The 52,276-nt window shown below is 60.1% G+C and carries 47 protein-coding genes; 28 read left to right on the top strand and 19 right to left on the bottom strand.

What is annotated here, in order from left to right; all coding sequences use genetic code 11:
* Nucleotides 1-260: 260 nt before the first annotated feature.
* Complete coding sequence (cls, locus tag BUB69_RS27265; protein WP_073173106.1) at nt 261-1,700, bottom strand: cardiolipin synthase; 1,440 nt, start codon at nt 1,698-1,700, stop codon at nt 261-263.
* A 167-nt stretch (nt 1,701-1,867) separates the two neighbouring features.
* Here cls and BUB69_RS27260 point away from each other — a divergent pair, with 167 nt between their 5' ends.
* Entirely contained in the window at nt 1,868-2,389 is a 522-nt protein-coding gene (locus BUB69_RS27260; RefSeq protein ID WP_073173103.1) for a DUF3617 domain-containing protein, read from the top strand.
* Nucleotides 2,390-2,588: 199 nt separating this feature from the next.
* On the top strand, nt 2,589-3,815 hold the full coding sequence (locus BUB69_RS27255; RefSeq protein WP_073173100.1) for an N-acetylmuramoyl-L-alanine amidase: 1,227 nt from the start codon (nt 2,589-2,591) through the stop codon (nt 3,813-3,815).
* Between the two features lie 4 nt (nt 3,816-3,819).
* Here the strand turns inward: BUB69_RS27255 and BUB69_RS27250 are convergent, their stop codons facing one another.
* Entirely contained in the window at nt 3,820-4,209 is a 390-nt protein-coding gene (locus BUB69_RS27250) for a glutamine synthetase (RefSeq protein ID WP_073173095.1), read from the bottom strand.
* Nucleotides 4,210-4,350: 141 nt separating this feature from the next.
* Here BUB69_RS27250 and zigA point away from each other — a divergent pair, with 141 nt between their 5' ends.
* A complete protein-coding gene (zigA, locus tag BUB69_RS27245) occupies nt 4,351-5,559 on the top strand; it encodes a zinc metallochaperone GTPase ZigA (protein ID WP_073173115.1) in 1,209 nt (402 codons plus the stop codon).
* Complete coding sequence (locus tag BUB69_RS27240; RefSeq protein ID WP_073173112.1) at nt 5,559-6,209, top strand: DUF1826 domain-containing protein; 651 nt, start codon at nt 5,559-5,561, stop codon at nt 6,207-6,209. Before zigA ends, BUB69_RS27240 begins: the two co-directional genes overlap by 1 nt.
* A gap of 4 nt (nt 6,210-6,213) precedes the next feature.
* On the opposite strand, the gene BUB69_RS27235 is transcribed toward BUB69_RS27240, so the two are convergent.
* Complete coding sequence (locus BUB69_RS27235) at nt 6,214-6,585, bottom strand: NADH:ubiquinone oxidoreductase (RefSeq protein WP_073173091.1); 372 nt, start codon at nt 6,583-6,585, stop codon at nt 6,214-6,216.
* A 53-nt stretch (nt 6,586-6,638) separates the two neighbouring features.
* On the opposite strand from BUB69_RS27235, the gene BUB69_RS27230 reads away from it, so the two are divergent.
* Nucleotides 6,639-7,619: a CobW family GTP-binding protein gene (locus BUB69_RS27230; protein WP_073173088.1), complete on the top strand. Its 981-nt coding sequence runs from the start codon at nt 6,639-6,641 to the stop codon at nt 7,617-7,619.
* Between the two features lie 145 nt (nt 7,620-7,764).
* Here BUB69_RS27230 and BUB69_RS27225 read toward each other — a convergent pair whose 3' ends face one another.
* A complete protein-coding gene (locus BUB69_RS27225) occupies nt 7,765-8,157 on the bottom strand; it encodes a DUF3301 domain-containing protein (protein ID WP_004881684.1) in 393 nt (130 codons plus the stop codon).
* A 114-nt stretch (nt 8,158-8,271) separates the two neighbouring features.
* Between BUB69_RS27225 and pdxY the strand changes: the two genes are divergently transcribed.
* Entirely contained in the window at nt 8,272-9,138 is an 867-nt protein-coding gene (pdxY, locus tag BUB69_RS27220) for a pyridoxal kinase PdxY (RefSeq protein ID WP_024684996.1), read from the top strand.
* A gap of 48 nt (nt 9,139-9,186) precedes the next feature.
* Here the strand turns inward: pdxY and BUB69_RS27215 are convergent, their stop codons facing one another.
* Nucleotides 9,187-9,672, bottom strand: coding sequence for an acyl-CoA thioesterase (locus BUB69_RS27215; protein WP_073173083.1), 486 nt, complete (start codon nt 9,670-9,672; stop codon nt 9,187-9,189).
* 304 nt (nt 9,673-9,976) lie between these two features.
* Here BUB69_RS27215 and BUB69_RS27210 point away from each other — a divergent pair, with 304 nt between their 5' ends.
* Nucleotides 9,977-11,743 (top strand): cation:proton antiporter, encoded by a 1,767-nt coding sequence (locus tag BUB69_RS27210; RefSeq protein WP_073173080.1) that lies wholly within the window; start codon nt 9,977-9,979, stop codon nt 11,741-11,743.
* 40 nt (nt 11,744-11,783) lie between these two features.
* Here the strand turns inward: BUB69_RS27210 and BUB69_RS27205 are convergent, their stop codons facing one another.
* The 3 genes from BUB69_RS27205 to uvrD all read right to left on the bottom strand — a co-directional run bounded on the left by BUB69_RS27205 (nt 11,784) and on the right by uvrD (nt 15,717).
* The gene (locus BUB69_RS27205; protein WP_073173078.1) at nt 11,784-12,191 is read right to left on the bottom strand and encodes an SMI1/KNR4 family protein; all 408 of its coding nucleotides are present in this window, start codon (nt 12,189-12,191) and stop codon (nt 11,784-11,786) included.
* 130 nt (nt 12,192-12,321) lie between these two features.
* The gene (locus BUB69_RS27200; protein ID WP_073173075.1) at nt 12,322-13,164 is read right to left on the bottom strand and encodes a Tim44 domain-containing protein; all 843 of its coding nucleotides are present in this window, start codon (nt 13,162-13,164) and stop codon (nt 12,322-12,324) included.
* 369 nt (nt 13,165-13,533) lie between these two features.
* On the bottom strand, nt 13,534-15,717 hold the full coding sequence (gene uvrD, locus BUB69_RS27195; RefSeq protein WP_073173072.1) for a DNA helicase II: 2,184 nt from the start codon (nt 15,715-15,717) through the stop codon (nt 13,534-13,536).
* Between the two features lie 288 nt (nt 15,718-16,005).
* Here uvrD and BUB69_RS27190 point away from each other — a divergent pair, with 288 nt between their 5' ends.
* Nucleotides 16,006-18,498 (top strand): putative bifunctional diguanylate cyclase/phosphodiesterase, encoded by a 2,493-nt coding sequence (locus tag BUB69_RS27190; RefSeq protein WP_073173069.1) that lies wholly within the window; start codon nt 16,006-16,008, stop codon nt 18,496-18,498.
* Nucleotides 18,499-18,682: 184 nt separating this feature from the next.
* Complete coding sequence (hexR, locus tag BUB69_RS27185; RefSeq protein ID WP_073173066.1) at nt 18,683-19,549, top strand: transcriptional regulator HexR; 867 nt, start codon at nt 18,683-18,685, stop codon at nt 19,547-19,549.
* Nucleotides 19,550-19,624: 75 nt separating this feature from the next.
* Here the strand turns inward: hexR and BUB69_RS27180 are convergent, their stop codons facing one another.
* On the bottom strand, nt 19,625-19,939 hold the full coding sequence (locus BUB69_RS27180; RefSeq protein ID WP_073173063.1) for a hypothetical protein: 315 nt from the start codon (nt 19,937-19,939) through the stop codon (nt 19,625-19,627).
* Between the two features lie 232 nt (nt 19,940-20,171).
* On the opposite strand from BUB69_RS27180, the gene BUB69_RS27175 reads away from it, so the two are divergent.
* A complete protein-coding gene (locus BUB69_RS27175) occupies nt 20,172-20,357 on the top strand; it encodes a PA3496 family putative envelope integrity protein (RefSeq protein ID WP_425439411.1) in 186 nt (61 codons plus the stop codon).
* Here BUB69_RS27175 and BUB69_RS27170 read toward each other — a convergent pair.
* Nucleotides 20,311-21,246 (bottom strand): LysR family transcriptional regulator, encoded by a 936-nt coding sequence (locus tag BUB69_RS27170; RefSeq protein ID WP_217654486.1) that lies wholly within the window; start codon nt 21,244-21,246, stop codon nt 20,311-20,313. The two genes, BUB69_RS27175 and BUB69_RS27170, sit on opposite strands and share 47 nt — an antisense overlap.
* Before the next feature lie 197 nt (nt 21,247-21,443).
* Here BUB69_RS27170 and BUB69_RS27165 point away from each other — a divergent pair, with 197 nt between their 5' ends.
* On the top strand, nt 21,444-22,859 hold the full coding sequence (locus BUB69_RS27165) for an acetyl-CoA carboxylase biotin carboxylase subunit (RefSeq protein ID WP_073173054.1): 1,416 nt from the start codon (nt 21,444-21,446) through the stop codon (nt 22,857-22,859).
* Nucleotides 22,860-22,870: 11 nt separating this feature from the next.
* Nucleotides 22,871-24,679: a sodium-extruding oxaloacetate decarboxylase subunit alpha gene (gene oadA / locus BUB69_RS27160; RefSeq protein ID WP_073173052.1), complete on the top strand. Its 1,809-nt coding sequence runs from the start codon at nt 22,871-22,873 to the stop codon at nt 24,677-24,679.
* A gap of 176 nt (nt 24,680-24,855) precedes the next feature.
* Here the strand turns inward: oadA and BUB69_RS27155 are convergent, their stop codons facing one another.
* Genes BUB69_RS27155 through BUB69_RS27145 form a run of 3 tightly spaced genes read right to left on the bottom strand, consistent with a single transcriptional unit; the run spans nt 24,856 to nt 26,624 of the window.
* Complete coding sequence (locus BUB69_RS27155; RefSeq protein ID WP_073173049.1) at nt 24,856-25,527, bottom strand: GNAT family N-acetyltransferase; 672 nt, start codon at nt 25,525-25,527, stop codon at nt 24,856-24,858.
* Nucleotides 25,528-25,539: 12 nt separating this feature from the next.
* Nucleotides 25,540-25,986, bottom strand: coding sequence for a GNAT family N-acetyltransferase (locus BUB69_RS27150; RefSeq protein ID WP_073173046.1), 447 nt, complete (start codon nt 25,984-25,986; stop codon nt 25,540-25,542).
* The gene (locus BUB69_RS27145; RefSeq protein ID WP_073173043.1) at nt 25,983-26,624 is read right to left on the bottom strand and encodes an FMN-binding negative transcriptional regulator; all 642 of its coding nucleotides are present in this window, start codon (nt 26,622-26,624) and stop codon (nt 25,983-25,985) included. The genes BUB69_RS27150 and BUB69_RS27145 overlap by 4 nt, the downstream gene beginning before the upstream one ends.
* 90 nt (nt 26,625-26,714) lie before the next feature.
* On the opposite strand from BUB69_RS27145, the gene pdxR reads away from it, so the two are divergent.
* The 3 genes from pdxR (at nt 26,715) to BUB69_RS27130 (ending at nt 30,551) form a co-directional block, all read left to right on the top strand.
* Nucleotides 26,715-28,277, top strand: a complete 1,563-nt coding sequence (gene pdxR, locus BUB69_RS27140; protein ID WP_073173039.1) for a MocR-like pyridoxine biosynthesis transcription factor PdxR — start codon at nt 26,715-26,717, stop codon at nt 28,275-28,277.
* Between the two features lie 53 nt (nt 28,278-28,330).
* Nucleotides 28,331-29,542, top strand: a complete 1,212-nt coding sequence (locus BUB69_RS27135; protein WP_073173036.1) for a YeeE/YedE family protein — start codon at nt 28,331-28,333, stop codon at nt 29,540-29,542.
* Nucleotides 29,543-29,675: 133 nt separating this feature from the next.
* Nucleotides 29,676-30,551 (top strand): bestrophin family protein, encoded by an 876-nt coding sequence (locus tag BUB69_RS27130; protein ID WP_163032137.1) that lies wholly within the window; start codon nt 29,676-29,678, stop codon nt 30,549-30,551.
* Between the two features lie 123 nt (nt 30,552-30,674).
* On the opposite strand, the gene BUB69_RS27125 is transcribed toward BUB69_RS27130, so the two are convergent.
* The 3 genes from BUB69_RS27125 to aspA all read right to left on the bottom strand — a co-directional run bounded on the left by BUB69_RS27125 (nt 30,675) and on the right by aspA (nt 34,867).
* A complete protein-coding gene (locus BUB69_RS27125) occupies nt 30,675-31,679 on the bottom strand; it encodes an asparaginase (protein WP_073173030.1) in 1,005 nt (334 codons plus the stop codon).
* Between the two features lie 28 nt (nt 31,680-31,707).
* The gene (locus BUB69_RS27120; protein ID WP_073173028.1) at nt 31,708-33,159 is read right to left on the bottom strand and encodes an alanine/glycine:cation symporter family protein; all 1,452 of its coding nucleotides are present in this window, start codon (nt 33,157-33,159) and stop codon (nt 31,708-31,710) included.
* A 283-nt stretch (nt 33,160-33,442) separates the two neighbouring features.
* Nucleotides 33,443-34,867 (bottom strand): aspartate ammonia-lyase, encoded by a 1,425-nt coding sequence (aspA, locus tag BUB69_RS27115; protein WP_024688222.1) that lies wholly within the window; start codon nt 34,865-34,867, stop codon nt 33,443-33,445.
* Between the two features lie 282 nt (nt 34,868-35,149).
* On the opposite strand from aspA, the gene BUB69_RS27110 reads away from it, so the two are divergent.
* Complete coding sequence (locus BUB69_RS27110) at nt 35,150-36,052, top strand: LysR substrate-binding domain-containing protein (RefSeq protein WP_073173025.1); 903 nt, start codon at nt 35,150-35,152, stop codon at nt 36,050-36,052.
* A 42-nt stretch (nt 36,053-36,094) separates the two neighbouring features.
* Here BUB69_RS27110 and BUB69_RS27105 read toward each other — a convergent pair whose 3' ends face one another.
* Complete coding sequence (locus BUB69_RS27105) at nt 36,095-36,730, bottom strand: hypothetical protein (RefSeq protein WP_073173021.1); 636 nt, start codon at nt 36,728-36,730, stop codon at nt 36,095-36,097.
* A gap of 365 nt (nt 36,731-37,095) precedes the next feature.
* Here BUB69_RS27105 and purE point away from each other — a divergent pair, with 365 nt between their 5' ends.
* The 4 genes from purE (at nt 37,096) to BUB69_RS27085 (ending at nt 39,928) form a co-directional block, all read left to right on the top strand.
* A complete protein-coding gene (gene purE, locus BUB69_RS27100) occupies nt 37,096-37,587 on the top strand; it encodes a 5-(carboxyamino)imidazole ribonucleotide mutase (protein ID WP_024688225.1) in 492 nt (163 codons plus the stop codon).
* A gap of 9 nt (nt 37,588-37,596) precedes the next feature.
* Complete coding sequence (locus BUB69_RS27095; protein ID WP_073173018.1) at nt 37,597-38,679, top strand: 5-(carboxyamino)imidazole ribonucleotide synthase; 1,083 nt, start codon at nt 37,597-37,599, stop codon at nt 38,677-38,679.
* A 387-nt stretch (nt 38,680-39,066) separates the two neighbouring features.
* On the top strand, nt 39,067-39,312 hold the full coding sequence (locus BUB69_RS27090; protein ID WP_024688227.1) for a GlsB/YeaQ/YmgE family stress response membrane protein: 246 nt from the start codon (nt 39,067-39,069) through the stop codon (nt 39,310-39,312).
* Nucleotides 39,313-39,394: 82 nt separating this feature from the next.
* Nucleotides 39,395-39,928, top strand: coding sequence for a DUF3299 domain-containing protein (locus BUB69_RS27085; RefSeq protein WP_073173015.1), 534 nt, complete (start codon nt 39,395-39,397; stop codon nt 39,926-39,928).
* Nucleotides 39,929-39,940: 12 nt separating this feature from the next.
* On the opposite strand, the gene BUB69_RS27080 is transcribed toward BUB69_RS27085, so the two are convergent.
* Together BUB69_RS27080 and BUB69_RS27075 are read right to left on the bottom strand one after the other, a co-directional pair.
* Nucleotides 39,941-40,852 carry a D-hexose-6-phosphate mutarotase gene (locus BUB69_RS27080; RefSeq protein WP_073173012.1) on the bottom strand — a complete coding sequence of 304 codons (912 nt, stop codon included), beginning with the start codon at nt 40,850-40,852 and terminating at the stop codon, nt 39,941-39,943.
* Between the two features lie 106 nt (nt 40,853-40,958).
* Nucleotides 40,959-41,360: an acyl-CoA thioesterase gene (locus tag BUB69_RS27075; protein ID WP_003316086.1), complete on the bottom strand. Its 402-nt coding sequence runs from the start codon at nt 41,358-41,360 to the stop codon at nt 40,959-40,961.
* 428 nt (nt 41,361-41,788) lie between these two features.
* Between BUB69_RS27075 and BUB69_RS27070 the strand changes: the two genes are divergently transcribed.
* From BUB69_RS27070 to BUB69_RS27035, 8 genes are all read left to right on the top strand, one after another.
* A complete protein-coding gene (locus BUB69_RS27070) occupies nt 41,789-43,078 on the top strand; it encodes an MFS transporter (protein ID WP_073173009.1) in 1,290 nt (429 codons plus the stop codon).
* A gap of 155 nt (nt 43,079-43,233) precedes the next feature.
* Entirely contained in the window at nt 43,234-44,232 is a 999-nt protein-coding gene (locus BUB69_RS27065) for a phosphate ABC transporter substrate-binding protein PstS family protein (RefSeq protein ID WP_073173006.1), read from the top strand.
* A gap of 137 nt (nt 44,233-44,369) precedes the next feature.
* The gene (locus BUB69_RS27060) at nt 44,370-46,655 is read left to right on the top strand and encodes an ABC transporter permease subunit (protein ID WP_175561870.1); all 2,286 of its coding nucleotides are present in this window, start codon (nt 44,370-44,372) and stop codon (nt 46,653-46,655) included.
* 69 nt (nt 46,656-46,724) lie between these two features.
* The gene (pstA, locus tag BUB69_RS27055) at nt 46,725-48,341 is read left to right on the top strand and encodes a phosphate ABC transporter permease PstA (protein ID WP_175561872.1); all 1,617 of its coding nucleotides are present in this window, start codon (nt 46,725-46,727) and stop codon (nt 48,339-48,341) included.
* Between the two features lie 70 nt (nt 48,342-48,411).
* Nucleotides 48,412-49,245 carry a phosphate ABC transporter ATP-binding protein PstB gene (pstB, locus tag BUB69_RS27050; RefSeq protein ID WP_024694904.1) on the top strand — a complete coding sequence of 278 codons (834 nt, stop codon included), beginning with the start codon at nt 48,412-48,414 and terminating at the stop codon, nt 49,243-49,245.
* Between the two features lie 70 nt (nt 49,246-49,315).
* Complete coding sequence (gene phoU, locus BUB69_RS27045) at nt 49,316-50,080, top strand: phosphate signaling complex protein PhoU (protein WP_024688235.1); 765 nt, start codon at nt 49,316-49,318, stop codon at nt 50,078-50,080.
* A 204-nt stretch (nt 50,081-50,284) separates the two neighbouring features.
* A complete protein-coding gene (locus tag BUB69_RS27040; RefSeq protein ID WP_073173000.1) occupies nt 50,285-51,181 on the top strand; it encodes a response regulator in 897 nt (298 codons plus the stop codon).
* A 166-nt stretch (nt 51,182-51,347) separates the two neighbouring features.
* Complete coding sequence (locus BUB69_RS27035) at nt 51,348-52,250, top strand: peptidoglycan DD-metalloendopeptidase family protein (RefSeq protein WP_073172996.1); 903 nt, start codon at nt 51,348-51,350, stop codon at nt 52,248-52,250.
* Nucleotides 52,251-52,276 lie beyond the last annotated feature (26 nt).

Below are 52,276 nucleotides of genomic sequence, written 5' to 3'. Positions count from 1 at the left end.
TCTCCCACGGTCTGTACTGTTACAGCAGTCAGATGCGAACTGTTCGTCCCACCACCCCTTCAAGTCTAACCATACAAGCGGACTTGTCCGCGAAGAGGCCGGTACATCCACCAGAGATGCAATCGCCCAACCGCCGCATTCGCGGACAAGTCCGCTCCTACAATGCGCGAACCGTGGGAGCGAGCTTGCTCGCGAAAGGGCTGGCGCTGACGCGTAGCCTATATCGCCTGTGAGCTGTCTACGCTGACGTCCCCTGCACGCTACAGAATCGGTGAAATCAACCGAGCCACGCGCATGCCCAGCTGGTGCAGCCTTCGCGTTTCCCGGCTCTCCTGAATGGAAATTTCCCGCGCCAGGGCGAAGTCGGCGTTAAGCATGGCTTCGACCTGGCTGGAAAAGTCTGGATCCACCGTCAGCAGCATCAGTTCGAAGTTGAGACGGAACGAGCGGTTGTCGAGGTTGGCGCTGCCGATGGCGGTGATTTCGTTGTCCACCAGCACCACCTTCTGGTGCAGGAAGCCAGGCTCGTAGCGAAACACTCTGACGCCTGCGCGTACCGCGTCGAAGGCGTACAGGCTGGACGCGGCGTAGACCACGTAATGGTCGGGACGGGACGGCAGCAGCAGGCGCACGTCCACTCCACGCAGTACGGCCAGACGCAAGGCGGCTGAGACGGCCTCGTCCGGGATGAAGTAGGGGCTGGTGATCCAGACGCGTTCTTCGGCAGCATGAATGGCTTCGACGAAGAACAGCGAGCAGGTTTCCTGCGCATCGGCCGGGCCGCTGGCAAGCAACTGACACAGCACGCCATCCTCGGGAAAGGTTTCGGGCAGGCTCAACGGCGGCAATTCACGAGTGGCCCAGAACCAGTCCTCGGCAAACGACTCCTGCAAGCAGGCGACCACGGGGCCGATGACTTCGACGTGGGTGTCACGCCACGGCGCCAGAGGCGGCTTGAGCCCCATGTATTCGTCGCCGACGTTGTGTCCGCCCATGTAACCTTTCAGACCGTCCACCACCACGATCTTGCGGTGGTTGCGAAAGTTGATCTGGAAGCGGTTGAGCCAGCCGGCATGGGTGGCGAAAGCTTTGATCTGTACACCGCCTGCGCGTAGTTTTTCACTGTACGCGGCAGGCAGGGCATGGCTGCCGATGCGGTCGTAGAGGACAAAGATCGCTACGCCTTGCGCTGCCTTCTCCAGCAACAGGGCTTGCAGCTGCCTGCCAAGGGCATCGTCGTGAATGATGAAGAACTGAATCAGGATCGTCTGCCGGGCTTCGCGTATCGCGTCAAAGATGGCCCCGAACGTGGCATCACCATTGATCAACAGCCTGACCTTGTTATTGGCCAGCGCTGGCATGTGCCCCAGCTTGGGCATGGCACGCAACGACGCATACGCGTCCGAGCGACGCGCAGCAACGGCTTCCTCAATCCATGGCCGCCAGTTGAGGCTGCCGATGGCGACACGCATTTCCTGGTTGGCTTCGCGACGCGCCTTGATGTACGCATCGAACGAGCTTCGTCCGAACACCAGATAAGGGATCAGGGTGAAATAAGGGATGAACAGCAGCGGCATCGCCCAGGCAATCGCGCCTTGGGAGGTGCGTACAGTCAACAGTGCGTGAATTGCGGCACCGGTCCCCAGCAGATGTATAAAACCCAGGACGTAACCGAAAAAATACGGGTCGTGATAATCCATGTGGAACAATGCTCCTCGGCTTTGCTGCCTAACAGACCACAGCCAACGGGGAATGTCGCTATTTTATTCCCGGTGCAACTGGGCAGCGCTTCTATCGTCTAAGCCTCATCTTCCGGCTGGTTTCCAGCTTTTGTCTGAATCTGTCATTGCTGCTCAGGAATACTCAAATGAATAAACGTATGTTGGCCTGGATCTTTTGCCTGGCAACGCCACTGGCGCAAGCGCAGATGCTGCAACCCGGCCTGTGGGAACTGACCTCCAGCAACATGAAGGTGGATGGCCAGCAGTTACCCGATTTGCAGCTGATGCTGGGCCAATTGAAGAACCTGCCACCCGAGCAGCGGGCCATGATGGAGCAGATGATGCAGAAGCAGGGCGTCACGCTGGGCGGGCAGGGCGTTCGTGTTTGCCTGACGCCGGCGCAGGTGCAATCAGACAATATTCCGCTGACCGATCCCAAGTCTGGCTGCACGCAGAAAATCACCGCGCGCAATGGTAAGACCTGGAACTTCCAGTTCAGTTGCCCAAAAGCGCAGGGCACCGGGCAAGCGCAGTTCCTCAGCGATCGTGAGTTCACCACCAAAGTGGTGGGCACGTTCAACGCCACGGGTCAGCAGCAGAACGGCAGCATGGACACCCGTGCCGTATGGCTGGGCGCACAGTGCGGCACCGTTGCGCCGCGTACTTGATTCAATTCATCAGGTTACGTTCCACGTGGAACACTCTCCAAGAAACGGACGATTTATTGTCAGTCAGGGTGAGTGTTCCATGACTTAATCTTCATGAAGGACTTCATCTTTCGATTGTAACTGCATGTTATATTGTTACTAATCTTATGGATGAACCCTTCGTGAGCCGGGATGCTCGTTTTTGCGCTTGAGACATCCCATGCACAGACGTCAAATGCTGCTCAATATGCTCTTGGCCGGCGCGGCCCTGACCTTGCCGCTGGGTGCTTATGCCACGCAGATCCGAAACGCGCGTCTGTGGCGTACCAATGACAAACTTCGCCTGGTCCTCGACCTGAGCGGCCCGGTGCAATACAAAACCTTCTCGCTCACGTCGCCCGACCGGTTGATCATCGACGTCAGTGGCTCGCGATTGACCGGTGATTTTAGCCAGTTGGCGCTGGATCGAACTGTTATCAAATCCATCCGTTCCGGCCATTACGGCACGGGCGACGACACGCGCATTGTGCTGGACCTGACGGCGCCGGTGCAGTTGAACAGTTTCCTGCTCGGCCCTCAGGGCGACCAGGGTCATCGGTTGGTGCTCGACATGAGTTCCACGGTTCATGCGCCCGTACAGATGGCCGAGCTGCCACCGCCGGTGCCGGTCAAAGAGCCCGCCAAGGCACGTACTGGCGGTCGCGACATCATGGTCGTGGTCGATGCCGGTCATGGTGGCAAAGATCCGGGCGCGGTGGGTTCCCGTGGCGAGCGTGAGAAAGATGTAGTGCTGTCCATCGCCCAGTTGCTGGCCCGGCGTCTCAAGCGCGAGAAGGGTTTCGACGTGCGACTGGTGCGCAACGACGACTTCTTCGTGCCACTGCGCAAGCGTGTCGAATTCGCTCACAAATCCAACGCCGACATGTTCATCTCCGTGCATGCCGATGCCGCGCCACGCCTGACGGCGTCTGGTGCGTCGGTGTTTGCCTTGTCCGAAGGCGGCGCGACTTCTGCAACCGCGCGCTTCATGGCCCAGCGCGAGAATGGCGCAGACCTGCTGGGGGCAAGCTCGCTGCTCAATCTGAAAGACAAGGATCCGATGCTGGCCGGGGTGATTCTCGACATGTCGATGAACGCAACCATTGCCGCCAGCCTGCAACTGGGGCACACGGTGCTGGGCAGTCTGGAAGGCATCACCACGCTGCACCAGAAGCGCGTGGAGCAGGCCGGGTTCGCGGTGCTCAAATCGCCGGACGTGCCATCGATTCTGGTCGAGACCGGATTCATCTCCAACAGCCGAGACAGTCAGCGCCTGGTCACGGCGCGTCATCAACAGGCCGTTGCCGACGGTTTGTTCGACGGACTGCAGCGTTACTTCCAGCGCAACCCGCCCGTGGATTCGCACATGGCCTGGGTGCAGGCCCAGAAGCAGGAACAGCAGGTCTGACCCTTTATCTGCAGCCGTTCAGGCGGCTGCAGGTGATCTTGCTGCGGGTGCCATTCGAGCTTGAAACCCGTGTAATCGTCGTCCAGCCCACGCGCTGGATGGTACCTATCCAGGCTTCGCCATCCGACGCCAGACCGGTGAAGAACGTCAGCTGATCGTAGCGGCTGTTGGTCTGCACCCAGCGGCGTTTATCCAGCACTTCATAGCCTCTCAGCCAGGTCGTTTGCCCCGCCGTGGTGACACTGTAGTGATTACCCAGTGCGTCGCTGCACGCCAGCACCGTTGCGCTGCGCGTGCACAACGCCAGATCGGCGGCAGGCCTTGCACCGGCCGCCATTGCGGGAATGCAGGTCAGCATCAGTGCAACAAGAAAACATGACGAGACATCTCTCATGACGAACCTTTCATTGAGCGGGTAGCTATTCGAGGTTGTTATACTATAACATCTCGTGGTGATTAGAGCGGGCTGCCAGAGGGATTCGTCGCAGCCTATATGAACAAGGTCAAAACCTTGCGTTCCGGCTGGAGAATCCTGATGTCGAACCGTTTACCCGTCACTGTGCTGTCCGGATTTCTTGGCGCGGGCAAGAGCACCTTACTTAATTACGTGCTGCGCAATCGTGAAAGTCTGCGCGTGGCTGTGATCGTCAACGACATGAGCGAAATCAACATCGACGGCAGTGAGGTTCAGCGCGACGTCAGCCTGAACCGCGCCGAAGAAAGACTCATCGAGATGAGCAATGGATGTATTTGCTGCACCTTGCGTGAAGACCTGCTCGAAGAAGTCAGCCGCCTGGCGCAGGACGGACGCTTCGATTATCTGCTGATCGAGTCCACGGGCATTTCCGAGCCATTGCCGGTCGCAGAAACCTTCACGTTTCGCGATGAAGCAGGCAAGAGCCTGACCGACCTGGCGCGTCTGGACACCATGGTGACGGTGGTCGACGGGGTGAATTTCCTGCTCGACTACGAAGCGGCCAATGGCCTGGACACGCGTGGCGAAACCCTGGGCGAGGACGATGATCGCTCGATTACCGACCTGCTGATCGAGCAGGTCGAGTTCGCCGACGTCATCCTGATCAGCAAGATCGATCTGATCAGTTCTCACCAACGCGAAGAGCTGATGGCCATCCTGAGAAGCCTGAATGCCGACGCCGACATCATCCCGATGGTCATGGGTGAGGTGCCGCTGACGCGTATTCTCAATACCGAACGCTTCGACTTTGACCGCGCCTCACAGGCCCCGGGCTGGTTGAAGGAAATGCGCGGCGAGCACCTTCCGGAAACCGAAGCGTACGGCATCGCCTCAACGGCTTATCGCGCGCGTCGCCCGTTTCACCCCGAGCGGTTTTTCAACTTTATCAATCGTCCATGGACCAATGGCAAGTTGCTGCGCTCCAAAGGTTTCTTCTGGCTGGCCAGCAAATACAAGGAGGCAGGCAGTTGGTCTCAGGCAGGCGGGCTGATGCGCCATGGTTTTGCAGGCCGTTGGTGGCGCTTCGTCACTCGCGAGAGCTGGCCTGAAGATCAGGAAAGCGTGACCTCGATTCTGGACAACTGGTCGACGGAAACCGGGGATTGCCGTCAGGAACTGGTGTTTATCGGCCAGAACATCGACTTCGATCGATTGCACGAGGAACTGGACGAGTGCCTGCTCAATGACGACGAAATGGCGGTGGGTGTCGAGCACTGGCGTGCGCTGAATGATCCCTTTGGCCCATGGCACGAAGAGGTGGCCGCATGATGCCTGCCCATTTGCTGAAATATCCGCCGCTGACGCGTCAGACGCACGGTGATACCCCTGATGTATTGGGCGATGTGCTGGAGGATGGCGTCAACCTGGCCGTGTGGCAGCGTCAGTTACCCGCACACATCGAAGATTTTGGCGCGTTGCTCCTGTCGATGGGGCAGCCACTCTCCGAATCGCTGACACTGGACGTAAAGGGTGGCGATGTCGAACCTGATCTGCGCACGCTGGCGTCCGGCTACGCCGACCTGCAGGGTTATCAAGGCTTTATCGCCGACGTGTCCTGGCTGGTCAGCGCCTATGCCTGCCTGTTGGGCGCAGAGAGCGTCGGCCTGCGTTTGCGCGTGCTCGACAAGGCCATGTGCCCGCGCTTTCATGTCGATCATGTGCCGGTGCGGTTGATCACCACCTACGCAGGATGCGGCAGTCAGTGGCTTGAGGAAGGCGTCATCGACCGCAAACAGCTGGGCCGCGCAGACGCAGAGCCGATGGACGCCAGCCTGATTCAGCAGATCGATACGGCGCACGTGGCGTTGCTCAAGGGCGAGCGCTGGCGTGGGAACGAAGGCGGTGGTCTCGTGCACCGCTCGCCAGCCCTGGGGCGTGATGAACGACGGTTGATTCTGACCCTGGACTGGCTGGCCTGAGACGTTATTTCGGCGTCAGCCACTGGCCCTTGCTCTGACCTTCGCAGAACGGTTTCAGGTACAGGGCATCAGTGGCGACGCCGTAATAATGGATGTTCTCGCGATACGGCATGTTGGCGACCTGTGCATTGCTGCACACGCCAAAAGCGCCCGTCGGGCACTGAGGTGAATAGGTCACGTCGGTCTTCTGACCTGCCAATTGAGGCTGACAAAAGCTGTCGTGAAACAGGTTTGCCGGGATGTTGATGTTCTCCTGACAGACTTTGACATCCAGTCTTTCGGCCTGACTGTGCACCAGGCACGCCTGCGCCCACACGTGCCCCGAAGACAGTCCCAGCAGGAGTGTTGATACGGCAGACAGCCGCCTTACTTGCATCGTGACCTTTCCTTGCTCTTCAATGGCGAACGTACTCGCAGAAGTGAATTTCCATGCTGCAGAACATTCCGACTCATGTTATCGGTGGCCCGCTGGGTGCCGGCAAGACCAGCCTGATCAAGCGATTGCTGGCCCAGAAACCTGACCATGAGCGCTGGGCTGTGTTGATCAACGAGTTCGGACAGATCGGCCTGGATGCCGCACTGCTGACCACCGCCGACGATGGTATCGCACTTGGCGAAGTGGCTGGCGGCTGCCTGTGCTGTGTCAACGGCGTGCCGTTTCAGATCGGTCTGGGTCGGTTATTGCGCAAGGCCAGGCCTGACCGGCTGCTGATCGAGCCATCGGGGCTGGGACATCCTGCGCAGTTGATGGCGCAGTTGCGTGAAGCGCCGTGGCGCGGCGTGCTGGCCGTTCAGCCAAGCGTCATGGTGCTGGACGCCGCTGCCATGCACGAAGGCGATCGGTTGTCAGTGACTCAGCAGCAAGCACTGGCGCAGGCGGGTCTCGTGATCATGAACAAGTCCGAGTCTCTGGATGAGAGCGCCAGGCAGTCGTTGGCAGAGCAACTGGCGAGGCATGAGCTGCTCTGGACGCGTTACAGCGAACTGCCGCTTGACCGCTTACCCGGCTATCGACAGGACGCGTCTGTGGATAAAAGCGCTGTGGATAACCTCGAATTGCCCCGCAGTATCGCGAAGTTGCCAGCGGTCTGGGCCGATCCCGACGTGCCCATCTGTCTGAGTCAGGAAAGTGCGGAAGGCTGGAGCATCGGATGGCGTTGGCACCCCTCGCAACAGTTTGACCTGATACGCGTATTGCATTGGCTGGAAAGCCTGTCCTGGCGACGGGCCAAGATGGTTATCCACAGCGAAGGTGGCTGGTATTCAGGCAATGTTGCGCAAAGCGGACGGCTGGCCTGGCATCTCAGCGAGTGGCGACAGGACTCGCGGCTGGAGCTGATCTTCTCGAGTCCTCAGGATGTCGACGTGCTGCAGGCGCAGATGGCCGAGTGCCTCTTGGCAGACACCTGATTGCGGGAAGTGTTTCTGACGTAGCGCTGTCTCACAGCAGACAAAGAACTTTGGGAGGCGGCTTGCCAGCGATGCAGTCGACGCGGTATTTCAGAAGGACCGCTTCGACCACATCGCGGGCAAGCTCCCTCCCCGGAAACAGCGCCTACTGCTTCCACTTCTGATGCGACTGACGCCATTCGCTCATCTGGATGATTTCAGCGCTGGGCGGTGGCGTTTTGATTTCGAACGGGTAGGGTGCCAGCTCGATCTGGGCGGTGTGGGCACCGAACATGGTGATGGTGCCGGGATGGCGTTGTTCGCCGGTGACGGTGAACTCGAAACCGTACACCCTTGCCAGGCGCTTGTGACCCTGAGCATCGCGGGCGAACGTGAGGCGGCGCAAGGCCACATTGCCGTCCAGCAGTTCAAGTTCGAGCCGCGCGCAGTGCTGCTTGACCCGCTCCAGCGCTTTCTCGCGCAGACCGTGGGCGTGCCACCACCAGGCCGCAGCGCTTGCGAACAGCATCAGCACGAAAATGTTTCCCAGGGTCAGCATGACAGAGTGCTCCAGCGAAGGAGCCACCAGCTTAACTGTCCTGAGTGATTTACAGCCATACTGTGCGACTTATATTTCTCATTACTGCATTTGCATCGTGTTCAGGATACTCCCATGAAACGTACACCTCACTTGCTCGCTATCCAGTCCCACGTGGTCTTCGGCCACGCTGGCAACAGTGCGGCGGTGTTTCCGATGCAACGTATCGGGGTCAATGTCTGGCCGCTCAACACGGTTCAGTTCTCCAACCACACGCAATACAAGCAATGGACAGGCGAAGTGCTGGCTCCGCAGCAGATTCCGGCCCTGATCGACGGCATTGCCGCGATTGGCGAGCTGGGCAACTGCGACGCCGTGCTGTCGGGCTACCTGGGCAGTGCTGCGCAAGGACGGGCGATTCTGACCGGCGTGGCGCGCATCAAGGCCGCCAACCCCAAGGCGCTGTACCTGTGCGATCCGGTAATGGGCCATCCCGAGAAGGGCTGCATCGTCCCGGCAGAAGTCAGCGACTTCCTGCTGGAAGAGGCCGCTGCCATGGCCGACTTTCTGTGTCCCAATCAGCTGGAGCTGGACAGCTTTTCGGGGCGCAAGCCGCAATCACTGCTCGACTGCCTGGGCATGGCAAAAGCGCTGCTGGCGCGAGGCCCGAAAGCGGTGGTGGTCAAACACCTGGATTACCCCGGCAAGGCCGCCGACGGTTTTGAGATGCTGCTGGTGACCGCTGACGCCAGTTGGCACCTGCGCCGTCCATTGCTGGCGTTTCCGCGTCAGCCGGTGGGCGTGGGCGATCTGACCTCGGGCCTGTTTCTGTCGCGCGTGCTGTTGGGCGATGATCTGGTCGCGGCGTTCGAGTTCACCGCGTCTGCCGTGCACGAAGTGCTGCTGGAAACCCAGGCGTGCGGCAGCTACGAGCTTGAGCTGGTGCGCGCACAGGACCGTATCGCTCATCCGCGGGTGCGTTTCGAAGCGGTACGGCTGTAAACCGCGTGAGCAGGCTGATGGCTCAGGCATCCTTGCCTGAGCCGGGTCTTACAAGGCTTCTTCCTTGATTTCCTGATAACGCTTTTCCAGTTCCTGGCGGATCTGGCGACGTTGCTGCGCCTGCATGTAGCGACGCTTGGCTTCAGGGCTCTCGGGCTCCAGCGGCGGGACGCTGGCGGGTTTGCGGTTGTCGTCCACGGCCACCATGGTGAAGAAGCAGCTGTTGGAGTGGCGCACCGAGCGCTCGCGGATGTTTTCTGTCACGACCTTGATGCCGACCTCCATCGAGGTGTTGCCGGTGTAGTTCACCGACGCCAGGAACGTCACCAGTTCGCCGACATGCACCGGCTCACGGAAAATCACCTGGTCCACGGACAGCGTCACCACATAGCGTCCGGCATAGCGGCTCGCGCAGGCGTAGGCCACTTCATCCAGGTATTTGAGTAACGTGCCGCCGTGCACATTGCCAGAGAAGTTGGCCATGTCCGGGGTCATCAAAACAGTCATCGACAGCTGGGCGTTTCCGGGTTCCATAGCGTACTCACACGGTCAGGGTGTTCAAGTGGCGCCTGTATTGGCGCTCGAAGTGTTGCAGCCAGACAGTCTGCACAGTTATCGGGACGCTGGCCGTCCGACGTCCGTCACGCCTCCCTCCATCTGTTTCCATATATTGCACCGGCTTTTTGTCGAAGAGTGCAGTGTTAACCTTCAAAAACCCGTGGATCGGGTTTTTTCCTACGGTTTCATCAGATTTTGATGACGGAATTATTGGTAGGTGACGCGCCAGGAGTGTCGCTACCGGTCCGAGGAGTCATCACCCATAAGGAGCGACACCCCCATGCATGCCATCAATTTCATTCAGGACCTGGCAGTGATCATGCTGGTGGCGGGCGTGGTGACGATCCTCTTCCATCGACTGCGACAACCCGTGGTGCTGGGCTACATCGTTGCGGGTTTCATCATCGGCCCGCACACGCCGCCCGTAGGCCTGATCCACGACGAAGACACGATCAAGACCCTTGCCGAGCTGGGGGTCATCTTCCTGATGTTTTGCCTGGGCCTGGAATTCAGCCTGCGCAAACTGTTCAAGGTCGGTGCCACGGCGTTCATTGCCGCGTTCCTCGAAATAGCCCTGATGATCTGGATCGGCTATGAAATCGGCCAGTTCTTCGGCTGGAAAACCATGGACTCGCTGTTTCTGGGAGCGATTCTGGCGATTTCTTCGACCACGATCATCGTCAAGGCGCTCAACGACCTGAAGATGAAGAACGAGCGCTTCGCGCAGTTGATCTTCGGGGTGCTGATCGTTGAAGACATCCTGGGCATCGGCATCATCGCGCTGTTGTCCGGCATCGCCGTCAGCGGCTCGGTCAGCTCTGGCGAGGTGTTCTCGACGGTCGGCAAATTGTCGCTGTTCATGATCGTGGCGCTGGTGATCGGCATTCTGCTGGTGCCGCGAGTGCTGGCCTACGTGGCCAAATTCGAAAGCAACGAAATGCTGCTGGTGACAGTGCTGGGCCTGTGTTTCGGTTTCTGCCTGCTGGTGGTCAAGCTGGAATACAGCATGGTCCTGGGCGCATTCCTGATCGGCGCGATCATGGCCGAGTCCCGCGAGCTGATAAAGATCGAGCGCCTGATCGAGCCGATCCGCGACATGTTCAGCGCGATCTTCTTCGTGGCGATCGGCTTGATGATCGACCCGCAGATCCTGCTCGATTACGCCTGGCCCATTGCAGTCATTACCGTTGCGGTGGTGCTGGGCAAGATGCTGTCCTGCGGGCTGGGCGCGTTTATCGCGGGCAACGATGGCCGTACTTCGTTACGTGTGGGGATGGGGCTGTCACAGATTGGCGAGTTCTCTTTCATCATTGCGGCGCTGGGCATGACGCTGCAGGTCACCAGCGACTTCCTGTACCCGGTGGCGGTTGCCGTTTCGGCCATCACCACCTTGTTGACGCCCTACCTGATTCGCGGCGCTGATCCGCTGTCGAACAAGCTGGCCACGATGGTGCCCGGACGCGTCGCACGGGTCTTCAATCTGTACGGCGAATGGCTGCGCAGCATTCAGCCACAGGGGCAGGGCGCGGTGTTGGCGAAGATGATCCGCCGCATCCTGCTGCAGGTCTGCGTCAACCTGGCGTTGGTCATGGCGATCTTCTTCAGCGGCGGCTATTTCGCCGAGCGCATCGGCGGCTACATGAGCGAGTGGGTCGGTGATGTCAGCCATCAGAAGGCATGGATTTGTGGTGCAGCGTTGCTGCTCTCGCTGCCATTCCTGATTGCGGCGTATCGCAAGCTCAAGGCGCTGTCGATGTTGCTGGCGGAGATGGGCGTGAAACCGGAGATGGCTGGCCGTCATACGGCACGGGTGCGCAAGGTGGTGGCTGAGGTGATTCCACTGGTTTCGCTGGCGGTGATTTTCGTCATGCTGGCGGCGCTGTCGGCGAGCATTCTTCCGGCCAACGAATTGTTGCTGGTCATTGCGCTGATTGGCGCGTTGGTTGCGGCGCTGTTGTGGCGGTGGTTCATCCGCGTGCATACGCGCATGCAGGTCGCTTTGCTGGACACGCTGGGTAACAACAATCAGGAGTCATCCGGGCATTGAGCCCGGTGACAGGTCTGCCTGCGATACAGCTCGGGGCGTCTCAGCTTTCCAGCCAGACGTCCCGTGCCCAATGCCAGACCGATTCCCAGCTTTCTTCGGTGACCAACTCTTCTTCGGCCGACCACAACAACACGGTGCCGTCCTCTTCGACGCAGTAGTAGTCGTCGCCGTCCTGGCAGATCGGAATCAGCTCGCGCGGCACGCCGTTGTCCCATGCCGTCGCTGCCACATCCGGCAGATAGGTATGCGACTGCGGGTCTGTGACCGTAACGGGCTCCAGGCTGCCGTACACCACGTCGCTGACAGTCAGGAGAAACTCCTTGAAGACAAACGGGATGTTGATGAACAGCTGTTCCTCGATCTCGACCAGTTGGTCCTCATCGGGCAATTCGAGCGGAACCGGAACGGGTTCGTTTGCTTCACGCAGTTGTTCGATGACTTCTTCCACGACACGGATCCTCTTACTTGATGGCGCGGGTTATACAGTAGCGTAAAGGCTTTCTCAAAATAACTATCCGAACGGATAAACAAAAACCCCGGACATGTCCGGGGTTCTGAACGCAGGAACGGTATCTGGTTCAACCGTTCTGGCGAATTCCTGCTACCAGCCAGGGCTGGTTGTCGCCTTGCGCACGTTCCATGTTCCAGCTTTCGCTGAATACTTCGCCCTGGTCAAAGCGCGAGGTCTTGGACACGCCCGAGAAAGTCAGGGTCGCGATGGTCTTGTCGGCACGATCATCCACACCGTCCAGCTGGACGTTGAGGTTGTCGATGTACGTCGACTGGAAGCCGTCGCCCAGATCGGCTCGTTCCTTTTTCAGGAACTGAAGCATTTGCGGGGTCACGAACTCGGCGATCTTGTCCATCTCATTGGCATCCCAGTGCTGCTGGAGCGACTGAAAGTGGCTACGAGCGGCCTCAAGGAAGCGTTCTTCATTGAACCAGGCAGGCGCATTGATGACCGGTGCTGCGGAAGCGGCGGAACTGCTGCCGAAGATCGGGTTTTGCGCAGGCTGGCTGACTTCACGCTGGTAAGGCGCACCGGCACCGGCCATTTTCGGCTGTTGCTGCTGACGCTTGCGCGCAATGAAGCGGAAGATCAGGAAGGCGATCAGGCCCATGATCAGGAAGTCGAACAGTTGCAGGCCCTGGAAGCCGTCACCCATGAACATGGCGGCGAGCATGCCACCGGCCGCGATACCGGCCAATGGACCCAGCCAGCGGGACGCGCCGCTCGCGGCAGGTGTCGGGCGGCCAGCAGCGTTAGGGGTAGCAGCCGGTGTAGAAGGCGCTGTCTGGCGCGCCTGATGGGTCGGCGCCGAGCCCATGCTCTTGCCACCACCGAAACGCGCGGCGTTCACATCCAGGCTCAGTGTGAGCCCGATGCACAGCGCCATCGCGATGCTTAGAAAACGTTGCATAAGGGTATTCCCGTTTTGTGATTGCACGCGCGCCATGTTGCACAGCACATGGCTCAATGACCAGCGCGTTAATGTTTCGGACTTTTACACAAATAGCGTAAGACTTTTCGCTGCGGCTTGTGGGCTTGGTCGTCTACACGTTCAGTTATACACGCGTATCGCTGAATGAAAGCACAACCCGCTGACTGATCGTCCCCACGCTGCGTGCTCAGCTTTATACACAAGCCCTGCAGCCGCCAACGTACTGTGGAAGGCGGCTTGCCGGCGATGGCGTCCGTTCAGTCGCTGATAGGTCGCTTCACAAAATGCATCGCCGGCAAGCCGCCTCCCCCACGCTATGCCTTCAACCAGACGCTCCCGCAGAACCGGTTACAACGCCACCAGCTTCGCGTAGCCCATCATCAGCCACTTGCTGCCTTCGGCGAAGTTGACCTGCACGCGGGCCTGGGCGCCAGCGCCCTCGAAATTGAGGATCACGCCTTCACCGAATACCGCATGCTGTACACGCTGGCCCAGAGTGAACTCGGTTTCCGGGATGCCGGTGCCGGTGAACAGGCTGCTGTTGTTGACCTTCTGAGTGCCGCCGAACGGGCGACTGACGCTGTTGGACAGACGCACTTCCTGAATCAGCGCCGGCGGGATTTCGCGAACGAAACGCGACACCTTGTTGTAGGTCTCGCTGCCGTACAGGCGACGCGTCTCGGCGTAGGTCATGACCAGTTGCTGCATGGCGCGGGTGATGCCCACGTACGCCAGACGGCGCTCCTCTTCAAGACGGCCGGGCTCTTCCAGGCTCATCTTGTGCGGGAACAGCCCTTCTTCCATGCCCACCAGGAACACGTGCGGAAACTCCAGGCCCTTGGCGCTGTGCAGCGTCATCAGTTGAATGCTTTCTTCGTGCTCCTGAGCCTGAGTATCGCCGGCTTCCAGCGACGCGTGGCCGAGGAAAGCCGCCAGCGGGGTCAGGTCCTCTTCGCTTTCGGTATTTTCGAAGGCACGCGCAGCGCTGACCAGCTCCTCAAGGTTTTCTACCCGGGCCTGGCCTTTCTCGCCTTTTTCCTGCTCGTGGTAGGTGATCAGCCCGGATTGCTCGATGACCGTCTGGGTCATGAGGTGCAGCGGCATCTCCATGACCTTGGCCGACAGGTTCTCGATCAGCTCGATGAACCCGCCCAGCGCAGTCGCTGCGCGGCCGGTCAGGCCTTTATTGGCGACCAGCAGGCGCATGGCCTCCCACATCGACACATCGGCGTGACGGGCGTGTTCGCGGATGGCTTCGACAGTCTTCTCACCGATGCCGCGTGCCGGGACGTTAATGACCCGCTCAAGCGCCGCATCGTTGCCGCGACCTTCCAGCAGGCGCAGGTACGCCATGGCGTTCTTGATCTCGGCGCGTTCGAAGAAGCGCTGGCCGCCATAGATGCGATACGGAATGCGCTCGCGCAGCAAGGCTTCTTCCAGCACCCGTGACTGGGCGTTGGAGCGATAGAGAATGGCGATGTCGTTACGCGAGATACCGGTCTTGAGCACACTCTCGATGGTCTCGACCACGTAGCGCGCTTCATCGTGTTCGTTGAAGGCCGCGTACAGGCTGATCAGTTCGCCGTCGCCGACATCGGTCCACAGCTCTTTGCCCAGACGACCGCTGTTGTTGACGATCAGGCCGTTGGCCGCCTTGAGGATGCTCGCCGTGGAGCGGTAGTTCTGCTCAAGACGGATGACCTCGGTGTCCGGGAAGTCGGACGAGTATTGATGAATGTTCTCGATCTTCGCGCCGCGCCAGCCGTAGATGGACTGGTCGTCGTCGCCGACCACCATCAGACTGTCGCCGCCCTGTGCCAGCAGACGCAACCAGGCGTACTGCACGGCGTTGGTGTCCTGGAATTCGTCCACCAGCACGTGGCGGAAGCGGCGCTGGTAGTGCGCCAGCAGACCCGGGTTGTCACGCCAAAGATCCAGGGCGCGCAGCAGCAGTTCCGAGAAGTCGATCACGCCGGCCCGCTGGCAGGCCGCTTCGTAGGCTTCATAGATGCTGCGCATGGTGGTCAGGAACAGGTCACCGCTGGCCTGAATGTGCTGCGGACGCAGCCCTTCGTCTTTCTGCCCATTGATGAACCACTGTGCCTGACGCGCCGGCCAGCGTTGCTCGTCCAGGCCCAGGTCGCGGATCACGCGTTTGACCACGCGCTGCTGGTCGTCGCTGTCCAGAATCTGGAAGGTCTGCACCAGCCCGGCTTCCTGCCAGTGCGCCCGCAACAGGCGGTGCGCCAGGCCGTGGAACGTGCCGACCCACATGCCTGCCGGGCTGATGCCCATCAGTTGCTCGATGCGATGACGCATCTCGGCAGCGGCCTTGTTGGTGAAGGTCACCGACAGCACTGAGTGCGGGGAGGCTTGCTCGACCTGCATCAGCCAGGCGATGCGATGCACCAGCACACGGGTTTTGCCGGAGCCAGCACCGGCCAGGACCAACTGACGACCCAAGGAGGCGGCTACGGCCTGACGTTGGGCATCGTTGAGGGAATTGAGAAGCAGAGAGAGATCATCGCGCATCGGCGCATTCTAGGGTGCTGCGTCATGACGGGCAAACCATGCTTTGTGTGAGGCAATAAAAAAACCTGTGACACTGACGACCGGTGGGTCAGGGCTGCAAGCATTGCGTGCTGTGCCCTGAGCGAATGAACGCCATCCTGCGCAATGGCAAATTGATATTTTTGTGCAAAGCGGCTGTTTGGTCTGCCCAAACCCTTGTGTATGCTCCGCACACGCTCAAGGCCAAGGCCCTGTTTGAACGCTCCAGAGGGGCGCAGGCGGGGCCTGATCAAATACAAGAACGACGCCATGACATACCGCTTCAGCGCGGGCGATGCACCTGACAGCACTCGCCATAGCTCTCTCAAGCCGTTCACTGCCCAACTGGCGGTCGAGCGCACGCGTCTTCTTTATCAGGGTTCGTTGCTGCCAACGCTGTTGATGTTTGTGAGCGGGCTTGTCTGTGCCTGGCTGCTGTGGAGTCCGGAGCGTTATGTGCTCGTCGGGATCTGGCTGGGCTGGCTGGCCGCGCTGGTGTGCCTGCGCATCATTCAGGTCGCCGCGTTTCGGGCTGCGCCGCCGCAGCGTCAGGTGCATGCGGTCTGGCGGCGAATGTTTCTGCTGGGCGCCTGTGTCAGCGGGCTGACCCTGGCAGCGGCAGCCGTGGTGCTGGTTCCGGTCGAAAATTTCCAGCAGCAGGCGTGGGTCTTCGGCATGATCGGCGCGGCGATTCTGTCCGCCAGCGTGGCCTATGCCGTCAGCATTTCTGCGTTTCTGGTGTTCAGCCTGTCCTGCCTGTTGCCGCCGATTCTCTATCTGTTCTGGGGCGGCGATGTGCCGTTGCGCGGCTGGGGCTGGCTGGGATTAATTCTGTTGTTCGCCCTGAGCGTGGTGGCCTGGCAGATCAATCGTCTGATGCAGTGCAGTCTGTTGCAGCGTTTTCAGAATCAGGCGTTGATCGAGCATCTACAGCAGGCGCAAGCGGTCAGCGTGGCGCTCAACACTGAGCTGGCCCGTGAAATCGAACAGCGCCGCGAGGCCGAACGTGGCTTGCGGGAGGCGCAGGCGGGGCTGGAAGAGCGTGTCGCTCAGCGCACGCTTGAGCTTGAAGAGGCCAATCAGGCCCTGAGCAAGAGCCCACCGAGGCTGGCTGCAACCGTGTTCGATGCGGCCAGCGAAGGTATCGTGATCTTCGATCCGGATTACACCATCCTGACAGTCAATCAGGCGTTCAGCCGGTTCAGTGGCTATCAATCGGACGATGTGATCGGTCGCAAGGTGATGGACATCGCCAGCAGCCGGGATGCCCGTCGTCATTTTCAGGCCATCCACCACTCTCTGGAGCAAACCGGGCAATGGCAGGGCGAACTGGTTGAAACCCGCAAGAATGGCGAGCTGTATCCTCAGTGGCTACAGCTGAACGCCGTGCGCGATAAAGCAGGGAAAACCAGCCATATTGTCGGCTTTTTCTCCGATCTTTCGGCACGGCGTGCTGCTGAGGAGCGCATGCGTTATCTGGCCCATTTCGATGAATTGACGGGGCTGGCAAACCGCTCATTGTTCACCCAGCGTCTGCATGAGATACGCCAGCGCGTTCAGCGCACAGGTCGAAGCCTGGCGTTGCTGCACATCAACCTCGACCGCTTCAAATTACTCAATGAAAGCCTGGGCCACGAAGTGGCTGACCAGTTGCTCAAGCATGTGGCCCGCCGATTGAGCAGCGCGATGCCGGAAGCTGACATCATCGCTCGGCTGTCAGGCGACGAGTTTGCGGTCCTGTTCGACGCCTATGCCAACCTCTCCAGCCTGGCGCGAGTGACCAGCCGCCTGCTCAGCAAGCTGCGCGTCCCGTTGTCGGTGGGGGGGCACGAGCTGGTGATCAGCGCCTCAGTGGGCATCAGTCTGTTGCCTGATTCAGCCCGTGAAGTCTCGGCGCTTGTGAGTCAGGCGAACATGGCGATGCAGCACGCCAAGCACATGGGCGGCAACAATTTCCAGTTCTTCACCGAGAGCCTGCAAGCCAGCACGCTTGAGCGCCTGCAACTGGAAATCCAGCTGCGCAGGGCTATTGAAGATCATCAATTGCAGGTCTTTTACCAGCCCAAGCTGAGCCTGAGGAGTGGACGCCTGGACTCGGCCGAAGCGTTGGTGCGCTGGCACCACCCCCAGCGCGGCATGGTGCCACCGGGCGAGTTCATCGGGCTTGCCGAGGAAACCGGGTTGATCGGCGCCATCGGCGAATTCGTGCTGCGCAAGGCGTGCTGGCAAGCCTGCGAGTGGCAGCGTCAGGGCATGGCGCCGATCAGGGTATCGGTCAACCTGTCGGTCCATCAATTGCGTCAGGGGAAACTGGTGAGCCTGGTGCGGCAGGTGCTTGAGGAAACCGGTCTGGAACCGCAATGGCTGGAGCTGGAACTGACCGAGAGCCAGTTGCTCGACAGCGTCGAACATATCATCGCGACCTTTCAGCAGTTGCGTGAGCTGGGTGTGAAACTGGCCATCGACGACTTCGGCACCGGCTACTCTTCATTGAGTTACCTGCGACGCTTTCCGGTGGATTACGTCAAGATCGATCAGGCGTTTATCAGTGGACTGGATGACGGCACCGAGGACGCGGCGATCATTCAAGCGATCATTTCCATGGCTCACAGCCTGGGTTTGAGGGTGGTCGCCGAGGGCGTTGAAAACCAGAGTCAGCTGGAGTTCCTCAGGGAGCATGGATGCGATGAGGTGCAGGGGTATCTGATCAGCCGGCCGATCGAGGCGTCGGCCATGGCCGCGATGCTGATTCAGTCACGCTGAGACAGCGTCGGGTTTGTAGTGGATTCGGCATAATGTAGGATTATTCCCACAAAAAAGAGCGATTCGCCCTTCCTGCGTCCGTGTAAGACGTTCCACGTTCGTTTAACTGGGCGTCTCGCAGGTCATGTAGTATAACTACAAGAAAGCTACAACCCGCCCACCGCTTCATTACCGAGTCTGCCTTTTGAATCTGCTGCAACACATCGCCCAGTCACGTCACCTGCTGCGCAAATCGGAGCTCAAGGTAGCCGACCATGTGCTGCTCGACCCTGCCGCTGTGATGCACAGTTCCATGGCTGATCTGGCCCATAGCGTGGGGATCAGCGAACCGACCATCGTGCGTTTCTGCCGCGCCATTGGGTGCACAGGGTTTCAGGACCTCAAGCTCAAGCTGGCCCAGAGCCTGGCAGCGGGCGCGAGCTTCGGGCAGTTTGCAATTCATGAAGACGATTCGGTCGCCGACTACAGTCTGAAGATTTTCGACACCACCCTGCACACGTTGATGGAAGTGCGCGAAAACCTTGATCCGCATGCGCTGCAGCAGGCCGTTACGGCAATGGCCGGTGCCAATCGGGTCGAGTTCTACGGTTTCGGTGCGTCCGGCGCTGTTGCTGCTGATGCGCAACACAAGTTCTTCCGCCTGCTGCTGACGGCGGCGGCGTATTCCGATCCTCACATGCAAGCCATGTCGGCGGCGACGCTCAAGCCGACAGATGTCGCGGTGTGCATTTCCCAGTCAGGCCGTTCCAAAGACCTGCTGATCACCGCCAACATGGTGCGTGAAAGCGGCGCGACCCTGATCACCCTGTGTCCAAGCCAGACGCCACTGGCCGAGCTGTCTTCGGTCAATCTGGCCATCGACGTTCACGAAGACACCGAGATTTATACGCCGCTGACCTCGCGCATCGCGCATCTGGTCGTGATCGATGTGCTGGCGATGGGCGTTGCCATGGCGCGCGGACCGAGCCTGGTCAATCATCTCAAGAGCGTCAAACGCAGCCTGCGCGGTTTGCGCCTGTCGCCCAAGTCGATCAAGACCCACGAAGACTGACGGGCCACAAGCAAAAACGCCCGCCAGCGACTTCAAGCGTCTGGCGGGCGTTGCATGACGCGATCAGGTCGACAATCAGCCCGTCACGCTCACCTGTTCGATGTGAACCAGCTCTTCACCTTGATACCAGACGGTCACGTTCGGTATCTGTGCACCACCGGCCTGGCGGTACAGAACATGCTTCTCGTTGATGACCTGAAGTCCCATGTACTTGTCTTCGAGCACCAGTTCCAGTTTCAGGCCGTGTGAGCGGTCCTGAAGCGGGCTGACGACCAGCTTTGGTTCGACGGCCGTGTTGCCGACCGTGACGATGCCATCGACGCAGAACAGGGGTTCAGCGCCAGGGGCCGTGACGAGGCGTGCGGTCCAGTTTCGGGTTTGAAGGGTCATTGTGTCGCTCCTTGACTTGGGTAGTGGGGGTGTTGCTTGACGTGCGATCACTATCCCTCGAAAAAGCGGCCAAAAAGCGTACATATGTATCGTTTGAGCAGTCTGATGTTTTCATCAAATCGTCATGCGTGCGCCACCTGATCGTCACGGCCGGGCGTCACCCTGTACTCCCTCGAAACGTATTGGGAGACAGGACATGGCTCGGCACTACGACGATTTACCCAACAGCACCGTGAAAACCCGCCGTCAGCAGGAAGATCAGCGTCGCATGGAGTTTCGTCGTGCGATCGAGAGCTACTGTGAGGCGCGTCAGCTCAATCAGGACCTGTGTGACTACCTGGACGGCGTGACCGGCCCGGTCTGGCAAACCATCACGCCGTCCGGGGACGGCCGTCGAAGCGCTCGACAAGCTGGCTGATCTGCGCCCGTTCGCTGCGAATGAACGCCAGAAAAGCGTGGGCCACCGGAGACAGGCGTTTGTCTCGGCCTTGAACCACGCACCAGCTTCGATACAACGGCAGCTCGGCCACGGGCAGCTCCACGAGAGCGCCGCTGGCCAGCTCCTGACACACCGCGTGACGTGTCAGCATTGCCAGCCCCAGCCCGGCCACCACGCACTCGCGCTGTGCTTCGCTTGATGACACTTCCGATGTCTGCAGGAAGTGCACGCGTTTTTCCTTGAAATACTCTTCGCACGCACGGCGTGTGCCAGACCCTGGCTCACGGGTCAGCAGCGGCCAGGGCTCCAGGTCCTTGAGGCTCAGCGCGGCCTGACTGCACAGCGGATGATCCGGTGGCGCGACGGCAACGATGGGATTGTTGAGGAACGGCAGAAACTCAAGGCCCATGTCCTGCGGCACCATCGACATGATCACCAGGTCATCACGGTTGTCCGACAGCCTTCTGATGACCAGCGCGCGGTTAACCACGGTCAGGTTCAGGCTGACTTCCGGATGCTGGCGTTTGAAGGCGGCAAACAGGTGCGGGATGAAATACTTGCAGCTCGATTCGATGGCCAGCTTGAGCTGACCTTGCAGGGAGCCCTGCATGTCCGAGAGCTGCATATCGAGGTTTTCCAGCCGGCCGAAGATGTCCTTGCTGGCGGCCTGAAGCGCTTCTGCGGCTTCGGTGAGGTAGAGCTTCTTACCGACGTATTCGAACAGCGGTTGCCCGACCAGCTCTTCCAGCTGACGAATCTGCAGGCTGACGGCAGGCTGGGTCAACGCCATTTCCTCGGCTGCCCGGCTGTAGGAGCGCAGGTCGCACACTTCATTGAAAATGCGCAGCTGACGCAATGTCATACGCATCAATGACTTACGCATTTATGGCGACTCCTTTGGACGGTCGAAACGCTGACTATAAGCTTTTACTTATGTGTAACCCAATTTTTACTCATTTTTATTAATTCTCGATCAGGCATAGGGTGTCCCTGCGGCAATGAGTCACATGCCCGGTTACATAAAAGCAGCCGGGCCGTTGGTCCTTATAGGTCGAGGAAACGCCAGTGATAACAAAAATATTGATTGCCAACCGTGGAGAGATTGCCGTTCGTATCGTGCGCGCCTGCGCCGAGATGGGCATTCGCTCGGTGGCCATCTTTTCCGACGCCGACCGCCATGCCCTGCATGTCAAACGCGCTGACGAAGCCTATAGCATTGGTGCCGAACCGCTGGCGGGTTACCTGAACCCGCGCAAGCTGGTCAATCTGGCCGTGGAAACCGGTTGTGATGCGCTGCATCCCGGTTATGGTTTTCTCTCGGAAAATGCTGAACTGGCAGACATCTGCGCCGAACGTGGAATCAAGTTCATTGGCCCGTCTGCTGAAGTCATTCGCCGTATGGGTGACAAGACTGAAGCGCGCCGCAGCATGATCAAGGCCGGGGTGCCGGTCACACCGGGCACCGAAGGCAACGTCGCCGACATTCAGGAGGCGCTGATCGAAGGGGATCGCATCGGCTATCCGGTGATGCTCAAGGCCACTTCCGGTGGTGGCGGACGCGGCATCCGTCGCTGCAACAGCCGTGAAGAACTGGAGCAGGCCTTTCCCCGAGTGATCTCGGAAGCGACCAAGGCCTTTGGTTCCGCCGAAGTGTTTCTGGAAAAGTGCATCGTCAATCCCAAGCACATCGAAGCGCAGATTCTGGGCGACAGCTTCGGCAACGTCGTGCACCTGTTCGAGCGTGACTGCTCGATCCAGCGCCGCAACCAGAAGCTCATCGAAATCGCCCCCAGCCCGCAACTGACCCCGGAACAGCGCGCCTACATCGGTGATCTGTCCGTGCGCGCGGCCAAGGCGGTGGGTTACGAGAACGCTGGCACCGTGGAGTTCCTGCTCGCCGAGGGCGAGGTGTACTTCATGGAAATGAACACCCGCGTTCAGGTGGAGCACACCATCACTGAAGAAATCACCGGTATCGATATCGTTCGCGAGCAGATTCGCATCGCGTCCGGCCAGCCGCTGTCGGTCAAACAGGAAGACATCATCCATCGCGGCTTCGCGTTGCAGTTCCGGATCAACGCCGAAGACCCGAAAAACAACTTCCTGCCCAGTTTCGGCAAGATCACCCGTTATTACGCACCCGGCGGCCCTGGTGTGCGCACCGATACGGCGATCTACACCGGCTACACCATCCCGCCGTTCTACGACTCGATGTGCCTGAAGCTGATCGTCTGGGCGCTGACCTGGGAAGAAGCGATGGACCGCGGCCTTCGTGCCCTGGACGACATGCGTCTGCAAGGGGTGAAGACCACCGCCGCTTATTACCAGGAAATCCTGCGCAACCCGGAATTCCGCAGCGGTGAGTTCAATACCAGCTTCGTCGAAAGTCATCCTGAACTGACCAACTACTCGATCAAGCGCAAACCCGAAGAGCTGGCTCTGGCCATCGCCGCCGCCATTGCCGCCCACGCAGGCCTGTAAGGAATACTGAAATGTCCAAGAAGATCTTCGTTACCGACACCATCCTGCGTGATGCTCACCAATCGTTGCTGGCCACGCGCATGCGCACCGAAGACATGCTGCCGATCTGCGAAAAGCTCGACAAGGTCGGCTACTGGTCGCTGGAAGTCTGGGGCGGCGCGACGTTCGATGCCTGCGTGCGTTTTCTGAAGGAAGACCCGTGGGAGCGCCTGCGCCAACTGCGTGCGGCGCTGCCCAACACCCGCCTGCAAATGTTGCTGCGCGGTCAGAACCTGCTGGGCTATCGCCATTACAGCGATGACGTGGTCAGGGCGTTTGTCGCCAAGGCAGCCGTCAATGGCATCGACGTGTTCCGCATTTTCGATGCCATGAACGACGTCCGTAACCTGCGTGTGGCCATCGAAGCGGTGAAGGCGGCAGGCAAGCATGCGCAAGGCACCATCGCTTACACCACCAGCCCGGTTCACACCATCGACGCGTTCGTGGCGCAGGCCCGGCAGATGGAGGCTATGGGTTGCGACTCGGTCGCGATCAAGGACATGGCCGGCCTGCTCACGCCGTTCGCGACCGGTGAGCTGGTCCGGGCGCTGAAGGCCGAGCAGTCGCTGCCGGTATTCATTCATTCCCATGACACGGCAGGACTGGCCGCGATGTGTCAGCTCAAGGCGGTCGAGAACGGCGCGGATCATATCGATACGGCTATCTCCAGTTTCGCCTGGGGCACCAGCCATCCCGGTACTGAATCCATGGTCGCGGCACTCAAAGGCAGCGAGTTCGACACCGGTCTTGACCTGGAACTGCTGCAGGACATCGGTCTGTACTTCTATGCCGTGCGCAAGAAATACCACCAGTTCGAAAGCGAATTCACCGCCGTCGATACCCGCGTGCAGGTCAATCAGGTGCCGGGCGGGATGATTTCCAACCTGGCCAACCAGCTCAAGGAGCAGGGCGCGCTCAACCGCATGAACGAAGTGCTGGCTGAAATTCCGCGTGTGCGCAAGGACCTGGGCTATCCGCCGTTGGTCACGCCGACCTCGCAGATCGTGGGCACCCAGGCGTTTTTCAACGTGCTGGCGGGCGAGCGTTACAAGACCATCACCAATGAAGTGAAGCTGTACCTGCAGGGCGGCTACGGCAAGGCGCCAGGTCAGGTGGACGAGAAGCTGCGTCGTCAGGCCATCGGCAACGAGGAGCTGATCGATGTGCGCCCGGCCGATTTGCTCAAACCGGAAATGACCAAGCTGCGGGCCGACATCGGGGCGCTGGCCAAGTCAGAGGAAGACGTGCTGACCTTCGCCATGTTCCCGGACATCGGTCGCAAGTTCCTTGAGGAGCGGGCTGCCGGGACCTTGTCTGCGGAAGTGTTGCTGCCGATTCCCGAAGCGGGAGGCGTGGCCCGTGCAGGCGGAGAGGGCGTGCCGACCGAGTTCGTCATCGATGTGCACGGCGAGACCTATCGCGTCGACATCACGGGTGTCGGGGTGAAAGCCGAGGGCAAGCGTCATTTCTACCTGTCGATTGATGGCATGCCGGAAGAAGTGGTGTTCGAACCGCTCAACGAGTTTGTCAGTGGCGGTGCGAGCAAGCGCCAGCAGGCACATGCGCCGGGCCACGTCAGCACCACCATGCCGGGCAACATCGTCGATGTGCTGGTCAAGGAAGGCGACAGCGTCAAGGTCGGCCAGGCCGTGCTGATCACCGAAGCGATGAAAATGGAAACCGAGGTCCAGGCTTCCATCGCCGGCAAGATTGTCGCTATCCATGTCGCCAAGGGCGACCGCGTCAATCCGGGCGAGATCCTGATTGAAATCGAAGGCTGACCGGACAGAGCGCCTGTCCGAACAGCTAAACCGTTTACCTCTGGGGGAGCCTTCGTGGCTCCCTTTTTTTATTCATACAGCTCGGAATGAGGCGCGGAGCGTCCCGGGCGGCGTTACCACGCACGGCGTGGGAACGATCAAAACTGCAGCTCACGGTTCCGATCCGCACGCTGAACCTACTGCCGAAACGCTTCCAGCCCTTTGATCTGCTCACCCTCCTTGAAGTTATCCACTGCCAGCCAGCGTTCAAAGGCGGTTTGCAGGGCGGGCCATTCGCTGTCCAGGATCGAGTACCACGCGGTGTCGCGATTCACACCTTTGACCACCATGTGCTGGCGGAAGGTGCCTTCGTAGCTGAAACCGAAGCGTTCGGCGGCACGTTTGGAGCGGGCGTTGCTGGCGTTGCATTTCCATTCCAGGCGACGATTGCCCAGCCGGAAGGCTTCCCTGGCCAGCAGATAAATCGCCTCGGTGCCCTTGGGCGTGCGCTGCATGGCGGCGCTGAAGGTCACGTGACCGATTTCGATCCGGCCATGCGCAGGGAAGATCGACAGAAAGCTGATCACGCCCTCGGTTTTGCCCGTTTGCTGGTTGACCACGCTGTAGAACCACGGATCGGTCTCTGCCTGATGACGAGCCAGCCAGGCATCGAAGGCATCGCGATCTTGGAAGGGCCCATAGGGCAGGTAGTCCCACAGTCGGGGGTCGGCGTCCGGTCCCTGAAGTACTGCCCACAGCTCATCGGCATGGCGAGACATGTCCAGCTTTTCCAGTCGGACGAAACGACCGCTCAGGGGTTGGGGCGTCGGCAGTGTCGCGGGTTGCCAATCCAGTGGAGTCTCAGACATCAATCACTTCCCTTAGAGAGCCTTGCGAAATTGAATGTAGCCGCCGCGCTCGGCAACGCGTTCGTACAACTGGATGGCCGTGGCATTGGTTTCGTGGGTCAGCCAGTGGACCTTATCGCAACCGTCGGCCTTCGCGGTCGCGTACACATGCTCAATCAACTGCCTGCCCAGGCCAGTACCGCGCTGCTCGGGCGCAACGAACAGATCCTGCAGGTAACACGCGTTGGCAATGCTCCAGTTCGAGCGGTGGTAGATGAAGTTCACCATGCCCACCGCTTGGTCGTCCAGCCACGCCAGCGCGGCGTGCGTCGGCTCGCTGGAGTCGAGAAAGCGCTGCCAGCTCACATCGCTGACAACCTCGGCCAGCTCGGTTTTGTAAAAGCGCAGATAGGCCTGCCACAGAGGCAGCCATGCCTGGTGGTCGTCAGCGGTTACGGGTCGAATCTGGACGTTACTCATGAAGCGTTCTCCTGCTGGCTCATCAAGCGGGCAATGTGTTGTTCGTTGGTTTTCTGGCTGGCAGCAAGGCCGTCTCGCACGCCCGCCATGTCCGGGGCACTGCGGTTCTGACTGAGTTTACGTTTGCCTTCCAGGCGCTGGATCGGCAGGGCGAAGCCGACAATGGCGCCCAGCATTTTGGCGATGTACTCGGCGGGTGCGTCGTCGATGGACCAGGGTTGCGCACGATCGGACTCATGCTTTGCTGTCAGATCGCTCAACAGCTGACGCAGCCGTGGAGCGTCGGTAAATGTTTCGGCCTTGCCGTAGGCGTGCACGGCCACATAGTTCCAGGTCGGCACCACCTGGCCGTGCTCGGCTTTGCTCGGGTAATAAGACGGGCTGACGTAGGCGTCCTCGCCGGGAAAGATCACCAGCGCTTCGGCGCAGGTGTCCAGCTGCCGCCACTGTGGATTGGCTTTGGCCAGATGCCCGTGGAGCGTGCCGTAGGTGCCTTGGTCCTCGCGCAGCAACAGCGGCAGGTGCGAGGCCTGCATGCCGTCCTCGTTCCAGGTGACCAGAATCGCCAGACGAGTCTGCTGCATCTGTTCGTGAAGTCTGGACGTGTCGTTGTCGCTGAATGCTGCGGGTGTGTACATGGCGATACTCCTGAGCCGATGGACAGATCCTAGGCAAGGTATTGGTCTGTTGTAAGATCCATTTTCAAGAAAATTCATGGGGCCAATTCGATGGTGTCCGGCACGTCTGCATTTCCCCCCGCGCTCATCGGCATCAGGCTGGACCGCCGTCAGGGCTTGAGCAAACAGCTGTATCGCGCACTGCGTCAGCAGATACTGGAGGGGCGTCTTCACAGCGGTACGCGCCTGCCTGCCAGTCGCGAGCTGGCCGACCTGCTAGCCATTTCCCGTAACAGCGTGATGCGCGCCTACGACCAGTTGTATGCCGAAGGCTTTACCGAAACCCGCGTGGGCGACGGCACTTATGTCGCAAGCCTCCCGAGTCGCAACGCCGCGCATGGAAAGGCTGCTGACAGAAAACTATCCACCGACTTGTCCACAGGTTTGTCTACACCTTTGTCCACAGGCTTATCCACAATTTTGCCGGAGATGCCAGATGATCTGGACAGTGAAGTTATCCACAGTTCGGCGCTGGATCTGATCAATGCTCACTCGCTTCCGGCACCTTCAGATGAAGCGCCCAGAGCCTTTCGCGTCGGCGTGCCGGCCTTCGATCTTTTTCCCTTCGCCTTGTGGGGCAAGCTCTACGCTGCCTTCTGGCGTCGGCCGGACCCTGCGATGCTGGGCTACGGCGCAGCGGCAGGAGAGCCCAGGTTAAGGGCGTTGATCGCAGCGTATCTGCGTTCGTCCCGAGGCTTGCAGTGCACCGCTGAACAAATTGTGATCACCAGCGGCGCCCAGCACGCCATCAGCCTTTGTGCACAGCTGCTGGTCGAACCCGGTGCAGGCGTTGCGATCGAGAATCCGGGCTATCGCGCAGCCGCCCATGCCTTTGCGGTGGCGGGGGCGCGACTCCAGGGCGTGGCAGTCGACGAAGAAGGGCTGCGCTGCGCCGATCTTGAGCAAACCGATTGCAGGCTGGCTTACGTGACCCCGTCCCACCAGTACCCGACCGGCGTGGTCATGAGCCTGGCCAGACGCCTTGAGTTACTGGCCTGGGCCGAGCGGCATCAGGGCTGGATCGTCGAGGATGACTATGACGGCGAGTACCGGTATAGCGGCGCGCCGCTGGCTCCCCTGGCGGCGCTGGATCGCAGCGGGCGAGTACTGTATGTCGGCACGTTCGGCAAGATCGCCTTTCCGGCCTTGCGCCTCGGATACCTGGTGTTGCCGCAGGAACTGGTGCGCCCGTTCAGCCAGCGCAAGGCGGTGGACATGCGTCATACCGAAGTCAGCACCCAGGCCGTCATGGCGCAGTTCATTGCACTGGGGCATTTCCAGCGGCACATTCGCCGGATGCGACGTGCCGCGCTGAGTCGGCGCAACGCGTTACTGGCGGGTTGGCCCGCAGGCATTGCGGGATGTGCCGCAATGCCCAGCGTCGCGGCGGGGCTGCATGTGATGGTCAAGGTCGACAGCCTGGCCCGCGAGCGTGAACTGGTCGAGCAGGCGTGGAGCGTCGGCGTCGAGGTCAATGCCTTGAGCCGCTACTGGCTGCCGGACTCGACCGAGTCTCTGGATGAGCGTGCCGGGCTGGTGCTGGGCTTTGCCGCCGTGCCAGAGGCGCAAATCAGCGATGCGCTGAACAGGCTGCGCAAGGTCTGGTCCGAGTAAGCCTGCTGCACACGTATAATCGCTTTCTTTTGCTACCTGTCGTTGAGAGACCCATGAACACATCCCTTTCTGCAACACCCGGCCGGGCCTACGGCGCGCCGCTGGCGGCGTTGTTCCTGTTATTGATGGGCGCGCAATTTCTGTTGCTCAGCGTTGGCACGCGTCAGGTCCTGCTGTGGATCGTCGGTGCGGCGCTGGGCGTCACCCTCTATCACGCCGCGTTCGGCTTCACATCGGCCTGGCGCGTGTTCATTCGTGAACGACGCGGTGCCGGTCTGCGTGCGCAAATGGTGATGCTCGCCGTCGCTGTGATGCTGTTCTTTCCTGCGCTGGGCGCTGGCACGCTGTTCGGGCAGCCGGTCAGTGGCCTGGTTGCGCCGGTTGGCGTTTCGGTCGTGGTCGGGGCCTTTATCTTCGGTATCGGCATGCAACTGGGCGGCGGTTGCGCATCCGGGACGCTGTTCACCGCAGGCGGCGGTAATGCACGCATGCTGGTGACGCTGCTGTTCTTCATCCTCGGCTCGCTGATCGCCACTCACCACGTTGACTGGTGGTTTGCCTTGCCATCGTTTCCGGCCACGTCCGTGGTCAAGAGCTTCGGGGTGATCCCGGCGCTGCTTGGCAATCTGGCGCTGTTCGCCTTGATTGCGTTTGTCACGGTACGCCTTGAAAAGCGTCGGCATGGCGAACTCGAGGCCCCCGTCTCCAGCGAGCACACAGGCCTGCGTCGCCTGCTGCGCGGACCCTGGGTGCTGGTCTGGGGCGCGGTGGCGCTTGCTCTTCTCAATTACGCCACGCTGGCGCTGGCGGGTCGGCCGTGGGGTATCACCTCAGCGTTTGCGCTATGGGGTGCCAAAGTGGCAAGCGGTCTGGGCGTGGATGTCGGCAGTTGGGTGTTCTGGCAGAGCGCGGCCAACGCCAAGGCGCTGGCCGCCCCGGTCTGGGAAGACATCACCAGCGTGATGGACATCGGCATCATGCTGGGAGCCTTGCTCGCAGCAGGCCTGGCCGGGCGCTTTGCGCCTAACCTTGATATTCCGACACGCTCGATCGTTGCAGCCGTCATTGGCGGGCTGATGCTGGGCTACGGCTCACGTCTGGCCTATGGCTGCAACATCGGCGCGTACTTCAGCGGTATCGCATCCGGCAGCCTGCATGGCTGGCTGTGGTTGGTTGCGGCCTACGCCGGTAACGTTATCGGCGTCAGGTTGCGACCGATCTTCTTTGCAGGGGAGCGTCCGCAAGTGGGGTTGACCGGCTGCTGAAACGATTGATCCCTTGAGATAAAGCGGGCCGCTCGCGAACCAACTGCCGTTTTCGTATTCAAAGCCCGTGCAGTAGCGAGGATGTGCGGTCTCGCTTATCTATCGATGGGGTAGTCCTTTGCAGCAGACGATCATGGGAAAATTCCGGTTTCTGGGCAAGACAATCGGTTATGTGGGCTGGTCGCTTTTCTGGCTGCTGATTTGGGACGTGATCGTCACGGTCGATTTCATGCTGTACCTGGAGCGCAAGATCACCTTGCCGTCCATGCCGTTGACCTTGCTCGGTTCTGCGCTGGTGGTGCTGACCAGCTTCCGGAATTCCAGCGCCTACAACCGCTGGTGGGAGGCACGAACCCTGTGGGGTGCGCTGGTCAACAGCTCGCGCAGCTTCGCCCGTCAGGTGCTGACGCTGGTCGAGGACGACGAGGGCGGCATCAATCCGGTGAAGGCTACGCTGCTGCGTCGTCATGTGGCCTACGTCAAATGCCTGTCCGCGCATTTGAAAGGCGGCCACTGTGGCGACGAGGTGCAGGCCTTGATTCCGCGTGAAGAGTTTGAACGCCGCTTCGACACCAACAACTTTCCCAACGACCTGCTCAATACGTCGGCTGCGCTATTGGCCAAGGAATACCAGTGCGGTCGTCTGGACAGCATCCGCCTGGCGCGGCTTGAGTCGACCATGGTGGACATCTCCAACTGCCAGGGCGGCATGGAGCGGATTGCCAATACACCGCTGCCGTATCCGTATGTCGCTTTTCCACGCTTGTTCATTACTCTTTTCTGCCTGATCGTGCCCATCGGCCTGGTCGAAACCCTAGGCTGGTTCACGCCATTGGCCTCCACTGTAGTGGGCTTCATGCTGCTGGCGATCGAGAAGATCGGCACGGACCTGCAAAGCCCGTTCAAGGCCAGTGAACATGAAATCCAGATGACCGCGCTGTGCGCGAACATTGAGCGAAATCTGGACTCGATGCTTCGTGGGGCTCAGGAAGAAAGCAAGGTTTCCTGACCGCACAGCGACCGTCCACGGAGAAACGCGCCATTGGGCGAGTGACGTTGTGTTGGAAGGAGGGGGATCGCGATATCCCGGTTGACTCAGGATTGTCCTGAGTCACCGAAACGTTTCAATGGCTCAGCGCAACTCGCCACACAGGTCCAGCTCCACCAGCCGCCGAACCTCTTCAGTGGTCAGGCCGGCACCTAGCAGTGCATGCAGCTTGCCCAGCGCGGCTTCACGCGTCATGCCACCACCGGACAAAACGCCTGCACTGCGCAGGCGGCTGCCCGCTTCGTAGACATCCAGCTCCACGCCGCCTTCATGGCATTGTGTGATTGCAACCACACAGATGCCTTGCGCTCGGGCGTTTTCCAGGCTTGCTACGAACTGAGGGTTGTCGCTTGGGCCGGTGCCGTTGCCGAAGCATTCCAGCACCAGACCTTGAATGCCGCTGTCGATCAGGCCATCCAGTTGAGCTGCGCCGATACCCGGAAACAAAGGCAGCACCGCGACATTTGCCAGTGTTCGGGCCTGACGATAATCCAGCGCGTCGGGCAACGATACGGCTGAGTGACCGCTACGGGAGCGTTGCAGCGGCGCGAACGGATGACGTCCGAAGCTGCGGATTTTCGCGCAACGTGTCGGGGCCATCAGCTCGCCATGGAAATACAGCTGAACGCCCGGTGCCAGACCCTCGCCGAGGGCGAGCAGGGCACCATTGACGTTTTCCCAGGCATCGCTGTCCGGCACACCGGCCGGCAGCATGGAGCCTGTGAACACGACAGGCGCATTGAGCCCCAGCAACTGGAAGCTCATGGCCGCCGCGCTGTACGCCAGAGTGTCGGTGCCATGCAGCACCAGCACGGCGTCGCAGCCGTCCACGTCCACCGCCTCGATCACCGCGTCACGCAGACGCAGCCAATAGGCGGGCGTCATGTTGGCGCTGTCGATCAGGGGTGACATCTCGCGAAAACGCCATTGCGGCACGACCAGTTCCGGCAGCTCGGCCAGTTGCCCGGCCATTCTCGTCTGGAAACCGGATGCAGGTGCCAGCCCGTTGGCGCTGGCCTGCATGCCGATGGTGCCGCCGGTATAAAGAACCATCACTCGCTGAGCAGATTTTTTTACATCATGAGTCATGGCTCTTCTCCGTTATGGCGTTGTGCGTTTATCGCGCTTCTTGAGCAGGCTTGCCTGCCACTTCAGCGTCATGGACCGGCTTTTGCGCCGGGTTGGCAGGCCATGCGCTGCGGTCCAGATCCAGGTCAGGGAATTTGCTGGAGTCGAAGACCGGCGTCTTGATACCTGCACGACGCTGTGCATCGTAGTCACTCAGGATGCGCTTGACGACTTTGAACAGCATCGCCAGTGCGATCAGGTTGACGAATGCCAGCATGGTCATGGTGATGTCGGCAAAGGCCAGCACGTCTTTCAGGTCGACGACGGCACCCCAGAGGATCAGCACCAGCACCGCAATGCGGTAGAGGACGATGGCCTTGATCTTCTCACCGAACAGGAAGCGCAGGCTGTTCTCGCCCAGGTAGTAGTTGTAGAGGATCGAGGTGAACACGAACAGGGCCAGCGCCACGCTGATGAAGACCCGACCCCAGTCACCGACCACCGCTGCGAGCGAGTTCTGTGCCAGCACGATACCGTTGCCGTCGTAGCCGACGTTGTAGATACCGGACAGCAGAATCAGCAAGGCGGTGCAGGTGCAGATGACGAAGGTGTCCAGGAAAACGCTGAACGCCTGAACCACACCCTGTGCAACCGGGTGCTCGACCTGAGCGACGGCTGCCACGTTAGGCGCGCTGCCCAGACCGGCTTCGTTGGCGAATACGCCGCGTTTGACGCCCATCACGATGGCGCTGCCCAGCAGGCCGCCAAACACCGGATCAAGACCGAAGGCGCTTTTGACGATGGTCATCAGCATGCCTGGAACGTGATCGATCTGCAGCACGATCACGTAGACGGTGACGGCGATGTAGATCAGGGTCTTGACCGGGACCAGCAGGTCGGAGATGGCCGCGATGCGCTTGATGCCACCGATGAACGCCAGACCCAGCAGCACGACCAGGCAGATGCCGGTGGTCATGGTGTCAACGCCGAAGGCGCTTTTCAGCGAGTCGGTCACGGCGTGGGATTGCAGGCCATTGAACGCAAAGCCGAAGGTCACCAGCAGCAAGACCGCCATGACCATGCCCAGCCAGCGCTTGCCCAGGCCGTACTGGATGTAGAACGCCGGACCGCCACGGAACTGGCCTTCGGAATCCTTGCGTTTGTAAAGCTGAGCGAGGGAGCACTCGATAAAGCTGCTGGACATGCCGACCAGTGCAGTCACCCACATCCAGAACACGGCACCCGGGCCACCGAGCGTCACGGCAATGCCGACGCCTGCAATGTTGCCCGCACCGACGCGGCCGGCAAGGCTCAGCATCAGCGCCTGAAACGAACTCAACTGACCCGCGCTGCTCTTCAGGCTGTCGCGGAATACCGAGAACATGTGGAAAAAGTGTCGAAACTGAACGAAACGTGAGCGGATCGTGAAGTAACTACCCAGGCCTACGATAAGGACGATGAGGACCTTACCGGAGAGGAAGTCGTTAATCATTTCCAGCATTTTTGTTATTCCTCGCTACTTTTGAGGGGGCGCACTATACCGGTGCAAAGTTTTTACGTCTGTAGGTGCTTTCTTGTAAGACTGATTCTTCATTTGCCGCGTTAAATAAATACTCTGTGGATAACTCCACACAGCGTGATCCCAGAGGCCTTGGACCGTTTATCGGATCCACGTTTGCCAGCGGGCAAAAAAAAGGGTCTGGAGAATCACTCCCAGACCCTCAAAAAATTGAGGGGTGTCTAGGCCCTCAATCTGGTGAGCAGGTTTCGCAAATCATCGCGTGTCAGGCCTTCAGTGGCGCCAGACGTGGAGCGATCATGTTTTCCGGTCGCAGAATGTCGTCGAGCATGGCGTCGTCGAGCAGGCCTTCCTCGCGAACCAGTTCCAGTACGCCACGGCCGGTTTCCAGCGCGATACGGGCGATACGGGTCGAGTTCTCGTAACCGATGTAAGGGTTCAGAGCGGTGACCAGGCCGATCGAGTGCTCGACCAGTTCACGGCAGCGCTGCTCGTTGGCCGTAATGCCGACGATGCAGTGCTCGCGCAGCATGTCCATGGCGCGCTGCAGCAGGCGGATCGAGTCGAAAATCTTGTACGCGATCAGCGGCTCCATCACGTTGAGCTGCAACTGGCCGCCTTCGGCCGCCATGGTCAGCGACAGATCGTTGCCGATGATCTCGAAGGCCACTTGATTGACCGCTTCCGGGATAACCGGATTGACCTTGCCAGGCATGATCGAGCTGCCGGGCTGACGCGCTGGCAGGTTGATCTCGTTGATGCCGGTGCGTGGGCCGCTGGACAGCAGGCGCAGGTCGTTGCAGATCTTGGACAGCTTGACCGCAGTGCGCTTGAGCATGCCCGAGAACAATACGAAGGCACCCATGTCGGAGGTCGCTTCGATCAAGTCGGCAGCAGGGACCAGCGGCTGGCCGCTGATGGTTGCCAGGCGCTCGACCGCAAGATGCTGATAGCCAGGGTCGGCGTTGATGCCGGTGCCGATGGCGGTGCCGCCCAGGTTGACCTCGGTCAGCAGTTCCGGTGCCAGGCTGCGCAGGCGGTTCAGGTCTTCGGTCAGGGTGGTGGCGAAGGCGCGGAATTCCTGACCCAGGGTCATCGGAACGGCGTCCTGCAACTGAGTGCGACCCATTTTCAGCACGTGGTTGAATTCCTGGCCCTTGGCCGCGAACGCCTGAATCAGGCTGTCGAGGCTGGCGAGCAGGGCGTCGTGGCCCAACAGCAGACCCAGGCGGATGGCCGTCGGGTAGGCGTCGTTGGTTGACTGAGCCATGTTCACGTCGTTGTTGGGGTGCAGATGCTTGTACTCGCCCTTCTCGAAACCCATGGTTTCCAGCGCGATGTTGGCGATGACTTCGTTGGCATTCATGTTGGTTGAAGTGCCAGCGCCGCCCTGAATCATGTCAACCACGAACTGATCATGGAAATCACCGCGGATCAGGCGGGCGCAGGCTTCGCTGATGGCGGCGTGCTTGGCGGTGTTGAGATGTCCGAGCTGGTGGTTTGCATCGGCGGCTGCCTGCTTGACCATGGCCAGGGCCACGACCAGTTTCGGGTAGTGCGACAGCGGCACGCCGGACAGGTGAAAATTGTTGACCGCTCGCAGTGTCTGAATGCCGTAGTAGGCGTTTGCAGGTACTTCGAGAACACCAAGCAGGTCTTTTTCGATGCGCGATGATGCAGGCGAGGACATGATAGAAAAAGTCTCAAATGAGGCACGGACGATGCCGGAACGCAGCGGATAGTGGGCTTTGCGTTTAAAATTGACCAATGCTGTTAAACGCTGGGCCATGCAGAAACGGCATAACAGGAGTGTGACTCGGCTTTTGTGCGGGGCGTAAAGGGGACAAAATGTCGCACCGGTGTATGTTCCCGTCGTGCAGGGAACGCAAAAGGTTTTTGTAGCGGCGGCGCGTCGGGCGTCGTCTTTACGCAGTCGCCTGCTATGCAGTCAGCCATTGTCCGGGAGGACCTCATGAATCTGGAAAGCAAATGGTTGGAGGACTTCAGCGCCCTGGCGGCCACTCGCAGTTTCTCCCAGGCCGCCGAGCGTCGCTTCGTGACGCAGCCAGCCTTCAGCCGGCGGATCCGCAGCCTTGAAGCCGCGCTGGGGCTCACCCTGGTCAACCGTTCGCGCACGCCGGTCGAGCTGACGGCTGCCGGGCAACTGTTTCTCGTCACGGCCCGTACGGTGGTGGAGCAGTTGGGCGAGGTGGTGCGTCACCTGCATCATCTGGAAGGCGGGCAGGGCGAGGTCATGCAGGTCGCTGCCGCGCATTCGCTGGCGCTGGGGTTCTTTCCGCGCTGGATCGCCCAGCTTCGCAACGAGGGCCTGAACATTGCGACCCGACTGGTTGCGACCAATGTGGGTGATGCGGTGCATGCCTTGCGCGAAGGTGGCTGTGACCTGATGCTGGCGTTCTATGACCCCGACGCGGCGTTGCAAATGGATGCCGAGATCTTTCCGTCGCTGCACCTGGGGCAGACACAGATGCTTCCGGTCTGCGCCGCCGACGCTCAGGGGCAGCCGCTGTTCGACATGGAAGGCGAAGCCAGTGTGCCGCTGCTGGCGTACAGCGCCGGTGCCTTTCTGGGGCGCTCGGTGAACATGTTACTGCGCCAGCGCAACCTGCGCTTTACCACGGTGTACGAAACGGCCATGGCTGACAGCCTTAAAAGCATGGCGCTGGAAGGCCTGGGCATCGCGTGGGTGCCACAATTGAGCGTCCGCGCCGAACTGGCGCGCGGTGAACTGGTGGTGTGTGGCGGGCCGGAATGGCATGTGCCGCTGGAAATCCGTCTGTATCGCTGTGCGCTGGTCCGCAAGGCAAACGTTCGGCTTCTGTGGCGCAAGCTGGAAAGCGCCGCCACGCAGTGAGGAGGCCGGACGGGCCACTCTCGCGAGCAGCCCGTGTGCAGGTCAGGGGTGTTCACCCAGGTTTGCCGCGATCAGTTTTTTGTTCTCGTCGCTGTAGGTGTAGCAGTTGGCGCGAAGCGTATTGCGTTCAGCAACCAGATTGGTTTCACACCACCAGCCGCCGCGATACAAGACCTGCGCCGCCTCGTGGGTGCCGCCCAGCAAGTGGCCCAGTTCGTGCGCCGCGGCACTGTAGGTCTGCAGTGATGCGATGGCGGTATAGCCCTTTATGATCGCAACGCCTCCCGTTTTTGAGTTGAGCATGTCCTGAGTCAGCAGCATGTATTTGGTCGTCGCGTTCTTTGGCAGATTTTTCGCGAGGGTGTACCGATCCACAGTGTTCTTGAAGTCCAGGGAGGTTTTGTTCAGGTCGTCACCCTTGTAAGCGAAGTCTGTCAATGTCGGGACATTGCGTATGAATTGGAGTTGGACGCGCCGACCTGTGAAACTTTCCACGTCCTTCACGAACCACGTGACGTAGTCCTTGGCAAGACGATTGATGTCGGTCTCCTTGATGTCGTCATGCACGAACAGAAACAGGAACAGGGGGCGTTTGGTCAGTAGCTCGTCGGCCAGTGCGGCCTGGTTCAGCAAAAGTGCCGTGATCAACAGCAGGGATCGGGTAAAAGCTTTCAGCATGGGTACTCATCCTTGAGTAAATAGACAGGGTATGGCCAGCCCGGAATGGGCCGGACCTGAACCACCTAATCGCAATTCGGGTCTGCGGTCAGCCAGCATCGGCATCGCTGCCTGTAGTCTTGTGCGGCTGAATGTGCAGGACCTTTGCACCCACTTTCGTCAGCCCGGGTCTTGCGCTCCGCACGGTTTGTAAAAACCTTGTGCGGATGGTCGTCGAGGGGGCTGTCATCCTGTCGCTTTGAGGTATACTGCGCGGCCTTTGGCCGGTTCAATCGGTCATTATTCGTACAGCAAGCCACGCCGGTCCTCCTGCGTGGCTTGTTGTTTTTAGACGCGCCTGCGGGCGCCCGATGAGAGGCACGACGATGAGCGCACTGGTTGGCGTGATCATGGGCTCCAAGTCCGATTGGTCCACCCTTAGCCACACCGCCGACATGCTGGAAAAGCTCGGCATTCCCTACGAAGTCAAAGTGGTGTCTGCACACCGCACGCCGGACTTGCTGTTCCAGTACGCCGATGAGGCCGAAGGCCGTGGTATCGAGGTGATCATCGCAGGTGCCGGTGGTGCCGCTCACTTGCCGGGCATGTGCGCCGCCAAGACCCATCTGCCTGTGCTGGGTGTGCCGGTGCAGTCGTCGATGCTGTCCGGTGTCGACTCGCTGCTGTCCATCGTGCAGATGCCGGCCGGCATTCCGGTTGCGACCCTGGCCATCGGCAAAGCGGGCGCGATCAATGCGGCGCTGCTGTCGGCGAGCATCCTGGGCGCCAAGCATCCGCAATTCCACGTGGCGCTGAAAAAATTCCGCTCCGAGCAGACAGACAGCGTCCTGGACAATCCAGACCCACGCCACGCCTGAGGTTTTTCCATGAAGATCGGTGTAATCGGTGGCGGCCAACTGGGCCGCATGTTGGCTCTGGCGGGGACTCCGCTGGGCATGAACTTCGCCTTCCTCGACCCTGCGCCTGACGCGTGTGCGGCGGCATTGGGCGAGCATCTGCGGGCCGATTACGGCGATCTGGATCACCTGCGCCAGTTGGCTGATGAAGTCGATCTGGTGACCTTCGAATTCGAAAGCGTTCCGGCCGAGACCGTGGCGTTCCTGTCGCAGTTCGTGCCTGTCTACCCGAGCGCCGAAGCGTTGCGCATTGCGCGGGATCGCTGGTTCGAGAAGAGCATGTTCAAAGACCTGGGCATCCCGACGCCTGCCTTCGCGGACATCCAGTCGCAAGCCGACCTGGACGCTGCAGTGGCCAGTATCGGCCTGCCGGCTGTCCTGAAAACCCGCACGCTGGGTTACGACGGCAAGGGCCAGAAGGTTCTGCGTTCGGCCGCTGATGTGGTCGATACCTTCGCTGAACTGGGCAGCGTACCGTGCCTGCTGGAAGGCTTCGTGCCGTTCACCGGCGAAGTGTCGTTGATTGCGGTGCGCGCGCGCGATGGCGAAACCCGTTTCTACCCGCTGGTCCACAACACCCACGACAGCGGCATTCTGCGCCTGTCCATTGCCAGTACCGATCACCCGCTGCAAGGGCTGGCCGAAGACTACGCAGGCCGTGTGCTCAAGCAGCTGGATTACGTGGGCGTGCTGGCCTTCGAGTTCTTCGAAGTCGATGGTGGCCTCAAGGCCAACGAAATCGCGCCGCGTGTTCACAACTCCGGTCACTGGACGACTGAAGGCGCCGAGTGCAGCCAGTTCGAAAACCACCTGCGTGCCGTTGCTGGCTTGCCGTTGGGCTCCACTGCCAAGGTGGGCGAGAGCGCCATGCTGAACTTCATCGGCGAAGTGCCTGCGGTAGACAAGGTGATCGCGGTTGATGACTGCCATCTGCATCATTACGGCAAGGCGTTCAAGGCAGGCCGCAAGGTCGGTCATGCCACCGTCCGCAGCCACGACCGCGCCACGCTGGATCGTCAGGTCAAACGCGTCGAGGCGTTGATCAAGGGCTGAGCGAGCGCTGCGTTCTTTGATCGTGCCATTGATCATCTGCGCTCAGCGTGATGCACACGTCATGAAGGGTATGGAAAGCGGCTCTGGAACGGTGCGGGCTGTCTGAATACAGTTCGCGTGGGAGGCGGCTTGCCGGCGATAGCGTCCGTCCAGTCATTGAAGGCTGGCTGAAAAACGCATCGACGGCGAGCCGCCTCCCACAGGGTTCGCAGTTATCCAGTGATCGTGTGCAGAACGGCAAGCGCAGAGTGTGAGGCGCGATCGTTTGCTCCATCCTTCCCCAATCTTGATTTCCCCCGGAACCATTCCCCACCGCCGTTCTCAGATAGCAGTAAGCCAAGGCTGCAATGAGTCGTGGCACGTTCAATTCATACAGAGGGAAATGGCATGGGTATCATCGGAACCATCTTCATCGGCTTGATCGTCGGCCTGCTGGCTCGCTTCCTCAAGCCGGGCGATGACAGCATGGGCTGGATCATGACCATTGTGTTGGGTATCGCCGGTTCGCTGGCTGCGACCTACGGTGGCCAGGCGCTGGGCATCTATCAGGCGGGTGAAGGCGCAGGCTTCCTGGGTGCGCTGGTCGGTGCAATCATTCTGCTGGTCATCTACGGCATGATCAAAAAGCGCTGATATCAGGCGTCAGCCCTCTGTTTTGTAGTGCGCAGAGGGCTAGAATGCGCGGCAATTCTTTCTCTTCCTGCCGAGCACCCTCATGCGTCGCTTTCTGTTAATGACCCTGCTGCTGGCATCCGGGCTTGCACATGCCCAGTTGCCGGAAACCGACTGGCTGGACCTGATGCCCAAGTCGGATCAAAAGGCCCTTGAGGCCATGCCTGAAATTGATCACAACTCCCCTGAAGCCATGGGCACGTTCGACAGCAAGGGCGGCTTGAAGCAGAGCAAGGGGTTGCCTGCTGTCATGTATTCCACCAAGACCGTCGCTGCGATGAATGGCAAAAACGTCCGTCTGGGCGGTTATCCCGTGCCGCTGGAAACCGATGCCAAAGGCCATAGCACACTGTTCTTCCTCGTGCCGTACCCCGGCGCGTGCATTCACGTGCCGCCGCCGCCACCCAATCAAATGGTGCTGATACGTTACCCCAAAGGCCTGAAGCTGGATGATATCTATGCGCCGTTGTGGGTCGAAGGCACCCTCAAGGTCGAGAAGATCAGTAACGATCTGGCCGATGCGGCCTATGCGATGGATGCCTCAAAGGTCCGTATCGTCGTCGAATCGGACCTCTGATCAGGCGTTGGTCTAAAGCGCTTCGCTCCAGATGCTGACGTTCAGAATGTGCATGTCGTCTGGAGCCAGTGTCACCACGTCACTCAGCACATTGGCGGTTTCAACACAGACCATGCGCTGCCAGCCGTCTGGCGCCATGTCGGTGAAGCGTGCGGTCTTCTCGACCCACGGATTCCACACAATGGCCGATTGAGAGCCGGTGCTGTGGATCTGGATGCGGCGCTGCCACTGTGGATCGACAATGCTGAGCTGGCGCGGCGTGTCCATATAGATGCGGTCGGTTTCGCCGGTGAATGTCAGGTCGCCCGCCTGTTGACGTTCTTCCCAGTTTTCAAGGGTTTCGATGTAGCGCAGGCCGTCGAGCCCCTCGACGCTGACCTGACGCGAGTCGCTCACCGCGAAATAGGTGTGCAGGGCCTGGCTGATCGTGACCGCCTCGGTGCCGCAGTTATAGTTCACCAGGCTGACGTTCAGCGCATCGTCCAGACGAATGCTCAGCTTGAGGGCGACGTTGTGCGGCCAGCCGGGCAATTTGCCTTCGGCCTGCGGCAGCACGAACTCCACCAGCAAGGCGTCGCCGTCTTCACCCATGCCCAGCAGTTCCCAGTCCAGCGCACGCACTTCGCCATGAGCCTTGGCGGGCTCGTCGCTCTGACGCATGGCCTGCACGCTTTCAGGGTTGCGTTCCAGATTGCCGAACCAGGGCCAGCAGATCGGCATGCCTGCGCGAATCGGCTTGCCCTTCTTGAAGGCCGCTTCCTCGTTCAGCCAGATCAACGGCTCCTGCCCGGCGCGCTGGTAACTGAGGATGTGCGCGCCTTGCTGGGCGACGAGCAGCTCTGCGTCGCCATGACGAATGCGCCAGCAGTTCAGTTCATCGTACTGGACGGATTCAACGGCGGACTCTATCGGGGGTGTGGACATGCAAAATCTCTCACTCAGTAGTCGTGACGAAAGTAGACCGTACCTGACGGGATGAGTTTGCCCAAGAGGCAGGGTCGCCGAGACCTGTCCTTGGGCAATGCAGCGCTTAACGCCTGGCCGGAACCGAGCGCGTACGGCCGCTGGCATCGATAGCCACAAACACGAACGCTGCTTCTGTAACCTTGCGCCATTCGCTGGTCAGCGGGTCGTCGCTCCATACCTCGACCATCATCTTGATGGACGTGCGGCCCACTTCCAGGGTGCGCGTATAAAAGGACAACTGTTCGCCAACGGCGACCGGGACCAGAAACGCCATGCGGTCGATGGCGACCGTTGCGACGCGTCCGCCTGCCACTTTGCTGGCCATGGCAGTGCCTGCCAGGTCCATCTGAGAGACCAGCCAGCCGCCGAATATATCGCCAAAGCCGTTGGTTTCACGGGGCAACGCCGTGATTTGTAACGCAAGGTCGCCTTGCGGAGTTGGATCTTCTTGTTCGAGCTCGATCATGCCTAGGGTGCCTCTGACCCATGACTCTATTGTTTTTTGCCGCGGTGGACAGGTGCCATTCAAAACCTTGAGCATGAACCTTTTAAGGTCAGCCATCGGTATGGCCCTTGAGGGAAATTCTGCGAAAGCCGCTGACTCAGACGTTTTCGCACAATTTCCCATTGCGCTGGGCAGTCTGCGAGTATATCGGTCGTTGCGTCATAGAACGACCGCCGGGTTTTCATTTTGTCCTTGGGCAGTTCCTGCTATGTGTTTTTTGTAGCAATTTGCTATCTTGCTGAACCTCTACAGGTGACAAGACTGCCTGTACACGCAAAATTGGTGCCTATCTGCATCGTTGCCCCGGACAATCGCTTCTGCACGCCACCCCGCCGCAGCCAGCGTAGCTGTCGCATGCCCTTTCAGAACAAGTAAAGAGAAGCCTTGTCATGTCATCTGTTTCTTCAAGTACCGCGCAACCCTCGCGCCCTTTGACCCGTAGCGATTACAAAACGTTATCGCTTTCTGCCCTGGGGGGCGCGCTGGAGTTTTACGACTTCATTATTTTCGTGTTCTTCGCGGCGGTGGTGGGCAAGCTGTTCTTCCCGGTGGACATGCCTGACTGGCTGCGGATGATGCAGACCTTCGGCATTTTCGCTGCTGGTTACCTGGCGCGTCCGCTGGGCGGCATCATCATGGCGCACTTCGGCGATCTGCTGGGGCGCAAGAAAATGTTCACGCTGAGCATTTTCATGATGGCCGTGCCGACCCTGATCATGGGTCTGCTGCCAACCTACGCGCAGATCGGCATGTGGGCGCCCATTCTTCTTTTGCTGATGCGCGTGATTCAGGGCGCGGCGATTGGCGGTGAAGTGCCTGGCGCCTGGGTGTTCGTGTCCGAGCACGTGCCTGCTCGTTACATCGGTTATGCCTGCGGCACACTGACTGCAGGCCTGACCGCGGGCATTCTGCTGGGCTCGCTGGTCGCCACGGCGATCAACAGCATCTACAGCCCTGTCGAGGTGGCGGACTACGCCTGGCGTATTCCTTTCCTGCTGGGGGGGGTGTTCGGTTTGATGTCGGTGTACCTGCGTCGTCTGCTGCATGAGACGCCTGTGTTCGCCGAGCTGCAATTGCGCAAGGCGCTGGCAGATGAAGTGCCGCTCAAGGCGGTGCTGCGTGATCATCGTGGCGCGGTTGCACTGTCGATGCTGATGACCTGGTTGCTGTCAGCCGGCATCATCGTCGTGATCCTGATGACGCCGACCATCCTGCAGACCATCTATGGTTTCCCGGCTGCCACGGCGCTTAAAGCCAACAGCCTGGCCATCGTGTTCCTGAGCGTCGGGTGTATCGGTGCCGGTGCGCTGGCGGACCGGATCGGCGCTGGCTGGGTGTTCCTGCTGGGTAGCGCAGGCCTGCTGGTCAGCTCCTGGACCTTCTATCACATCCTGGGCGAAAACCCTGGGGTGCTGTTCCCGCTTTACGCAATCACGGGCCTGTTCGTCGGCACCATCGGTGCAGTGCCTTATGTGATGGTCAAGGCCTTCCCGCCGGTGGTGCGCTTCTCGGGCCTGTCGTTCTCCTACAACCTGGCGTATGCAATCTTCGGTGGTCTGACGCCCATGGTTGTTACTTTCATGCTCAAGAGCAGCCCGATGGGACCGGCCTGGTATGTCGCGATCCTGTGTGGCATGGGCATGGCCATCGGCGTCTATCTGATCTCGAAAAAACGCTGATACCTCCAGCGCTGGACCTGTCCATCGGTAAAGGCCATCCCCCTGAGCAAGGGTGATGGCCTTTTCATCTTATTGTCACAATCAATTCATAGAGTGGTCACAAGACCGGCGAAAGCGGGTCTGGACCCCTACATACCCTGCCAGGAGCGCAAGGCATGACACTCAAGAGTTTGATGACTGCACTGACCTTTGTAGCGGCCGGAGTTGCCGCTGCCAATTCGGTTGCTGCTGTCGACCCCGCCATCAAAGCCTATACCAAGACTTCCGGTGTATCGGGCAACCTCTCCAGTGTCGGCTCCGACACCCTGGCCAACCTGATGACCCTGTGGGCCGAGGCCTACAAGAAAGAATATCCCAGTGTGAACATCCAGATTCAGGCCGCCGGTTCATCGACCGCGCCGCCGGCCTTGACCGAAGGCACTGCGAACCTTGGGCCGATGAGCCGCAAGATGAAAGACGGCGAGCTGTCGGCGTTCGAGCAGAAGCACGGCTACAAGCCGACGGCCATTCCAGTGGCTGTGGATGCGCTGGCGGTGTTTGTGCACAAGGACAACCCGATCAAGGGCCTGACCCTGCAGCAGGTCGACGCGATTTTCTCCGCGACGCGTCTTTGCGGCGCCAAGACCGATGCGAAAACCTGGGGCGATGTGGGCGTGACCGGCGATCTGGCTGGCAAGCCGATCCAGCTGTTCGGACGTAACTCGGTGTCCGGCACTTATGGCTACTTCAAGGAAGAAGCGCTGTGCAAAGGCGACTTCAAGCCCAACGTCAACGAACAGCCGGGTTCGGCCTCGGTGGTCAGTGCCATCAGTAATTCGCTCAACGGCATCGGTTACTCGGGTATCGGTTACAAAACCTCCAACGTGCGCACCGTGCCGCTGGCGAAGAAGGACGGCGGCGTGTTCGTTGAAGACAACGAAGCCAACACGTTGAACGGCACTTACCCGTTGTCGCGCTTCCTTTATGTCTACGTCAACAAGGCGCCCAACAAGCCGTTGGCCCCGCTGGAAGCCGAGTTCATCAAGCTGGTCCTTTCCAGACAAGGTCAGGAAGTGGTGATGAAAGACGGCTACATTCCGCTGCCCGCCCGCGTGGTCGAGAAAGCGCTGGCTGATCTGGGCCTGCAAGGCACGGGTGGCGTAGCGTCGAACTAACAAGCGGTCAACGAGGCTCAATGGATTGGCCTTGTCATAATTGGAACAGTCCGCCGCCGGTTTTATTGGGCAGCGGGCTTTTCTGCGTCACCTTGCTGTAATGTTTTTGTCATACAAGGCCGCTACGGTGTGTGCGCATGAATGAGTTGGCTAAACCTGTGATCGATCAAAATTCCCCGCCAGAGCGTATCGACTTCAATACGCCTGCGATGCTGCGCAAGCGCCGTTTTCGTGCGTTCAAGGATCGTCTGACTCACTGGTACGTCGCCATCGGTGGCCTGGCGGTGCTGGCGGCCATCACCCTGATTTTCTTCTACCTCGCTTACGTGGTCGCGCCGTTGTTCAAGGGCGCGAGCCTGACCGCCGCTGCGCCACTGAACGCTGCCTGGATGCAGGATGCCGGCAAGCCGCTGATGATCGCCATCGAAGAGCAGAATCAGATCGGCATGCGGATTTCCGACAAGGGCGAAGTGATCTTTTTCGATATCAAGGGCGGGGCCGAGCTGCAACGTGTCGCGCTGCCGCTTCCTGCCGGAGCGACCGTGGTGTCCATTGGCAAGGACCAACCCGGCGCGCCGCTGATTGCGTTGGGTCTGTCCAATGGCCAGGTATTGATCTTCAGGCATTCGTACGTGACCACGTACCCGGGTAACCAGAAAACCATCACGCCGAGTGTGGCCTGGCCGTTCGGCGAGACGCCGCTGGTGCTGGACGATGCCGGGCGTGCGGTCGAGCACGTGACGGTCAGCGCCGACGGCGAAAGCCTCAAGGTGGCAGGCTCCACCGGCACTCAGTTGCATGTCATGGCGATCGAGCAGACCGAGAACATGATGACCGGCGAACTGACCCGCGAGCAGAGCCGTATCGAACTGCCGCAGATGTCCGCCGCTGTGAAAGCCATCTATATCGATCCGCGTCAGCAATGGCTGTACGTGATCAACGGACGGGCCCAGGCCGATGTGTTCAGCCTGCGTGACCGCACCCTCAACGGCCGCTACAAACTGCTCGAAGACGGCAACGCCGAAATCACCGCCAGCGCGCAACTGGTCGGCGGTATTTCGTTGATCATCGGTAACTCCCGCGGCGGCATGACCCAGTGGTTCATGGCCCGCGACACCGATGGCGAACAGCGGCTCATGCGTATTCGCGATTTCAGGATGGGCAGTGCGCCGATTGTCCAGATCAAGCCGGAACAGCGTCGCAAAGGCTTCATCGCGCTGGATGCCTCGGGCAAGCTGGGTGTGTACCACAGCACCGCCCACCGCACTTTGCTGGTCAATCAGGTGGTGGACGGTCCCGGCATACTGGCGTTGTCGCCACGGGCGAACCAGGTGCTGGTGGAAAGTGGCAGCACGCTGTTGCCGTTGACACTGGATAACCCGCACCCCGAGGTGTCGTGGAGTTCGCTGTGGGGCAAGGTCTGGTACGAAAACTACGACGAGCCCAAGTACGTCTGGCAGTCCACGGCGTCCAACAGCGACTTCGAGCCCAAACTGAGCCTGGCGCCGCTGACCTACGGCACGCTCAAGGCCGCGTTCTACGCCATGCTGCTGGCGGCACCGCTGGCGGTTGCCGCGGCGATCTACACCGCGTACTTCATGGCGCCGGGCATGCGCCGCAAGGTCAAGCCCGTGATCGAACTGATGGAAGCGATGCCGACGGTGATTCTCGGTTTCTTTGCCGGGCTGTTTCTGGCGCCGTATCTGGAAGGGCATCTGCCGGGCATCTTCAGCCTGTTGCTGCTGACCCCCATCGGCATTCTGCTGGCTGGCTTCTTCTGGACACGCTTGCCCGACTCGATTCGCTTGCGCGTGCCGGATGGCTGGGAAAGCGCGATCCTGGTTCCGGTCATTTTGCTGGTGGGCTGGTTTTCGTTGAGCATGAGCCCGCACCTGGAAAACTGGTTCTTCGATGGCGACATGCGCATGTGGATCAGCAATGACCTGGGCATCACTTACGATCAGCGCAATGCGCTGGTGGTCGGACTGGCGATGGGCTTTGCCGTGATCCCGAACATTTATTCGATTGCCGAGGACGCCGTGTTCAGCGTGCCGCGCAGCCTGACGCTGGGCTCGCTGGCGCTGGGTGCCACGCCCTGGCAAACCCTGACCCGCGTGGTGATCCTGACCGCCAGCCCGGGTATTTTCTCGGCGCTGATGATCGGCATGGGCCGCGCCGTAGGCGAAACCATGATTGTGCTGATGGCCACCGGTAACACGCCGATCATGGACATGAACCTGTTCGAAGGCATGCGCACGCTGGCGGCCAACGTTGCCGTGGAGATGCCGGAATCTGAAGTGGGCGGCAGTCATTATCGAGTGTTGTTTCTGGCGGCGTTGGTGTTGCTGATGTTCACCTTTGTCATGAACACCGTCGCAGAGCTGATTCGTCAGCGCCTGCGCAAGAAATACTCGTCGCTTTAAGGAAGGTAGAAGTTCGTGAAAAGGAACTCCCTCAACGGCTGGTTCAAAAGCGGCGCCCCTGGCGTCTGGATGAGTGCGGGTGCCGTTTCCATCGCCGTGATCATGACCATCGGTTTGCTGGCGGTGATTGCTGTTCGCGGTCTGGGCCATTTCTGGCCGGCCGATCTGGTGGCCGCGCAGTACGACGTACCCGGTCAGGCAAAGCATGTGCTGGTGGGTGAACTGGTCGAGAAAGAACAGGTGCCACGCGCTCGCTTGAAGAGTGCCGGTTTGCCGGTGCCCGACGCAGGCCCGGAATTCATGACCCGCGAGCTGTTCAAGGTCGGCAACCGCGACCTCAACCCCAGCGACTTTAGCTGGGTGATAGGCGAGTGGCTGACCGGAGAAAGCCGGCCTGCAGAACTCATGACGCTGGAGCGTCGTGAGTGGGGCAACTTCTACGGCTACCTGATCAACGTCAAGGAGGGCGGCGCAATCGTCGCCGAAGGCGAAGCCGCCTGGCCCACCTTGCAGGAGCGCATCAAGCGCGTCGAAACGCTTGCTGACGAATTGTATGTGCTGGAGAAGAAAGACATCGGCGCCATTAACCATGGCATCGAGCGTCTGCGTCTTCAGGCCCGCAAGCTTGAACTCAATGGCAAACTCGATGCTGCCGCGCAGGCCGACATGGCGGCCGAGCGCGCAGAACTCGACGCCCGTTACGCAGCCATCGAAGATCGCCTCAGTGCGCTGCATCAGGCCTTTGATCGCGACAGCCTCACGGCGCGCGACGCCAATGGCAAGGAAATCGAAATCAGCCTGGGCAAGGTGGTGCACGCCTATCAGCCCAATGCGATGGGCACGGTCGCCAAGCTGAGCTTCTATTTCAAGAAGCTCTGGGAATTCCTGAGCGACGACCCGCGTGAGGCGAACACTGAGGGCGGCATCTTCCCGGCGATTTTCGGCACGGTGATGATGACCCTGATCATGGCGATCATTGTGACCCCGTTCGGCGTGCTGGCTGCCGTCTATCTGCGTGAATACGCCCGCCAGGGGCCGCTCACTCGCCTGATCCGTATCGCGGTCAACAACCTGGCTGGCGTGCCTGCCATCGTCTACGGCGTGTTCGGCCTGGGGTTTTTCGTCTATGTGCTGGGCGGCTCGGTGGATCGGCTGTTCTTCCCTGAAGCCCTGCCTGCGCCGACTTTCGGTACACCGGGCCTGCTGTGGGCATCGCTGACGCTGGCGCTGCTGGCGGTGCCCGTGGTGATCGTGGCGACTGAAGAGGGGCTGGCACGCATTCCGCTGACCCTGCGCGAAGGTTCGCTGGCGCTGGGGGCCACCAAGGCCGAGACGCTGTGGAAAATAGTGTTGCCCATGGCCAGCCCGGCGATGATGACCGGCCTGATTCTGGCCGTGGCCCGTGCCGCCGGCGAAGTTGCGCCGTTGATGCTGGTCGGTGTAGTCAAGCTGGCGCCATCGTTGCCACTGGACGGAAATTACCCCTATCTGCATCTGGATCAGAAGATCATGCACCTGGGTTTTCACATTTACGACGTGGGCTTCCAGAGCCCCAACGTCGAGGCTGCTCGCCCGCTGGTGTACGCCACGGCGCTGTTGCTGGTGTTGGTCATCGCCTTGCTCAACCTGTCGGCGGTCAGCATTCGCAATCACCTGCGAGAAAAGTACAAGGCGCTCGACAACTGATCCCTGAGTGCCGCCCCCTCCCGCGAGGCGGGCGGCTCGATGAAACGAATGGTTCGCACAGGAGCAATCCATGCAACACGAAAGCCCGACTCACGGCATGAGCATGTCGGCTCTGAGGCGTCACAAGCAAGGCCTGCACCTGGCCGACGAAACCGTGGCGATCGAAGTGCCGGGTCTGAACCTGTTCTATGGCGAAAAACAGGCGCTGTTCGACATCGCCCTGAACATTCCCAAGCAGAAGGTGACCTCGTTCATCGGCCCTTCGGGTTGTGGCAAGTCGACGCTGTTGCGCACGTTCAACCGTATGAACGACCTGGTGGATGGCTGCCGCGTCGAGGGCGCCATCAACCTGTATGGCCACAACATCTACACCAAGGGTGAGGAAGTCGCCGAGCTGCGTCGTCGCGTCGGCATGGTCTTCCAGAAGCCGAACCCGTTTCCCAAGACGATCTATGAAAACGTGGTCTACGGATTGCGCATTCAAGGGATCAACAAAAAGCGCGTACTCGACGAAGCAGTCGAGTGGGCTTTGAAAGGCGCTGCACTGTGGGACGAGGTCAAGGATCGACTGCATGAGTCGGCACTGGGTCTGTCTGGCGGTCAGCAACAGCGTCTGGTCATTGCCAGAACCATCGCCGTGGAGCCGGAAGTCCTGCTGCTCGACGAACCCTGTTCGGCACTTGACCCGATTTCGACCCTTAAAGTTGAAGAGCTGATCTACGAACTGAAATCCAAATACACCATTGTGATCGTTACCCACAATATGCAGCAGGCGGCTCGGGTGTCGGACTACACCGCGTTTATGTACATGGGCAAGCTCGTCGAGTTTGGTGACACTGATACCTTGTTCACCAACCCGGCCAAAAAACAGACTGAAGACTACATCACCGGTCGTTATGGCTAGGACGTGCTTCGTCAGACCTGAACCACCGCTGCGTTTTCGCAATTAACCGGACGTTCCAAGGACACCCAGCATGATCCACAAAGACAGCCACACGCATCACATTTCCCAACAGTTCAACGCTGAACTCGAAGACGTTCGCAGCCATTTGCTCGAAATGGGTGGCTTGGTCGAGAAGCAGGTCAACGATTCGGTCACGGCGCTGATCGAAGCCGACTCGGGCCTGGCCCAGCGGGTTCGTGAGGTCGACGACCGGATCAACCAGATGGAGCGCAACATCGACGAAGAGTGCCTGCGCATTCTGGCTCGTCGTCAGCCTGCGGCGTCGGACCTGCGCCTGATCATCAGCATCTCCAAGTCGGTGATCGACCTGGAGCGCATCGGCGACGAGGCCACCAAGATTGCTCGTCGTGCGATCCAGCTGTGCGAAGAGGGCGAGTCACCACGCGGCTACGTCGAAGTGCGGCATATCGGCGATCAGGTGCGCAACATGGTGCGCGACGCACTCGATTCGTTCGCCCGCTTCGACGCGGAGCTGGCGTTGTCGGTGGCTCAGTACGACAAGATCATCGACCGTGAGTACAAGACGGCCCTGCGTGAGCTGGCGACCTACATGATGGAAGATCCGCGTTCGATCTCCCGCGTGCTCAACGTCATATGGGTTCTGCGTTCGCTGGAGCGCATCGGCGATCACGCGCGCAACATCTCTGAGCTGGTGATCTATCTGGTGCGCGGTACAGACGTTCGCCACATGGGTCTCAAGCGCATGAAGGAAGAGGTGCAGGGCATCTCGGCGAGCGAAAGCGCTAATGTTCCGGGCAATGCTGACGATAAGTAAGATTGCCTGCAAGAAAACGCCCGGCACTTGCCGGGCGTTTTTCGTTGTGCAGAGGTACATTCTCAGCCGCCTGCGGATTAAATCTCATGGCGCAGTCAATCAATATGGCAGTTGGCTATCGGTCAACGCTATGCTTGCCGAAACAAAGGGCGTGTTGGCATATCGCAGTTCGCCTCCAGGGTGAACACGTCCGCAGGAGCGTCGATGAGTAAGGTCAGTGTATTGGTGGTGGATGACGCGACTTTCATTCGCGACTTGGTTAAGAAAGGGCTGCGTAATTATTTTCCCGGGATTCACACCGAGGACGCAGTCAACGGTCGCAAGGCCCAGGCGTTACTGAGCAAAGAGTCGTTCGATCTGATTCTGTGCGACTGGGAAATGCCCGAAATGTCCGGCCTTGAACTGCTGGCCTGGTGCCGTTCGCAAGACAACTACCTCAAAACCGTGCCCTTCATCATGGTGACCAGCCGTGGCGACAAGGAAAACGTCGTGCAGGCGATTCAGGCTGGCGTCAGCGATTTTGTGGGCAAGCCGTTCACCAACGAGCAGTTGCTGACCAAGGTCAAGAAAGCGCTGGCCAAGGTCGGCAAGCTGGACGCTGTCATGTCCACGGCTCCGGCACGCATGAATTCGCCGCTCAATGATTCGCTCAGCGCACTGACTGGTGGCAAGGCCGAGGTGGTTCGCGCCGCGCCTGTCGCTGCACCGGCTCCAGGCGGTATTGCCAAGGCACCGCCCGTGGTCGCCAAGGCCGCAGAGCCTGCCGGTCGCGGACAGGGCCAGTTGCGCCTGCCCAATGGTATTCAGTCCTGCGTGATCAAGGCCCTGAGCCTCAAGGAAGCGTCGTTGGTGGTCCGTCGCAGCGACAACCTGCCTCAGGTGCTCGACAGCGCCGTGCTGGATCTGGAGCAGGGCGACAGCAACGAAGTTGCCCGCCTCAATGGCTATCTGCATTCCGTCGCCGCGTTCGAACAGAAGCCGGACAGCGAGTGGCTGCAAGTGATCTTCCGCTTCGTCGACCAGGACGCACAGAAGATGGATTACCTGTCACGCCTGATTGCGCGCGGTACGGCGCAGAAGCACTTCGTTCCAGGCGCCTGATCCCATGCGCTGATCACTCCCGCGTTGCCCGCGCGGGAGTACGTTGCAGCCTTATGACGCGTGTTTCTTGACGCAAGGTCTGTTGCCGATTGATACCGTTGAGTCCTTTTGCGGCCCTAACGCTGCTAGGCTTGGCATCCATCGCCAATGAACCTGAATCCTTCCGATGCTCGAACGCCTGCTGATATTGATCGCTCTGACACTGGCCACGCCTGCGGCCTGGGCGATCACGATCTATAAAACCACCGATGCCGACGGCGTCGTTTCGTTCTCGGACCGCGCGTCGCCCGGTGCGTCCGTGCTGGTGTTCAGGGACCGGATGGTGGAGCGTATCGAGCAACAGGTGCATTTGAGTATCCGCCGCGACAAGGGCGTACACAGCCTTTACGTGCGCAATGATTTGTACGCGCCGGTCGAAGTCGAATTGAAGCTGTCCAGCGTGACGAACGTGCTGGGCGTTGCAGGTGCCTCGACGACCCTTCGTCGCACGATCCCGGCGCGTACCAACGAGCGTGTGGTGGTGCTGAGCCCCAAGGTCGCAGGCAAGGCGATGAATTACGCCTCGGTGCTGACCTCGACCCTGGGCGACCCACGGAGCACGGCGCAGTCCTACCGCTATCCGCTGCCGTGGGTCGGCGGCCCGTTTCGCCTGACCCAAGGGCCAGGTGGCAAATACAGCCACTATGGCGTCAAGGGGCGCTACGCGATGGACATCGCGATGCCCGAAGGCACGCCGATCATTGCGGCGCGTGGCGGCACCGTGATCAAGATCGAGAACAGCCAGTCAGGCAGGGGGGCGAACGCCTCGGGCAACTTCGTGCGCATCCTGCACGACGACGGCACCATGGGCGTCTACCTGCACCTGATGCGCGGCTCGGTCAGTGTTGCTGAAGGGCAGCGGGTCAGCGTCGGTAGCCCGCTGGCACGCTCGGGCAATACCGGCAACAGCACCGGTCCGCATCTGCACTTTGTCGTGCAGCGCAACACCGGCCATGAACTGGTCTCTATCCCTTACGAGTTTGCCCAGCCCGTTCAGACCCTGCCCAACTTTGCGGTGGGCGGGAATTAGCAACCTGTTTGCCTGAGCAAAAGCGC

The organism is Pseudomonas asturiensis (assembly GCF_900143095.1).
Classification (GTDB): Bacteria; Pseudomonadota; Gammaproteobacteria; order Pseudomonadales; family Pseudomonadaceae; genus Aquipseudomonas; species Aquipseudomonas asturiensis.
The sequence above is the reverse complement of the archived record's forward strand: the minus strand, read 5'-3'. Positions and strand labels throughout refer to the sequence as shown.

What these genes read in the sequence shown, in the direction of transcription:
- BUB69_RS27150 (WP_073173046.1), bottom strand. Translation starts at nt 25,986, where the DNA reads ATGAGTAACGTCCAGATTCGACCCGTAACCGCTGACGACCACCAGGCA.
- BUB69_RS27060 (WP_175561870.1), top strand. Translation starts at nt 44,370, where the DNA reads ATGAATGAGTTGGCTAAACCTGTGATCGATCAAAATTCCCCGCCAGAG.
- BUB69_RS27240 (WP_073173112.1), top strand. Translation starts at nt 5,559, where the DNA reads ATGCCTGCCCATTTGCTGAAATATCCGCCGCTGACGCGTCAGACGCAC.
- BUB69_RS27155 (WP_073173049.1), bottom strand. Translation starts at nt 25,527, where the DNA reads ATGTCTGAGACTCCACTGGATTGGCAACCCGCGACACTGCCGACGCCC.
- BUB69_RS27040 (WP_073173000.1), top strand. Translation starts at nt 50,285, where the DNA reads ATGAGTAAGGTCAGTGTATTGGTGGTGGATGACGCGACTTTCATTCGC.
- BUB69_RS27250 (WP_073173095.1), bottom strand. Translation starts at nt 4,209, where the DNA reads ATGAGAGATGTCTCGTCATGTTTTCTTGTTGCACTGATGCTGACCTGC.
- BUB69_RS27105 (WP_073173021.1), bottom strand. Translation starts at nt 36,730, where the DNA reads ATGCTGAAAGCTTTTACCCGATCCCTGCTGTTGATCACGGCACTTTTG.
- BUB69_RS27255 (WP_073173100.1), top strand. Translation starts at nt 2,589, where the DNA reads ATGCACAGACGTCAAATGCTGCTCAATATGCTCTTGGCCGGCGCGGCC.
- BUB69_RS27200 (WP_073173075.1), bottom strand. Translation starts at nt 13,164, where the DNA reads ATGCAACGTTTTCTAAGCATCGCGATGGCGCTGTGCATCGGGCTCACA.
- pdxY (WP_024684996.1), top strand. Translation starts at nt 8,272, where the DNA reads ATGAAACGTACACCTCACTTGCTCGCTATCCAGTCCCACGTGGTCTTC.
- aspA (WP_024688222.1), bottom strand. Translation starts at nt 34,867, where the DNA reads ATGTCCTCGCCTGCATCATCGCGCATCGAAAAAGACCTGCTTGGTGTT.
- BUB69_RS27190 (WP_073173069.1), top strand. Translation starts at nt 16,006, where the DNA reads ATGACATACCGCTTCAGCGCGGGCGATGCACCTGACAGCACTCGCCAT.
- BUB69_RS27210 (WP_073173080.1), top strand. Translation starts at nt 9,977, where the DNA reads ATGCATGCCATCAATTTCATTCAGGACCTGGCAGTGATCATGCTGGTG.
- BUB69_RS27075 (WP_003316086.1), bottom strand. Translation starts at nt 41,360, where the DNA reads ATGATCGAGCTCGAACAAGAAGATCCAACTCCGCAAGGCGACCTTGCG.
- phoU (WP_024688235.1), top strand. Translation starts at nt 49,316, where the DNA reads ATGATCCACAAAGACAGCCACACGCATCACATTTCCCAACAGTTCAAC.
- BUB69_RS27235 (WP_073173091.1), bottom strand. Translation starts at nt 6,585, where the DNA reads ATGCAAGTAAGGCGGCTGTCTGCCGTATCAACACTCCTGCTGGGACTG.
- BUB69_RS27095 (WP_073173018.1), top strand. Translation starts at nt 37,597, where the DNA reads ATGAAGATCGGTGTAATCGGTGGCGGCCAACTGGGCCGCATGTTGGCT.
- BUB69_RS27085 (WP_073173015.1), top strand. Translation starts at nt 39,395, where the DNA reads ATGCGTCGCTTTCTGTTAATGACCCTGCTGCTGGCATCCGGGCTTGCA.
- BUB69_RS27135 (WP_073173036.1), top strand. Translation starts at nt 28,331, where the DNA reads ATGAACACATCCCTTTCTGCAACACCCGGCCGGGCCTACGGCGCGCCG.
- pdxR (WP_073173039.1), top strand. Translation starts at nt 26,715, where the DNA reads ATGGTGTCCGGCACGTCTGCATTTCCCCCCGCGCTCATCGGCATCAGG.
- BUB69_RS27215 (WP_073173083.1), bottom strand. Translation starts at nt 9,672, where the DNA reads ATGGAACCCGGAAACGCCCAGCTGTCGATGACTGTTTTGATGACCCCG.
- BUB69_RS27180 (WP_073173063.1), bottom strand. Translation starts at nt 19,939, where the DNA reads ATGACCCTTCAAACCCGAAACTGGACCGCACGCCTCGTCACGGCCCCT.
- BUB69_RS27130 (WP_163032137.1), top strand. Translation starts at nt 29,676, where the DNA reads ATGGGAAAATTCCGGTTTCTGGGCAAGACAATCGGTTATGTGGGCTGG.
- BUB69_RS27070 (WP_073173009.1), top strand. Translation starts at nt 41,789, where the DNA reads ATGTCATCTGTTTCTTCAAGTACCGCGCAACCCTCGCGCCCTTTGACC.
- uvrD (WP_073173072.1), bottom strand. Translation starts at nt 15,717, where the DNA reads ATGCGCGATGATCTCTCTCTGCTTCTCAATTCCCTCAACGATGCCCAA.
- BUB69_RS27170 (WP_217654486.1), bottom strand. Translation starts at nt 21,246, where the DNA reads ATGCGTATGACATTGCGTCAGCTGCGCATTTTCAATGAAGTGTGCGAC.
- BUB69_RS27120 (WP_073173028.1), bottom strand. Translation starts at nt 33,159, where the DNA reads ATGCTGGAAATGATTAACGACTTCCTCTCCGGTAAGGTCCTCATCGTC.
- BUB69_RS27035 (WP_073172996.1), top strand. Translation starts at nt 51,348, where the DNA reads ATGCTCGAACGCCTGCTGATATTGATCGCTCTGACACTGGCCACGCCT.
- cls (WP_073173106.1), bottom strand. Translation starts at nt 1,700, where the DNA reads ATGGATTATCACGACCCGTATTTTTTCGGTTACGTCCTGGGTTTTATA.
- purE (WP_024688225.1), top strand. Translation starts at nt 37,096, where the DNA reads ATGAGCGCACTGGTTGGCGTGATCATGGGCTCCAAGTCCGATTGGTCC.
- BUB69_RS27065 (WP_073173006.1), top strand. Translation starts at nt 43,234, where the DNA reads ATGACACTCAAGAGTTTGATGACTGCACTGACCTTTGTAGCGGCCGGA.
- BUB69_RS27225 (WP_004881684.1), bottom strand. Translation starts at nt 8,157, where the DNA reads ATGCTGACCCTGGGAAACATTTTCGTGCTGATGCTGTTCGCAAGCGCT.
- BUB69_RS27080 (WP_073173012.1), bottom strand. Translation starts at nt 40,852, where the DNA reads ATGTCCACACCCCCGATAGAGTCCGCCGTTGAATCCGTCCAGTACGAT.
- zigA (WP_073173115.1), top strand. Translation starts at nt 4,351, where the DNA reads ATGTCGAACCGTTTACCCGTCACTGTGCTGTCCGGATTTCTTGGCGCG.
- pstA (WP_175561872.1), top strand. Translation starts at nt 46,725, where the DNA reads ATGAGTGCGGGTGCCGTTTCCATCGCCGTGATCATGACCATCGGTTTG.
- BUB69_RS27260 (WP_073173103.1), top strand. Translation starts at nt 1,868, where the DNA reads ATGAATAAACGTATGTTGGCCTGGATCTTTTGCCTGGCAACGCCACTG.
- oadA (WP_073173052.1), top strand. Translation starts at nt 22,871, where the DNA reads ATGTCCAAGAAGATCTTCGTTACCGACACCATCCTGCGTGATGCTCAC.
- BUB69_RS27145 (WP_073173043.1), bottom strand. Translation starts at nt 26,624, where the DNA reads ATGTACACACCCGCAGCATTCAGCGACAACGACACGTCCAGACTTCAC.
- pstB (WP_024694904.1), top strand. Translation starts at nt 48,412, where the DNA reads ATGCAACACGAAAGCCCGACTCACGGCATGAGCATGTCGGCTCTGAGG.
- BUB69_RS27230 (WP_073173088.1), top strand. Translation starts at nt 6,639, where the DNA reads ATGCTGCAGAACATTCCGACTCATGTTATCGGTGGCCCGCTGGGTGCC.
- BUB69_RS27090 (WP_024688227.1), top strand. Translation starts at nt 39,067, where the DNA reads ATGGGTATCATCGGAACCATCTTCATCGGCTTGATCGTCGGCCTGCTG.
- BUB69_RS27125 (WP_073173030.1), bottom strand. Translation starts at nt 31,679, where the DNA reads ATGACTCATGATGTAAAAAAATCTGCTCAGCGAGTGATGGTTCTTTAT.
- BUB69_RS27110 (WP_073173025.1), top strand. Translation starts at nt 35,150, where the DNA reads ATGAATCTGGAAAGCAAATGGTTGGAGGACTTCAGCGCCCTGGCGGCC.